Source organism: Nocardiopsis alborubida (genome assembly GCF_012396365.1).
Classification (GTDB): Bacteria; Actinomycetota; Actinomycetes; order Streptosporangiales; family Streptosporangiaceae; genus Nocardiopsis; species Nocardiopsis alborubida.
In genome coordinates this window covers 228,617-285,221 of record NZ_JAAXPG010000003.1, presented here as the reverse complement: position 1 = coordinate 285,221, position 56,605 = coordinate 228,617, and the positions used below count along the sequence as shown (strand labels likewise).

Genomic DNA, 56,605 nt, shown 5'->3' with positions numbered 1-56,605 from the left:
ATTCGAGCCGCTTCACCGCCGAGTAGAGGGTGGTCTGCTTGATGGCGTAGTCGCCGCCGCTGATCGCGGTGATGCGCTGTGCGAGTTTGTACGCGTAGGACGGGCCGTGGCGCAGCTGGGAGAGCACCATGAGGTCGACGTAGCCGCGGATGGCGTCGGCGCTGATCACGGGAGCGCTCCTGTTCGTCCTCGGCTCTTCGGCGCCTCGATCGTACTGTGCCTGGCGTAGTACGACAATGCTCTGGCGGAGGCGTTCCACTCCTTGCCCGAGGCCGAGGCGTTGGTTGCGAGCCTCGCGTGAACCCGGCGCGAGACACCGCGAGCCGACTCCCACACGCACCTCAGGGACATCCCGGAGAGTCCCCCCATATCGACGCCGACCCCTGGAAGCCATCGGCGCACCGCCCTAGGGTGCTGTCCATGTGGACAGTAAACAATCCAACTGGACAGCCTTCCTCGGTCGACGGCGGTCGGCTGTACTACCTCGACCACCTCAAACTCCTCCTCATCACCTTGGTCGTGCTCCTGCACGCGGCACAGCCCTACGGTCCCGCCGACTGGTGGTACTTCGAGAGCCAGGCCCAGATACCACTGCTCTCCGACGCCACACTCGTCGCCGGCACCTTCCTGATGAGCCTCTTCTTCCTGATCTCCGCCTACCTCGTCCCCGCGGCCTACGACCGCAAGGGCGCCAAGGCCTTCCTGGGCGACCGCTTCCGGCGGTTCCTTCCGCTGGTGCTCGTCGGATTCCTGGTGCTCGTCCCGGTCCTGATGTACGCCTACTACCTGAACTTTCGCCCCCACCCCGGCCTCGGCTTCGCCGCCTACTACGCCGACGTCTACATGGGCGGCGCCGAACAACCCCGAGGTTGGTCCGGCCCCAGCTGGCCGGACCGCCAGTTCGCCCACCTGTGGTTCATCCAGCACCTGCTGGTCTACGCCGTCCTGTACACCCTGTGGCGCGTTGTGGCGGCGCGGCTGCGCGGCCCGGCGGACTCCTCCCCCACGGACGCCGCCCGGGCTCCCTCGACCGCCGCGATCCTGCTCTTCACGGTCCTGGTGGCACTGGCGACCTTCGCACTGCGAATCTGGTATCCCGTGGACACCTGGGTCCCGCTCCTGGAGTTCATCCAGGCCGAGCCCGCCGACCTGGCCATGCAGTCCTCCTTCTTCGTGGCGGGCCTCCTCGCCTACCGGCAGGGCTGGTTCCGGGCTTTTCCAGCCCGCGCGGGATACGCCTGGCTCGCCTCAGGCGCAGTGCTCGCCGGAGCACACCTGGCTTTCGGCACCAGGCTGGGCGAGTGGTACGCCGGGGGCGGCTGGAACACCGGTTCCCTGCTGTGGTCGACCGTGGAGACGGTGATGTGCGTGTCCCTGTCCATCGGCCTGCTCGTGCTGTTCCGCCGCTGGACGGCCAGGCCGAGTCGGCTGCCGCTCGCCATGGCGGGCCTGGCGTTCACCGTCTACCTCCTCCACGTTCCGGTGGTCGTCGCACTGCAGTACACGGCGGGCGCCCTCACCGAGGACCCCTGGCAGGGTTTCGCCCTGTCCGCCGGTGCCGGTCTGGTGTTGAGTTTCGTGCTGGCCTGGTGTGTCAGCCGAACCCCCTACCTGCGCCGGGTGCTGTGAACACCGCCCCGCCGGTGGGACGGCTAGGCTGTGCGCCCATGACGCACAGTGCCGATCTCACCGGCCGGGCCCGCATCCGGATGTCCGCGCTGCGCCTGTTCTCCGAACAGGGCTTCTCCAGCACCTCGCTCCGCGCCATCGCGACCGACGCCGGGGTATCGCACGCCTTGGTCCGACACCACTTCGGCTCCAAGGAGAAACTGCGCGAGGCCGTGGACGAGGACGTCCTGGACGCCTTCGACGAGATCCTCTCCGACATCGGCGAACGGGAAGGCGGGCCGGAGAACCTCGCCGCGTTCAGCGAGGCCAGCGTCAAGCTGTTCGGAACGGACGCGGTCCGTCGGGAGTATCTCCGCCGCGCCCTGGCCGAGGGCAGCGACCTGAGCGCCCGCCTCTTCGCCCGCCTGCTGGAAGGGGTGCGGATACGGCTCTCGGCCATGGGTGGCACGGGCGGGCACTGGGCCCCCTACCAGGTGCTCTTCCTCATCCTGGGGCCCATGCTCCTGGAACCGGCGATGCGGCCGGGCCTGGACAGGCCCGTATTCGATCCCGCGGTGGTGGCCGAACGCAGCGCGGCCAACCAGCGGTTGCTCACCCGCGGAATGTTCCCCGAGGCCTGAGCGGGAGCCGCGGGAGGACAGGATCGGCGAGGCCGCCCAGCGGCCCGCCCGGGAGTCCACCCCTGGCACGGAGCACGAACCGCGCCCCGGGCCGGGACGGCCCGTGCTCGCCGCGGGGAGCCCCGCGGGCTCCCGGACCGCCCGCCCGGCCGACCCGCCGCCCTCGTGCGGGCCGCCCGCCCGCGTTCTCGTCCACCGCACGCGCCGGGCCGGGCACACCGACGGCTCGCGGGGCGGTTTACAAGCTCCTTCCGCATTCCTCGACACCCCTTGATCCCGACGATTCCAGCACAAGAATGCCGATATCAACAAACCCGCGACCCGACACAAAAAGCACCAAGGGCGAATGAATGCGGGCATTCTTTTCTTTACACTTCACCACCATCCCGCCATCCGCGCAGAATTCCATCAGATCGACTCGGGAATGGGTTTGCTTCTTCCTTCCACGGGAACCAGGAAAGAGGACGCCCACGCGGGCAATCACCAAAGGGCGCAACCGAAAAAACTTTCCAATATTTCGGGGGGATTCATGAAAAAGATTTTCCTAGCGTTTGGTCTGGCCGTTACGTTGGCGACGGCTCCGCTCGCCGCCGGGTCCGCCTCAGCCGACACGGCAGCGGCGGAACGGGCGGCCGTCGCCTCCGTCAGCCACGCCCCGGGCACTGAGCTGGCCACCGGCACCGAAACCGGTACCAACACCAACACCCATGAGGACAGCGGCGGGGGGAACGGGGGCCTCTGGGGTCTGCTCGGGCTGCTCGGTCTCCTGGGGCTGCTCGGCCTCCGCAAGGGGCGGCAGTCCTACGGCGGTTCGTCCACCAACCGCGGAACGCCGTAGTAACGACGGCTCGGCTGGTTGGCACGCACCGGGTTTGGTGGAGCCTTGTTCCAGGATTCTCGGGTCACGGTGCCCGGTTGTCCGTTCCCGGACTCCATGGGTGTCAGCCAGCCGGTCTCCCAGTACCGCAGTGCCGACCGCGAAAGGTCTGCGGGTACTCGGGGACCGCGCCCGCCCGCCCCGACCGGGACCGCCGCCGGCGTCGGTCCGATCGACCGCATCCGACGGCCGCAGATCCGGGTTCTGCCCAGTCGCCCGGCCCCGACCCCCGGTCCTCAAGGCCACGCGGGCGGCATCAGATCGCTCTCGCTGACGGTGTGCGTCAGCAGGGGGTAGACGAAGTCCGTCTCCTTGTTCTCACGGCTCCGCAGCTGGTAGAACTCGCGCCTCTGCTCGTCGTCGGCCGACGTGAGGCGCACGCCCTGCGGGAGGTATGCCTGTCCGCCGCGAAACCGGACAAAGGTCTTCGACGTTCGAAACGTCACGCCCAACCACTGGTTGTCCGCCCTCTGCGCGGGCGCGTCCAGCACGATCCTGTGCCTGATGCGCCGATTCGTTTCGACGGAGAACGCGACGACGCTGTTGTGGGCGAGGGGGACCTCGAAGCTCTCGGCACCGGTCTCCTTCGGTTCGAAGACCAGCTTCCTCGGCGGGCTCGCTTCGGGGTGCCGGTAGCAGGAGAAGACGGCGATGAAAGACTCGTCGGCCAGGTCGAGGGCCTGGTCGGAATGGCTGCCCATCTTCCTGTAGGCGTTCGTGTAGATCTCCATGAGGGCGTTGTTGAATCCGACAGGGATAGCCGCGCGTTCTTGGATCCGTTTCGCCAGCCGCTCGTGCACCGTTCGGAAATGCTGCGCGGGGTTGCCGTATCGGGTGGTGGTACGCACGAGAGGCACACCGTCCGTCTCGTCGGCCTTGGTCAGCACGGCGCCTCGCCGTCCCTTTCCAAGGTCCTCCAGAAGAGCCGACTCGGACAGCTCCGCGAAGAGGTTCTCCTCAGCCGGCAAAGCGCATGAAAGAATCTCATCCAAGATCCTGGATCCGGGGGGCAATGTAGTCTCCCGTGTTCATACTGAAAAGGAATTCGTCGCCGTAGTCGATGAAGGACGAGGTCCTGTTCTCCTCGGCGTACAGACTGCGCAGCTCCTCCATGCCCGCCGTCGTGGGCTTCCCCAGCCTCACCAGGCCTCCGGGTGCCTTGAGGAACGTGTCACCGCTCCTGTGAACGGCTTCGGCGCTCGAACAGCGCACCACGTATCCCAGACGGGTCGGGAGCAACGCGGCGTCCAACGTCGAGGGACGAATCTCGTGCGTGTACAGACGGTTGGTGGACAACGGCATGAAGAACACGGAGCCGGGATAGAGGGTCAGCCCGAACTGCGACGGGAGCGCGGCCCCGTCGCGTGCTTCGGTCGGCTCCTTGAGGCGGAAGCGCAGCTCGGTCAGCCCGCTGGTGCTCTTCACGCCGTAGTCGAAGGCGTCCTCGGCCATGGGCTGCAGCCTGCCGAGCCCGTCGTAGAAGGTACAGAAGGCCATGATGCCGTTGACCGGCATGTCCTTGGTCTTGTCGGCATGGGCCGAGATCCTGGCCTTGGACTGCTTGCGCTCGGCCGTGGCGAGGGTGTTGTGGTAGATCTGCGCGAGGACGTGGTTCAGCGGTGCATGGTCGCGGAAGACGGCGGCGGCCTCGCGGTTCAGGGTCTCGACGATGCGCGTGTCGGTCGGGCCAAAGCTCTCGGTCGGCCCCGAGAGGTTCGTGGAGCAACGGAGCAGGCGGAAATGCAGTTCGTCACCGTTTCGCGTGACGGGCGTCAGATAGATTCCGCTGCGATGGGCCTTTCCGGGCTTGGTGGACTCCGTCAGGGACTGGAACTCGTGCTCCGCACGGATCCGCCCGAAGTGGTCGGCGCCGGGGTCGAAGAACCGGCGGTAGTACACGCCGGCTCCGTGTACGCGGACGGGGACCCGGCCGAGGTCGACGGGGGTCCAAGGCCTGCCGACGTCCTCGCGGTAACCGCGTGACAGATCCCGGACGACGAACACCCGGTCCGCCTCACGCAGGTGATGGTCGCTGATCCCGGATACGTCGCCGCACAGGTAGACGGTCCTCCGCGAGAGGTCGGGCGAGCCGGACGCGAGTTCCTCCGGCGTGATCGTGGACCCGAAAAAGTCCCTGACCAGATCGTTGTCCCGCAGGCCCGCAGGCGCGACCAGGATGTTTCCCGTGTCCTCGATGCAGGCTTCTGCCGACTCTGCTGTGCACATCAAACGGTACCTGGAATTCACATATTCCTGTGTGTTACGCGCTACCACGAAAACGACGGCGGCCGCACTCTTTCCTCTGCGTTGTGAAGCACGAAAGGGAGAAGGCGAACCGGTGGAGCCCGATCCTCTCACGGGGGCTCGACGGAGGGCAACGGATCATGCTGCGGGGGCAGGGCGCGGAACCGCTCGACGAGGCCGTGCGGAGGGCCTGCGGCTGCTCTGAGGCCGAGCCGGGACGCCGGCATCGCCACGGCCCGCGTACCGGACGCGCGTCCCGCGACCGGGGACGGCTCGGCGTGCACCCGCCGCACGCCGTACACGCCGTCGGTCGCGGCGTGGATCCGGCGGACGGTCAGATACCGGCGCACCGGCCGCCGGCAGCCTCCCCGGTTTCCGGGTCGGGCACGGGGCGGCCCGGTCGCACTGCGCGTCGACGTACCTGGAAGTCCGGCAACGCCTCCCCGGCCCGGAGGAGGACCACGGGCTGCTCACCCGGCGAACACCCCTCCCGAAAGAGCGTCACCCACGGTCATCGGCCATCACGCAAAGGACGCGCACGGTGGTTGGAGGGTTCGGGACCGGGTAGTGGTGGCCCCATGCTGCTGATGAGGCCACCGGGTGTCTACCCAGCTCAGGAGGACACCTCCCTGCTACGTACCGTGCTGCGCCAGCGCGGCCGGGTCGCCGGGCGTTCCGTCCTCGACGTCGGTTCGGGCACCGGGGCGCTGGGCATCGAGGCCTTCCGCGCCGGCGCGGCCAGCCTCACCTCGATCGACCTGTCGCGCCGCTCGGTACTGGCGAGCTGGCTCAACAGCCGACTGCACGGGGTCCCGGCGACGGTCCGGCGCGGCGACCTGTTCGCTCCCGTGGCCCCGCACCGCTTCGACCTCGTCCTCGCCAACCCGCCCTACATGCCCGCTCCCGGTCGGCGGCTGCCCCGCCACCGGATGGCGAGGTGCTGGGACGCGGGGCCGGACGGGCGGATCCTGCTGGACCGCATCTGCGCGGGTGCGCCCTCGGTGCTCAGCGAGGACGGCGCGCTCCTGCTCGTGCAGTCCGAGCTCGCCGACGAGCAGGCCACGTTGAACCAGCTCAAGAAGGCCGGGCTGGTGCCCGAGGTCCTCGCGAGGGCCCGCGTCCCGTTCGGGCCGGTGCTGCGCGCGCGTGCCGCGGCGCTGCGCGCACGCGGGCTGCTCGGCCCCGACCAGATGGAGGAGGAGCTCGTGGTCATCGAGGCGTGCCATGGCTGAGGACCGCCGCCGGGTCGTCGTCACCGACGACGGCCCGATCCTCGTCTACGGCCCGATCGACGTGGAGACGCCCGACGGGACCCGCGTGCGCAGCGACCGTGCGGTCACCGCGCTGTGCGTGTGCGGCCGCAGCAGGCGCCGCCCGTTCTGCGACACCAGCCACCGTCGGCGCGTACGCGGTGACGAGGGGAAGGAGTACGGCCCATGACCATGACGACGCCGGAGGCGCCGACGCTGCCCGCCCCCCGCGGCCCGGTCTCCGAGGCGGTTCTGGACGCGCTGCGCGGGAACCGGACCGGGTTCCCCGCGGTGGACGGATCCCCGCCCTACGGAGAGGACCTCCAGCTCGCCCTCTACTGCTGCTACGAACTCCACTACCGCGGGTTCGGGGGAGTCGGCGCCGAGCGCGAGTGGGACCCGGCGCTGCTGACGGTCCGCGCCGAGCTGGAGAGGGCCTTCCTCGGCGCGCTCAGGGACGAGGTGGCCCCGGGCGCGGACGTCGGGAGCGAGATCGGCGCGCTCCTGGTCGAACACGTCGACGCGTTCGGCGCCTCCCACCACCTGCGCCGCCACGGGCAGCTGTGGCAGCTGCGCGAGTACGTCGCCCACCGCTCGCTCTACCACCTGAAGGAGGCCGACCCGCAGACCTTCGTCATCCCGCGCCTGCACGGCCCCGCCAAGGCCGCCCTCGTGACCGTGCAGCACGACGAGTACGGCGCGGGAGACCCCGAGCGGACGCACTCCACGCTCTTCGCCGACATGATGGCCGAGCTGGGCCTGTGCGCGGACTACGGCGCCTACCTCGACTCCGCCCCCGCCGAGATGCTGGCCGAGGTCAACTTCATGTCGCTGTGCGGTCTGCACCGCGGGTTGCGCGGAGCGCTGATCGGACAGTTCGCGACCGTCGAGCTCACCTCCTCCCCCGGCTCGGACCGGCTGGTCAAGGCCATGCGGAGGCTGGGCTGCGGTCCGGCCGCCATCCGGTTCTACGCCGAGCACGTCGAGGCCGACGCGGTGCACGAGCAGCTCCTGCGGCGCGAGGTGATCGCGCCGCTGCTGAACACCGAACCCGAGCTGGCCCCCGACATCGTGTTCGGCATCCGCGCCAGCACTCTCCTGGCCACCCGGCTGGAGGAGTACCTCCTGTGGCGGTGGGGCCGCGGCGAGTCGAGCCTGCGCGACGGGACGGACGTGAGGAGACCATGAGAACACCTGGACCAGCGGTGCGTGCCCGTGTCCTTCAGCTCCCCGACAGGGGCGACGCGGTGCCGGACGACACCGTCGTGCGCGACTGCCTCCGGCAGGCACCGCCCCGGCTGCCGCCCTGGCTCGGCTACGACGCGGTCGGCTCCGAGCTGTTCGAGCGGATCACCGAGCTGCCCACGTACTACCTGACCCGCGTGGAACGCGACCTGTTGGAGCGCCACTCCGCGGAGATAGCCGAACGGCTCGCCTGCGGGCGCGTCGCCGAGCTGGGCAGCGGAAGCGCGAAGAAGACACGGCTGCTGCTGGAGAGCTGTCTGCGCCTGCGCCAGACCGCCTACCTGCCGATCGACATCGACCGGAGCGTGCTGGATTCCAGCGGCGCCGCGTTGTGCGCGGAGCTGGACCGCCTGGAGGTCACGGGCCTGTGGGGACGCTACGAAGCCGGTCTGGACTGGCTGCGCACCCATCCCGGTGAGCCGCTCGCGATCGCCTTCCTCGGCAGCAGCTTCGGCAACGCCACCCGGGGGGAACGCGACGCGTTGCTGGGCGAGATCGCCCGCACCCTGCGCCCGGGCGAGGCCTTCCTGGTCTCCGCCGACCTGGACAAGGGCCGTGAGGCCCTGGAGACCTGCTACAACGATCCCCCCGGATACTCGGCCTTCGCCGACTTCCGGCTCAACTACCTCACCCGGTTGAACCACCGCTACGGCGCCGACTTCGTACTCGACGACTTCGTCCCGGAGGCGCGCTACGACGCGGACACCGCCACCGTGGAGGGACGTCTTCGCGCCAGGGCCGACCGGACCGTGCCCGTTCCGGGGCTGGGGCTCACCGTGCGCGTACCGCGCGGGGGGTTCCTCAACGTCGGCTACTCGGTGAAGTTCGGCTGCCGGGGGCTGGTCGACGAGGTGGGGGCGCACGGTTTCGGCCTGGGGGCCCGGTGGCTGGACCCCGATGCGCGGTACGGGCTCTTCCTCTTCCGCCGTGACGGGGGCTGAACGGCCGAGGCGAAGGGCCGCCACCCGTGCGGGTGGCGGCCCTCCTGTGGCTGGGGTGTGACTACCTCCGGCCGATGACCTCGAATTCGAGGACGTCGGTGAACTCGCGGCCGTAGGAGTCGGTCGCGGTCACCTCGGCGGTGTGCTCACCGGTGTGCAGGTTCCTGGGCAGGTCGAACCGCCACAGGTGCATCGACCGGACGGCGAGGCTGCCGCCGTGGACCAGCTGCTGCGAGACCGCGTACGGGTCGGAGTACTCGACGCCGACGTTGGCGGCCTCACCCTCCATCTGCTGGGTGCGCGTGGCCTCCCGGGCCGGTCCGCCGTCGATGCTGACCTCGACCGTCGAGCCGGTGGAGCCGAAGAAGAAGTTGGTCGTCAGCCAGCTGCCGTAGGCCAGGTCCGCGCGGTCGACCACCAGGGGCTCCTCCAGCTCGGGGGCCTCGCCGACGGGGTTGTCGTTCCACTCCTGGCGCGCCTCGAACCACTCGCGGTAGGTCGGGCTGTTGATGCCCAGCTGCGTCTGCACGTCGTCGGACTCGCCGGTGACGGTGTAGCGCTCCCGGAACTCGTTGCCCTGGATGTCCAGCGTCACCACGCCGGGACGCCCGCCGTCGCGGCCGATCGCGGTCGGGTAGCCCTCGTCGCCGATCGCGCCGGAGTACCAGTCACCCGAGATCGCGCCCGCGGTGATGTGCGGGAACGGCAGGCCCTGGACGCCGAAGAGGTCGCGCCAGCCCGCGGCGTCGTCGCCGGACTTGAGGTTCTCGATGCTGTGGCTGTGGCCGGCCACCGCCACGGCGTTGCGCCCCTCCAACAGCTCGTGCACCCGCTTGACCTGGTCGGTCTGGTGCACCGGGGAGCTCGCGTCGGCGTAGTTGAGCAGGCCGATGTGGCTGGCCACGACGACGAGCTTGTCGGGGTCGACGTTGGCCAGGTCGCGTTCGAGCCACGCGAGCTGGTCGTCGTCGAGGCGGCCGTTGTAGGACGGGTCGCCCTCCGGGTCGGCGCAGTGCGCCTCGATGCCCTCGGGGCTGTCGTCGGCCGCGACGCACGGGTACTCGACGGTGTTGAGCGCGATGATGTGCGTGTTGCCGACGTCGTAGGAGTAGTACTCCGGTGCCAGCTGCGCGCGGTAGGTGTCGAAGGAGTGCTCGGAGTTCGGGGCGTCGAAGTCCAGGTCGTGGTTGCCCGGCAGGAAGCGCGCCGGACCGTTGGTCTCGGCGACCAGGCCCTTGATGTCGGGATAGAGCGACAGGTCGTCGCCGACGACGTCACCGACGAACAGCGTGCCGCAGCCGGCGTAGTCGTGGCGCTCGGCCAGGTCCGCGATGGCGCCGGCGCGCGCGTACTCGACTTCCTGCCGGTCGTAGGTCTGGAGGTCCCCGGCCATGATGCAGCTCTGCGCGTCGGTGGCGGTCAGCTCGCTCTCGACGAGCGGGAAGTTGACCGCGGACGGCAGGGGGCCGGTCGGCTCGATGCCGCCGTAGCGCAGTTCCGGAGACCCCTCGGGCAGGTGGTTGTAGTGGAACTGCGGGATGTTGTGCTCGTCCATCGGCACCTGGTAGCCCGACGGCTGCGTGATGGACACCGTCATGTTGTCGAACGCGGGCAGTTCGTAACGGCCCTCGCCGTCGGTCAGCACCACGTCGCGGCCGTTGGTGACCATGACGCCGGGCAGGCCGGTCTCGTCGCCGCCGCTGACGCTGTCCCGGTTCGCGTCGACGAACACCTGGCCGGTCAGCACCGTGTCGTCGGCGGCGCCGGTCGGGGTGCGGACGACCTCGACCTCACCGCGGTAGGCGGTGTCGTCGAAGCTCTCCGACGGCTCCGCCGCGGCCGGGGCGGGCACCGCGGTCACGGAACCGGCGATGACGGCGGCCATCGAGACCGCCATCGCGGCACGAAAGTAACGGCGTGCCCGCAGAGCACTCGGCGTCTGCGCACGTCGTGGATGTGTCGTTGGCATGCAGTTGCCTCCGGTATGCGGGGGAGGGGGAGCAAAACCGGCCAGGGGGACCGGCGGGAAGCAACCTTTCTAGATATGGCTGAACAAAGGCCCAGTTGCCGACCAACAGCCAGCCACCGGACGGTGACCACTGACGCGACACACTGATTATTGGCGGCCAGTTCCATCCCCATGCGTTGCGAATGACCAGAGCCGTCCGGACGTTCTCTCCGGCCCGGTCCGGACTGACTCGGGTTCTGCTTTCTGGACGGTCACGGGGTTCATCCGCCCTCCCTGCGCACTTGTCGCAGAGAAAGCCCCGCGGCCGGGACCAGTACGTCGCTGACAAATGTCCGCGCACGTCAGCTAATGTCTACGCACGCCGGCCCGGGAAGCAAGGCGCAACTCCGCACACGCCGAAAAACCTTGTCGATGCGCCGTCGGGCAGTGCCCCGCGGCCGCCCCGGGCGCCGCACGCCCCCCGGTGACGAAACCGGCACCTTTCGGCGTACTCCCAGATTGAACGGCACGTATCCCGGTGTGGAGACCGCCCCGTCAACGCCTCCCCGCCCCCGCCCGCGGCCCTCCCGCGAACCCGCACCCCGCACCCCGCACCCCGCACCCCGCACCCCGCGACGACACCACGAGCGGTGCGACCCTCGCGCGCCGCGGCCCTTTCCTGTACCCTCATCGTGGTCGATTTTCGGATAAGCAGGAAGGTGCAGGCGAAGATCAAGGCACTGGCTCTCAGCACTCTGGCTTCGTCTTTCCGGGGCCATTACATCTGGCGGAGCCTGCCCACGAACTCGCGCTCCAACTCGGCCCCGCGACACTCCTCCAGTTCCTTCTCGCCATAGCCGCGGGCCTGTTCACCTGCAAAGTCGCCACGGGTATCGCTGATCTGCTCGTGAGAATCCTCAGACACAAGGCCGCACAACGGTGGCCCGGCCTGGTAACGGAAAAGCCCCGCCGCGGTTCGGCCGAAGCCGGGCGGCCCGCTCCGGGGCCGACGGACACCCGCAACGAGGTCCGCGGCGACGCACGGGGCATCGTCGTCCAGGCCGGGCACACGGTCCAGCTCCACATCCACCGCCCCGGATCCGCGGCCCCGCGGGGCCGCCCGGGGGAGACGGCCGCCGGGCCGTCGGAGAACGGCCACACCTGAGGGGTCCGCCGGACGCGGGAACCCGTGCCGGGATCGGGCCGCATCACCCCTCTTCACCCCATCTATACACATTGTGTATAGTCGCCGCCATGTCTATCGGCAACACGCTGCTCGGTCTGCTCGAATCGGGCCCCCGCCACGGATACGACCTCAAACGCCTCTTCGACGAACGGTTCGGGCACGACCGGCCGCTGCACTACGGGCAGGTCTACTCGACGATGTCGCGTCTGCTGAGGAACGGCCTGGTCGAGGTGGACGGGGTGGAGGCGGGCGGCGGCCCCGAACGCAAGCGCTACGCCATCACCGACGCCGGTGTCACCGACGTCGGCCGCTGGCTGGCCACACCGGAGAGGCCCGAGCCCTACCTCCAGAGCACCCTGTACGCCAAGGTCGTGCTGGCACTGCTGACCGGCCGTGACGCCGCCGGGCTGTTGGACGTCCAGCGGGGCGAGCACCTGCGCCTCATGCGTGAGCTCACCCGCCGCAAGACGGGCGGCGACCTGGCGGACCAGCTCGTCTGCGACCACGCCCTGTTCCACCTGGAGGCCGACATCCGGTGGCTGGAGCTGACCGCCAGCCGCCTCGACCGACTCGCCGGGGAGGTCGGCGCGTGAGCGGCACCACCGCGGCGGAGGGCACGGGCACCCTGCTCACCGCCACCAGGCTCCGCAAGTACTTCGGATCGACCGCCGCTCTGAACGGAGCGGACTTCAGCATCGACTCCGGCGAGGTCGTCGCCGTCATGGGCCCGTCCGGGTCCGGCAAGTCCACACTGCTGCACTGCCTGGCGGGCATCCTCGACCTCGACGGCGGCACCGTGCACTACGGCGGTCGCGAGCTGTCGGCCCTGCCCGACTCCGAGCGCAGCAGGCTCAGACGCAGCGACTTCGGCTTCGTCTTCCAGTTCGGCCAGCTCGTCCCCGAGCTGACCTGCGTGGAGAACGTCGCGCTGTCCCTGCGCCTGACCGGAGTCGCCCGCAGGAGGGCGGAGGCCTCCGCGGTGGAGTGGATGGCCCGCCTGGAGGTGGACGACATCCGCGACAAGCGCCCCGGCCAGGTGTCCGGCGGACAGAGGCAGCGGGTGGCCATCGCGCGGGCGCTGGTGGCGGGGCCGCGGCTGCTCTTCGCCGACGAGCCCACCGGCGCGCTGGACTCGCTCAACGGAGAGCGCGCCATGGAACTGCTCACGGGCGCGGCCCGCGACAGCGGGGCCGCGGTCGTCCTGGTCACCCACGACGTCCGGGTCGCGGCCTACTCCGACCGCGAGGTCGTCGTCCGCGACGGCCAGGCCCTCAGCGCCACCACCGGGATCACGGGGGCGACGTGATCGGCCGGTGGTACCGCGACCTGGCCATGGGCGCCAGGCTCACCCTGAACGGGGGGTGGGCGGGTTGGACGGGGACGCTGCTCACAGCGCTGGGCGTGGGCCTGGGGGTGATGGTGCTCCTGCTGGCCGCCGCGGCGCCCTCCGTGCGCGCGGCGGGCCAGGACCGGATGGACGCGCGGGCGCCGGTGCGCCTGGAGCAGGGTGCGCCGACCGGCGACGCCGCGGTCCTCGCGGCACCGGAGATCGTCGTGTACCGGGGCGACATGTTCGTGGGCATGCTGCTCGAAGCGCCCGGGGGAACGGGGACGGACGTGCGCCCCCCGGGGATCGACCGGCTGCCAGAGGCGGGCGAGCTCTACGTCTCCCCCGCCCTGCGCGACCTCCTGGACTCACCGGAGAACGCCCTGCTCGCCGAGCGGTTCGAGGGCGCCTCGGTCACCGGCCTGATCGGCTCCGAAGGACTGCGGGGGCCGCACGAGCCCTACTTCTACCTGGGTACGGACGCCCTCTCGCAGGATCCGGCACAGTACGCCGTCTCCGGCTTCGGCGCGGACCAGCGGGGCGACGGTATGGCCGCGATCCTCGTACTGCTCATCGTCGTCATCATCGTGGTGCTGCTGCTGCCGATCGCCGCGTTCATCCTCACCGCGATGCGCTTCGGGGCCGAGCGGCGCGACCAGCGTCTGGCCGCGTTGCGGCTGGTGGGCGCGGACAGGGCGATGACGCGCAGGATCGCCGCGGGCGAGTCCCTCGTCGGCGCGGTCCTGGGCCTGGTCCTGGGCACCGGGTTCTTCCTGGTGGCCCGGACGTTCGCCGACGACGTGCGGCTCCCGGGCTCGGGCGTGCTGCCCGCGGACCTCACACCGGTGCCGCTGATCGCCGCCCTCGTCGCGGTGCTCGTCCCGGTCAGCGCCGTCCTGGTCACGCTCCTGGCGCTGCGCAGGGTCGAGGTCAGTCCGCTGGGCGTCTTCCGGGAGGGCACCGACCGGGGACGGCGGCTGTGGTGGCGCGTGCTGGTCCTGGCCGCCGGCTGCGCCGTCCTGGCCGTGCTCGGGCGGGGAGGGGGCTCCGAGGGCACGGAGTGGGCCGTCGCCGTCGGCGTGTCGGTGGCCCTGACGGGGTTCACCCTGCTGCTGCCGTGGGTCGTCGAGGCCGTGGTGGGCCGGCTGCGCGGCGGTCCGCTGTCGTGGCAGATGGCCACGCGGCGCCTCCAGCTGAACAGCGGGATCGCGGCCCGCACCGTCAGCGGCGTCACCCTGGCCGTGGCCGGGGCGATCGCGCTCCAGATGCTGTTCTCCGCGGCCAACGCCCAGGTCCCCTCCGGCGGTGACCAGGAGCCGGGCCGGGTGGAAATGATCGCCTCGACCACGGTGGAGAGCCGCGCCGAGGGCGCGGAGTTCGCCCGCGGCGTCGACGGCGCCAGGGGTGTGGAGTCCTCCTCCCCGTTCCTCATGGCCCACCTTCCCCCGGCGGACGCCCCGCCCGGTGCCGACGACCCGTGGCGGACGGTGGTCGTCGCCGACTGCGCGACCCTGGGCGAACTGATCACGTTCTCCTCCTGCGCCGACGGTGACGCCTTCGCCGCGGGCGAGGAGGCCTCCGCCGTGCGGCCGGGGGACCGGCTGGACCTCAACAACGCCCCTCCGGGCGACTCCGCCGCCGATCCCCGCCCCTGGACGGTCCCGCCGGTGCGCGAGGCCCGGGCCGCGGACCCCCTGGTCGAGCAGGAGTACCAGGGGTTGTTCCTCACCCCGTCGACCCTTCCGGTCGAGGAGCTGGAGCACCTCCTGTCCACGGTGTTCATCACCCTCGACGGGAGCGACCCGGACGCCGTCGAGCACGTGCGCAACCACATCGGCGTCGACAGCCCCGGGACCGACCTGCGCGCCCTGCACGAGGAGAGCGGCGGCAGCGTGTTGACGTCCATCGGCGACGCGCTCCAGGCCGGTGCCGTCCTCACGATGCTGGTGATCGGGGCGAGCATGGTCATCTCCACGGTCGAGCAGCTGCGGGAGCGCAGGCGACAGCTCTCGGTGCTGATCGCCTTCGGGACCAGCCGCTCCACGCTCGCCGCCTCGGTGCTGTGGCAGACCGCGATCCCGGTGGTGCTCGGCCTGGCGATCGCCGTCGGAGGCGGGACCGGGCTCGGCCTCCTCCTGCTGCGGCTGGCCGACCTCCCGGTCGCCGACTGGCTGAGCTTCCTCCCCCTCGTGGGCGCCGGACTCGGCGTGATCGCGCTGGTGACGCTGGCGAGCCTGCCCTACCTGTGGCGCATGACGAGCCCTGAGGGTCTGCGCACCGAATGAGGCCGGGGCGCATGGTGGGGCCGTGGGCACCGGGTCCGCGGCCCCACCGTCCGTTCGTGGGGCGGCCTCACCAGAGGCGCGGCGGCCGCTCCACGCGCACGGATCGCGGTTACGGTCACGGGCCGCGGTCGCGTCGGGACTCCACGCCGGGAGGCCCACGGGGGCTTCGCCTCGGGGGACCACGGCGACCACGGAAAATCCAAGTCGTCCATATCGCCTTTGTCTGACATGCAAGCGGATGCGAGTTATATAACTCCCTGGGCGCGAATCCACGGAAAGCCCCACCGAACCCTTTCCACCCCGAGGCATGGGGAACCCAGACCTCCCGGAACCGAGTCCCGACGTTCCGGGCTTTCCCTCTGCGGAATTCGAACCGACCCGAACTCCGGACAGACAGGCGCACTCCACCTGCGAGAACACAGGAAATTCCCACACCAGTAGCGGGCTTTCCTTCGCCTTGTCCGTTTACTCCTTTCCCCTCCCCTCTTCGACCCTCACCAAAACGAACCAGATCACACCATTGCGTTGACAAAAACGCCGATGGCCGAAGATGATCACCCCACAGGGGACCGCAGCGGATCTCCGGCCGACCGGACAGGACTCCCGGAAGCGCCGCCCGTTTCCGACCGCGGTCCTTTTCGTGCCAACCGGGAATGGGGGATACGCCGTGGCGCACACCGGTGACGGTGCGGGCACCGACCGCGTGAGCGAGCCGTTGCTGCTCGCGGCCGGGGTGGCCGACCTGGCCTACAGCGGGATCGGCGCGGCCCTGCGGGGGGCGCGGTCGCTGCTGGGCCGGTCGGACCTGGCCGAACTGGCCCGGGACGGCCGACAGGAACTGAGGCAGCGCGGCGAGCTGGCGCTGCGACGGTACGCTCCGACGGCCGAGTCCCACATGGAACTGCTCGCCCGGCGAGCCGCCTCCGCGTCGTCCTCCCGCCCCTGCCAGAGCGATGGCTGAGGCCGGGGAGCAGGTCCTGCTCCGGGCCCGGGTGGACGCGGAGCTCCGGGAGTTCGCGCGCCGGGAGACGGACCGGCTCGTCGCCATCGACGCCGACCTGCTGCCGGTGGCCGAGCAGCTGGACGTGGCGGTGACCGGGGGCAAGCGCCTGCGCGCGTCGTTCTGCTACTGGGGGTGGCGCGCGGCCGGGCAGCCGGACAGCGACGCCCTGGTCAGGGCCGCCGCGGCGATGGAACTGGTGCACGCCGCGGCCGTCGTCCACGACGACCTCATCGACGAGAGCCCGATGCGGCACGGCGTGCCGAGCGCCCACGTCGCCCTGCGAGCGGCGTTCGCCGACAGGGCCAGGCCCCACACCGGGGGCCGCGCCCTGGCCCTGCTGACCGGGGACCTGCTCATGTCGTGGGCCGCGGAGCTGTTCCTGTGCTGCGGCCTGCCCTCGGCCTACCTGTCCCGCGCCCGTGAGCTGTGGCTGGTCATGGCCCGGGAACTGGTCGCCGGCGAGTGCCTGGAGGTCCTGCGCACCGGCTCCCCGCCCGACACGGGCCGCTCGCTCCAGGTGATCCGGTACAAGACGGCCAAGTACACGGTCGAGCACCCCCTGCGCATCGGCGGTGCGCTGGCCGGCGCCCCGGGCCCGACGATGGAGGCCTTCACCGCCTACGGGCTTCCCCTGGGCGAGGCCTTCCAGCTGCGGGACGACCTGCTGGGACTGTTCGGCGACCCGGAGCGCACGGGCAAGTCGAACCTGGACGACGTCCGGGGCAACCGGCCCACCGTCCTGCTCGCCGAGACCTGGTCGGCCGCCACCCCGGCCGAGCGCCGGGAGCTGCGCGGTCTGCTCGGCCGCCGCGGCCTGGACCGCGAGGGCCTGTCCAGGGTGCGGTCGATCATGCGGCGCACCGGGGCCCCCGAGCGGGTCGAGGAGATGATCGACCAGCGCGTCCAGGCCGCGACCTCCGCCCTCGCCGGCGCCGACCTGCCGGGCGAAGCCGCCGCCGCCCTGACGCAGATGGTGGCCTCGGCCGCGGCCCGCCGCTCCTGACCCCAGAAAGGGACCCATGTCCTACACACCGGAGTCCATGAACGCGCTGCGGCTCATGGGGGACGAACTCGCCGACGCGACGGTGGAGACGCTCTTCGAGCGCGGGGAGGTCGGCAAGTTCAACACCCTCATGCGCTACTTCTCCACCGCCGGGCAGGAGCTGCCCGACGGGTTGCCCGACGTCGCCCGCGAGTACCTGCACGCCACGGCCGCGCCGCCCTCCTGGGTCGACTGGGGCGAGATGGAGAGGGCCCGTCTGTTCTTCATCGACAACAACGTGCACATCTCCACCGCCCTGGCCTTCTCGGCGATGCCCGCCTGCTACGTCATCCCGCACGTGGCCAGGCTGCTCAGCGCCACCCACGCCCTGGAGTACCCCTCGCGGCGCATGGCCGAGACCGGGCAGTTCACCGTCTACCTGATGCAGCCCGACGCGTTCGAGGCGGGGAGCCGATTCGTCCCCGCCGCCCAGAAGGTGCGTCTGCTGCACGCCTCCATCCGCTACCACATGCGCCGTGAGAACCGCTGGGACATGGAGGCGCTCGGCACGCCGATCTGCCAGGAGGACATGATCGGCGGCCAGATGATCTTCTCCATCCAGGTCCTGGACGCCCTGCACCGGCTGGGCGTGCACATGTCGGTCGAGGGCGCGGAGTCCTACTACTACGCCTGGCGCATCGTCGGCGCCATGCTCGGGATCAGCACCGAACACGCGCCGCCCGACGTGGCCAGCGCCCGCGAGTTCTCCGACCTGTACATGACCCGGTACATGGGTCCCTCCGAGGAGGGTGCGCACCTGACCCGCCAGCTCATCGACCTCTACGAGGAGGTCGTGCCCGGAACCCTCCTGGACCCGGTGGTCGCCGCCCTCGTCCGCTACCTCATCGGCGACACCTGCGCCGACTGGCTCCAGGTTCCGCGCAGCGCCTGGGACACGGCCGTCAGGGCCTCCCCCGCCCTGCTCGGGATCCTCGAACGGGTCGAGGACGGCTCCCCGCTGGGCGCGTGGGCCCTGGACCGCCTCGGCCACGTCACCACCCACCTGGAGCTGAGCTCCCTCACCCGCGGCCGGGTCATGCAGTACGCCATTCCCGAACGGCTCAAGGACGAGTACGGCGTCCCCTCCCAGGCTTCCCGCGTCCGGCGCTGGACCCCGCCGCCCCCGGTGCCCGGGGCCTGAGCGCCGGGCGGTCGGCCCCGACCCCGGTGGGCCCCTCCTCCGACCGCCGCTGGGATGATCGCGGGGTCGGCCGCCGTGGTCGGCGCAGACGAGGGGAGCCCCTGCCGTGACCGGACGCCTCCTGCACGTGGGACCGGTGATCATCGACGTCGTGATGGCGGTCGACGCCCTTCCCCGGGCCGGTGAGGGAGTGTTCGCCTCCTCCGCCCGGACCGTGGCCGGAGGCGGTTTCAACGTCGTCGCCGCCGCGGCGCGCGCGGGCATGGAGGTGGTCTACGCGGGAGCGCACGGAACCGGGCCCCACGGGGACCTGGCCCGCGCGGCGCTGCACTCGGAGGGGGTGGCGGTGGCGCACGCCCCCTCCCCCGACGCGGACACCGGCTTCTGCGTGGCCCTGGTGGACGGCGACGCCGAACGCACCTTCGTCACCCGGCTGGGCGCCGAGATGGACCTGTCCCCGGACCAGCTGCGCACCCTGCGGCCCGGACCGGGGGACTTCGTCTACACCGTGGGGTACTCGCTGCTGCCCGGACCGCGCGCCGACGACCTGCTCGCCTGGATCGGTGACCTCCCCGAGGGGGTGCGCCTGGTCCTGGACCCGGCGCCGGTCGTGGGCGACCTCCCCCGGCCGACCCTGGAGCGGGCCCTGGCCCGCGTGGACCTGCTCAGCCTCAGCGCCGCCGAGGCCGCCACCGTGACCGGGCACGCCGTCCCCGAGGAGGCCGCCGCGCTCCTCCTGCCCCGGATCCGTCCCGGCGGCGTGGTGGTCGTGCGCGACTCCGCTCGGGGCTGCGTGGTGGCCGAGGCCGGGGACGGGGACGCGGCTCCCCGGCGGGTGCCCGGTTTCCCCGTGCGCGCCGTGGACACCAACGGAGCCGGTGACGCGCACGTGGGCGTGTTCACCGCCGCCGTGGCCGGCGGCCTGGACCCGCTGTCGGCCGCACGCCGGGCCAACGCGGCCGCCGCCCTGGCCGTCACCCGCCGGGGCCCGGCCACCTGTCCCACCGAGAAGGAGACGGACGCCTTCCTGGCGGAGGCCGGAGACGGCGAAAACCCCGACCGGAGCCGGTGAGCTGACCAGAAGTGCGACCGGTGCGAAGCATGGGGCTCTGACCTGCACTGATCTTGTACCCGTAGCCGATGTCGGCGCTCGGACCCCGCCACAGGTACAAGACCACCGCGGGGGGAGCGGGCGGTGCCGTACGCGCCTTCACCCGCCGGAGGCAACCATCGCACGCACCGGCCGGTTTCGGGACGCGCCCTGTCCCCCGCCTTGCCGCCGCGCGATCCGCGGGTGAACACCCGGCCGGTTTCCGGGGAGAGGGTGAAGTCCCCATGAACCGAAAATAAAGTTGCAGGAAAAACAGCGTCTGCAAGAAAAGTTGCTTGTATCGTGGGCGCCGTGAACCTCCAGGAACGTATGAGCGAGTACCGCGACCGGCTCACGAAGTCGGACCGGGTCCTCCTCGACGAGCTGCTCTCCAACCCCGCCGAGGCTCCCCTGTGGCGGGGCGGAGAGGTCGCCCAGCGCGCGGGGGTCCACCCGGCCGCGGCCACCCGGCTGGCGCAGCGGCTGGGCTACCAGGGCTACCTGGAGCTGCGCGAGGACCTGCGCGAGGCCCATGAGGCACGCCTCAACGGCGCGGGCGACCGGTTCCGGGCCGAACTCCGGGGCCGGGGGCGGGCGAGCGTCCTGGACACCCTTCTGGCCACCGAACTCGACTCCCTCGCCGCGGTCGGCAAACACGTGAGCCAGTCCCAGATCGACGAGGTGGCCGACCTCCTCGTCGGCGCGCGGGTGGTCTACCTCTTCGCGCGCGGCAACGCCGGGGTCCTGGCCGAACTCCTCGACAGCCGGCTGCGGCGGTTCGGGATGCGCCCGGTCAACCTCGTCGGCCCCGGCCGCGAGGTCGCCGAACGGGTTCTGGCGATGTCGGACTCCGACGTCGTCGTGTCGTTCGCGTTCCGCCGCGCTCCGCGCAACCTCACACAGCTGTACGCCCACGCCTCCGAGGTCGGAGCCCGTTCCGTGCTGGTCACGGACACCCTGCACACCCTCGACCCGGCTCCGACCACCGTGCTCTCGGCCCCGCGCGGACACCAGGAGGGCTTCTCCTCCCTGAGCGTCCCGATGATGATCGCGAACGCCATCGTGCTCACCGTCGCCCAGCGCCGCCCCGAGACCATCCTGCCCGCCCTCGACCGCCTGGACGACCTGCTCAACGCGTTCGACTGACGCCGGTCTCCCCATCCCCCGCGACGGCCGGACCACCCCGGCCCCGCTCCCGCCTGCGCGAAAACCGACGCAAAGGACCTGTCATGCGCACTTCGAGACTGCTCTTCGCCTCCGTCGCCCTCCCGCTCGCCGTCACGCTCGCCGCGTGCGGCGGCGGCGCCCCCGGGGCCGCCGACTCCGGCGGGCCCGCCCAGCCCCACGAACTCGACGACGCCACCCACGAGGAACTCGTCGAACTGGCCCGGGAGGAGGGGGAGGTCACCGTCTACTCCTTCACCTCGCGCATCGCCTCCGTCGAGGAGGCCTTCGAGGCGGAGTACCCGGGCATCGACCTCATCGGCCACGACATCGCCTCCTCCGAGCAGGTCACCCGCCTGCAGTCCGAGGCGCAGGCCGGAACGCCGTCGGCGGACGTCGCCTACATCTCCGACGCCCCGGTGGTCATCACCGAGCTCATCGCGGGCGGCATCCTCCAGAACCACGTGCCCCAGCGCGTCGCCGGGACCGTGCCCGAGGAGTACCAGCAGCCGCTGCTGGCCAACCGGCTGTCGACCAAGGTCCTCATGTACAACGAGGAGGCCCACCCCGACGGCAGCCCGATCGAGAACCTGTGGCAGCTGACCGAGGAGGAGTGGAGCGGCAGGGTCGTCATGGTCGACCCGAGCGTGCGCGGCGACTACCTCGACCTCGTGACGGAGATCGTCCGCCGCTCCGACGAGATGGCGCAGGCCCACCAGGAGCACTTCGGGTCCGAGGTCGAACTCGACGAGGGCGTGGAGAACGCCGGGCAGCAGTTCCTCAAGGACCTCTACGCCAACGGGCTGGTCCTGGTCGACGACACCGACAACGTCAACGCGGCCGTGGGCGCGACCGGGCAGGAGGACCCGCCGGTGGGCATCACCTCCTACTCCGACCGCAGGGACAACGAGGAGGAGGGCTGGGCGCTCCAGGCCTCCCTGGGGACCGCCCCGTCGCTGGGCATCACCTTCCCGGCCTACATCGGCATGGTGCAGGGCTCCGACAGCCCGGCCGCCGCACGCCTGGTCGCCGACTTCCTCATGGGCGACGACTCCGCGACCGGCGGTCCCGGCTACGAGCCCTTCTACGTCCCCGGCGACTACCCGGTCCGCACGGACATGGAGATGCCCGAGGGCGCCGCGCCCCTGGACGAACTGGGCGCCTGGGACATCGACCCCGAGGAGACCGCGCAGGTCCGCGACGACGTGGCCGACTTCCTGCTGACCCTGTGAGAACCCGCTCCCCCGGCTCCCCCGCCGGCGAAAGGACATCATGACGACGGCACCCGCCCCCCGCCGCACCGCGGTCGGCACCACGGTGGCCCGTGCGCGCACGGCACTGAGGCAGCCCGCCGTGGTGCTGGGAGCCGGCACCCTGCTCGTACTGTTCGTCCTCGTGGTGGCGCCGATCAGCGGGCTGGTCAGCACGACCCTCCAGAGCGGCAACCGCGAGGCGTGGGCGGACGTGTTCGCCAGCCCGATGTCGGAGAACCTCCTGTGGCGGCCGATGGGCAACTCGATCCTCATGGGGACCGCCACCGCCGTGTGCTCCACGGTGGTGGGCGGGTTCCTCGCCTGGGTGGTCGTGATGACCCGTATCCCGGGGCGCAAGACCCTCGGCCTGCTGGCGACGATCCCCTTCGCCCTGCCGAGCTTCGCCCTGGCGCTGGCGTGGGAGTCGGTCTTTCGCAACGACCTGATCGGCGGGTCCACCGGGATCCTGATGAACCTGGGCCTCGACGTCCCGGACTGGCTGGCCTGGGGGCCCGTGCCGATCGCCGCGACCCTGACGGCCCACTACTTCTCGCTGTCGTTCATGCTCGTCGCCGCGGCGCTGGCCAGCGTCAACGGCGACCTCATGGAGGCCGCCGAGATGACCGGGGCCTCCACGCTGCGGGTGGCCAGGGACATCGCGCTGCCGGTCGTGGCCCCGGCGATGGTCTCCGGCGCGCTGCTCGCCTTCGCCGAGGGGGTCTCCAACTTCGTCTCACCCGCCCTGCTCGGCCTGCCGGTGCGGTTCCACACGCTCTCCACCCGGTTGTACGGGGCGATCTCGACCGGTGACGTCGCACGCGGGTACGTGCTCTCGATCGTGCTCATCCTCGTCGCCGCGATGATCATGTACGCCTCGACGCGCATCACCGGGGGCAGGCGCAGCTTCGCGACGATCACCGGCAAGGGCGGCCGCCGCCGGGGCGTGGACCTCGGGCCCTGGGGATGGCCGGTGGCCGGACTCGCCTGGCTGCTGGTCACGTGCACCACGGTCGTGCCCGGCCTCGTGCTCGTCCTGAGCTCGCTGACCCTGCGCACGAACGACTTCTCCTCCGGGTTGACCCTGCACTACTGGATCGGCGGCTCCGACCCCGCGCTCGCCCAGGGGCAGCGGGGCGTCCTGAACAACCCGCAGATCCTGGAGGCCACCTGGAACACCGTCCTGCTCGGGGTGTGCGTGGCGGTCGGCGCCGGTGTGCTCGGGCTGCTCATCTCCTACGTCATCACCCGCTCCAACGGCCCGAGGTGGCTGGTGGGGACCATGAGCGTCACCTCGTTCGTGCCCTTCCTCATCCCCGGCATCGCGCTGGGCGCGGCCTTCATCGCGCAGTTCGGGGCGCCCATCGGCCCGCTCCCGAGCCTGTACGGGACGTTCGCGATCCTCGTGCTGGCCGGGATCGCGGCGACGATCCCGTTCTCCGTCCGGTCGGGCACCTCGGCCCTGAGCCAGGTGTCCAGGGACGTCGAGGAGTCCGCGGTGATGGCGGGGGCCGGGCTGCTGCGCAGGATCGGCGCGGTCATCGCACCGCTGACCGCCCGCGGCCTGTTCACCGGCGGGGTCCTGGTGTTCGTCCAGATGGTGCGCGACCTGTCCCTGGTCGTGCTGCTGGCGACCCCGGCGATGCCGGTCCTGGCCGTCCTCACCTACCAGTACTCCTCGGAGAACTTCACGCAGCTGGCCAACGCGGTCACCGTGGTCATCGCGGTGATCTCGGTCGCGGCGACCGTCGTCGCGCGGCGCTTCGAAGGCGCCGCCCAGCCCTGGAACTCGAACTCATGACCCCCGCGCCGCGCGCTCGCGCGGCCGAAAGGACCGACATGCCCTCCGGAGCCTCCTCGGCCTCCCTGACCATCACCGACCTGCGCAAGGACTTCGGCGACACCGCAGCCGTCGACGGCGTCTCGATCGAGGTTCCGGCGGGCTCCTTCCTCGTGCTGCTCGGTCCGTCCGGCTGCGGGAAGACGACGACCCTGCGGATGCTCGCCGGGCTGGAGAACCCCACCGGGGGCGAGATCCGGTTCGGCGACCGCGTCATCGCCCGCGGCGACGGGACCGAGATCGTGCCGCCCGCCGAACGCGAGGCCGGGCTGGTCTTCCAGTCCTACGCGCTGTGGCCGCACAAGACCGTGCGCCAGAACATCGCCTGGCCGCTGACCGTGGCCAGGTGGTCCAAGGCCGACCGGCTGGCCCGGAGCGAGCAGGTGCTGGCGATGCTGTCGATCGAGGACCTGGCCGACCGGTACCCGGGGGAGATCAGCGGCGGCCAGCAGCAGCGCGTGGCGATCGCCCGCATGATCGCCCCGCGGCCCAAGGTGCTGCTCTTCGACGAACCGCTGTCCAACCTCGACGCGAAACTGCGGGTGGACACCCGGGGTGAGCTGATGCGCGTGCACCGGTCGACCGGCGCCACGAGCGTCTACGTCACGCACGACCAGGTGGAGGCGATGACCATGGCCACGCACATCGCGCTCATGAAGGACGGCCGGGTCGAGCAGTTCGGCACGCCGCGGGAGCTGCTGGAGTCGCCGCGCACCGCGTTCGCCGCGACGTTCGTCGGGACTCCCCCGGCGAACATCGTCGAGTGCCGGGCGGGGGGCGGGCGGCTGTCGGCCTTCGGCGTGGACTGCGGCGCGGCTCCGGCACCGGTCGCGGACGGGGTCGTCAGGGCGATGTACCGGGCGGGTTCGCTCGGGATCGAGCGCGGGTCGTCCGCGCCCGGGTGCCTGGAGGCGACCTTCGCCGACCAGGTGCCGATGGCCGACAGGTGGGTCGTGGGCGTGGACCTCGCCGACGGCACGCGGGTGAACGTCTCCCGGGACACACCGGTCGACCTGCTGCCCGGCGACGCGGCCTGTCTGCGCCTGCCCGAGGCGCCGGACGCCTACTTCGACGCCGCGGGCGACCGCCTGGACACCGAGGCGGTCCGATGACGCGGCTGCTCCTGGTCCGCCACGGCGAGACCCCCTGGAACGGCGAGCGCCGGTTGCAGGGACAGCAGGACATCGGGCTGTCGGAGGCCGGGCGCCGCCAGGTCGCCGCGCTGGCGGAGACGGTCGGGTACCTGGACCCCGGCCACGTCGTCACCTCCGGCCTGCGCCGCACGCGGGAGACCGCCGAGATGCTCGGGGTCCGCCCGGACGAGCGCGACCCCCGGCTCAACGAGGCCTACCTGGCCGGGTGGGAGGGGAGGTACTCGGCGCAGATCAAGGAGGAGGACGGCGGTGTGTACGCCGCGTGGCGCGCGGGGCGGTTCCACCCGCCGGGCGCGGAGAGCTTCGGCGAACTCACCGACCGGGTGGTCGACGGGATCGGCGCCGCCGTCCGGCGGGCGCACGCCGGGGGCCACCGGACGGTCCTGGCCGTCACCCACGGAGGACCGGTGCGGGCCTTCCTCGCGGCCGTCGTCGGGCTCGACCCGGCGCGCACGGTGCCCAGCCATCCGGCCAGTCTGAGCATCGTCGACGTCGACCCCGGGGCCGCCTCCCTCACCGAACCGGGTGCGGCCAGGCTCCGGCTGTTCAACTACTCCCCGGCGATGTCGCCGCTGGACCCGCCCGACTGACGGGCTCCGCCGGGGCGGGGACGCCGCGCGAGCGTTCCCGCCCCGGCGGCGGATCGGTCCCGCGGGCCCGTGCGCGCTGCTGCGCGGGCCGGGGTCCGGTTCGGCTCCGGGCCGGAGACCGACCGGCCCCCACGCGCTGGTGCGGGCCGGAAGCGGGCCTCAGTCGTTCCCGGACTCCATGGCGGCGTGGTCGAGCAGGTCGTCGCTCTCGGAGGCCTGGCCCCGGGAGGCGATCGCCTCGGCGCCGCCTTCGGGCATCGCGCCGATCAGCCCGGTCGAGGCCGCCTGGGCGGCGCCGATCGACGTCGGGTGCGAGGTGCCGACCATGCCGACCCTGGAGTACTCCTCCAGCTTGGCGCGGGAGTCGGCGATGTCGAGGTTGCGCATGGTCAGCTGGCCGATGCGGTCGACCGGGCCGAACGCGGAGTCCTCGGTCCGCTCCATGGACAGCTTGTCCGGGTGGTAGCTGAACGCCGCCCCCGTGGTGTCCATGAGGGAGTAGTCCTCACCGCGCCGGAGCCGCAGGGTCACCTCGCCGGTGACCGCCGTGCCCACCCAGCGCTGGAGGGCCTCGCGCAGCATCAGCGCCTGGGGCTCCAGCCAGCGGCCCTCGTAGAGCAGCCTGCCGAGCCGTCGGCCGTCGTTGTGGTAGCTGGCGAGGGTGTCCTCGTTGTGGACCGCGTTGACCAGCCGCTCGTAGGCCGCGTGCAGCAGCGCCATGCCCGGGGCCTCGTAGATGCCGCGGCTCTTGGCCTCGATGACCCGGTTCTCGATCTGGTCCGACATGCCCAGGCCGTGTCGGCCGCCGATGGCGTTGACCTCGTTGACCAGGTCGACGGCGGTGGCGAACGTCTTGCCGTTGACGGTGACCGGGCGGCCCTGCTCGAAGCCGATCGTGACGTCCTCGGCGGTGATCTCGACCTCGGGGTCCCAGAACCGCACGCCCATGATGGGCTCGACGAGCTCGATGCCGGTGTCGAGGTGTTCGAGCGCCTTGGCCTCGTGCGTGGCGCCCCAGATGTTGGCGTCGGTGGAGTAGGCCTTCTCGGTGCTGTCCCGGTAGGGCAGGCCGTGGGCCAGCAGCCACTCCGACATCTCCTTGCGGCCGCCGAGCTCGTTGACGAAGTCGGCGTCCAGCCACGGCTTGTAGATCCGCAGGGAGGGGTTGGCGAGCAGGCCGTAGCGGTAGAACCGCTCGATGTCGTTGCCCTTGAAGGTGGACCCGTCGCCCCAGATCTGCACGCCGTCCTCAAGCATCGCGCGCACCAGCAGGGTGCCGGTGACGGCCCGCCCGAGGGGGGTGGTGTTGAAGTAGGTGCGGCCGCCGGAGCGGATGTGGAAGGCTCCGCAGGCCAGCGCCGCGAACCCCTCCTCCACCAGGGCCTCGCGGCAGTCGACCAGGCGGGCGCCCTCGGCGCCGTAGGCGGTGGCGCGGCCGGGGACCGAGGCGATGTCGGGTTCGTCGTACTGGCCGATGTCGGCGGTGTAGGCGTACGGGACGGCGCCCTTGTCGCGCATCCACGCGACCGCCACCGAGGTGTCGAGGCCACCGGAGAAGGCGATCCCGACGCGCTCGCCGACGGGGAGGGAAGTGAGTACCTTGGACATGGAAATAAGTATGCGCCCTTATGAATGAGCATGCAATCTGGGGGGCGGCATGTCGGTGTGGGATAGATCCCCGACCTGCCGCGCGGGGAGCCGGGGCCGGGGCGCGTGCGGCGTCCCCGGACCCCGGGAAAACCGCGTGCGCCCCGCGGGGGCCGCGGGTTAGCGTTCCGGGATGAGCGCACAGGAGAACCACTTCGCGGAGAGCGTCGCGGCGTCCTACGACGAGTCGTCGGCGGAGATGTTCGAGCCCGCCGTCCTGGATCCGGCGGTCGACGTACTGGAGGAGCTGGCCGGTGGGGGCCGGGCCCTGGAACTGGGGATCGGGACGGGACGCGTCGCGCTGCCGCTGGCACGCCGCGGGGTGCCCGTGCACGGCATCGACCTGTCCGAGGCGATGGTCGAACGGCTCCGGGCCAAACCCGGCGGCGACGCGGTCGGGGTGACGGTCGGCGACTTCGCCACGACCCGGGTGGAGGGGACGTTCTCCCTCGCCTACCTGGTCTTCAACACGATCATGAACCTGACCACGCAGGACGAGCAGGTGGCCTGCTTCCGCAACGTCGCCGACCACCTCGCGCCCGGGGGCCGCTTCGTCATCGAGGTCGGCGTCCCCGACCTGCGCAGGCTGCCGGAAGGCCAGGACGCCGTGCCGTTCCACGTGGGTTCGAACAGGCTGGGGTTCGACGTCTACGACGTCGCCACGCAGGCGATGAGCTCGCACCACGTCACGGTCGAGGACGGGCGCGGCACGTACCGGGCGGTCCCCTTCCGGTACGTGTGGCCCGCCGAACTCGACCTGATGGCCAGGCTCGCCGGGATGCGCCTGCGCGACCGGTGGGACGGGTGGACCCGGGAGCCGTTCACCAGCGCCAGCCGCCAGCACGTCTCGGTCTGGGAGAAGCCCGTCGACTGAGCCCGGGACACGGCCGGGTCTGCCCGGGCCCGTGCCCGGACACGGAAGCAGCGACGACGGCCGCGCGGGCGCACCGGTTCCCCGCTAGACGGCCCAGTCGCCGGTGCGGCAGGCCCCCTTGGCCACGACCGCGCGGAACAGCCCGACCTGCGCCAGCTCCAGCGCGTCCGCGTTGGGGTGCGGGTGGATCGTCAGCCGCTCGGCGGCGACCCGAAGGGTGGACATGGCGGTTCCTCCGTGTGGGGGGCGCGTTCGGACCGCGCCTCGGGGGCGGTCCACCATGTCCGAGCGCCCGCCGGGCCGACAACGGCTTCACGGAGGGACCGGGGCGCCCGGCGGCGGGCCGCGACGGGTTCGGTGCGACGTTAGAGTCGGGTGGACGAGAGGGGGTGCCGCGATGTCCGGCGCGCAGCACATGCAGATCGGCGAGGTCGCCGAACGGACCGGCCTGTCCCTGCGCACGATCCGCTACTACGGCGAGGTCGGCCTGGTCGAGCCCTCCGCGCGCTCCCGCGGCGGCTTCCGGCTCTACACCGAGACGGACGTGGACCGCCTGAACCTCATCAAGCGGATGAAGCCGCTGGAGTTCAGCCTGGAGGAGACCCGCGAACTACTGGAGGCCGTCGACCGTCTGGGCTCGGCCGAGACCGGCCCCGACGAGCGGCGGGTCCTGAGCGAGAGGCTCGACGCCTTCGAGGCGGCCATCGTCGCCCGCTGCCAGACCCTGCGCGATCAGCTGGCGATGGCCGAGGAGTTCGCCGGGCGGCTGCGCGAACAGCGCGCCCGCGACAACGCCACCGCCTGATGGGCTGACCGAAAACGCCGCTGGTGCGCCACGAGGGCCCTGGCCCGCGATGATCTTGTACTCATAGCGCGCCTCGACCGTCGGGACGCGCTATGGGTACAAGATCACGGCGGAGGAGAACGGGTTTCGGCCGCCCCTTGTGGTCACGGTGCGCCATCGCCGGGGAGCGCGTCCGCCGGATGGAGAACCCGCCCCCGCCTGGAGGAACACCCACACCCTTCCGTCGTGTGAGGGTTGTCTCAGCCACCGAGGGCGACTCAGACTCTAACGTAAGAGTAGAGTCTCTCCGGGTCGTCACCCGTGCACGAGCGGGGTGCCACCGCGCTCTCCTCCGGTCCTGCCCAGGGGCACGGCCCGCCCCAGGGGCACGGCCGGTCCCGCGGCGACGAAGCCGCCCCGGGGTGTCACGGACGTCGCCTCGGATCCCCGTGCACACGAGCGCACCCCCGCCCGGCGCGCGTCCGCGCCGGGCACGAACGCCTGACCCGAACACCGCGGTCCTCGTCGTGGGCTGCCCGAAACCCGATGGGTGCCATGAAACTGCCCGTGAAGACCCCCCGGTCCCTCAAGGCCCGGATCCCCGCCGCCGCGCAGCTGCGCGCCGACGTGCTGGCCGGGCTGGTCGTCGCCCTGGCCCTGATCCCCGAGGCCATCGCCTTCTCCCTCATCGCCGGGGTCGACCCCCGCGTGGGCCTGTACGCCTCCTTCGTGATGGCCGTGTCCATCTCCTTCCTGGGCGGACGGCCCGCGATGATCTCCGCCGCCACCGGCGCGATGGCCCTGGTCGCGGCGCCGCTGTCGATGGAGCACGGCGTCGACCACCTCATCGCCGCCACCATCCTGGCCGGGCTCATCCAGGTCGCCCTGGGACTGCTCGGGGTGGCCAGGCTGATGCGGTTCGTGCCGCCCAGCGTGATGACCGGGTTCATCAACGCCCTGGCCATCCTCATCTTCACGGCCCAGCTGCCCTACCTGGAGGGCGTGGGCGTACCGATCTACGTCATGGTGGCCGTGGGCCTGGTCATCGTCTTCGGCCTGCCCCGCCTGACCAAGGCGGTCCCCGCGCCGCTGGTGGCCATCGTCGTGCTCACCGTCGCCGCGCTGACCCTGGGCATCCCGGCGCAGACGGTCGGGGACATGGGCGAACTGCCCGGCACCCTGCCCGTGCCGCTGATCCCGGACGTGCCCTACACGCTGGACACGCTGGTCCTGATCGCCCCCTACTCGCTGACCCTGGCCCTGGTGGGGCTGATGGAGTCGCTGATGACCGCCAAGGTCGTCGACGACCAGACCGAGACCGCCTCGAACCACGGCCGCGAGGCCCGCGGCCAGGGGTTCGCCAACGTCCTGGTCGGGTTCTTCGGCGGCATGGCCGGGTGCGCGATGATCGGCCAGACCATGATCAACGTCAAGTCCGGGGCCCGCACCCGCGTCTCGACCTTCCTGGCGGGCACGTTCCTGATCATCCTGTGCGTGGCCCTGGGCGACCTGGTGGGCATGATCCCGGTCGCGGCGCTGGTCGCGGTGATGTTCTTCGTGGCGGTCGTGACCTTCGACTGGCACAGCGTCGCCCCGGCCACCCTGAGGCGGATGCCCTGGACCGAGACCCTGGTCATGGTCATCACCGTCGCCGTGGTCGTGGCCACCCACAACCTGGCCCTGGGCGTGATCGTCGGGGTCGTGGTGTCCATGGTGCTCTTCGCCCGCCGGGCGGCCATGCAGGCCGACGTCACCAGCGTGCTCGACCCCGAGGGCGGCACCCGTGTGTACTCGGTCAACGGAGAGGTGTTCTTCGCCTCCACCGGCGAGCTGGTCAACCGGTTCGACTACACGGAGGAGGGACTCAGGCGCGTGGTCATCGACATGTCCGACGCGCACGTGTGGGACTCCTCGGCCGTGGCCGCCCTGGACCAGGTCACGGAGCACTTCCGCAGGCACGGGGTGCGGGTGGAGATCACCGGCCTCAACGGGCCCAGCGCGCACCTGCACCGGGAGCTGTCCGGAACCCTCACCGGCGGGCACTGACCCGGGACGGCGGGCACTGACGAGGCGACGGGAGCGGCCCGCCGGAGTCCCGGCGGGCCGCTCCCGTGTTCCCCGGGCTGCCCCGGCCGCGTCGCGCTCAGGCGTCCTCGTCCACGTGGATCGCGCCGGTGGGGCACACCTGTCCCGCCTCGCGCACGGCCGGGTACAGGTTCTCCGGCGGCCGTTCGGTGAGCAGCTCGACGATGCCGTCCTCCTCCCGCTGGTCGAACACCTCCGGGGCGAGCAGTACGCACTGGCCCGCGCCGCAGCACCAGTCCTGGTCGACGGTCACCCTCATGGTCATTCCTCCTTCGTCGTCGCGGCGTGGTCGTGCCCGGCGGCCGGGGTGGCGGGGGCGAGCCAGATCCCCGTGAGGGCGTCGACCAGCCCGGTCGCCGTGTCCTCCCAGCTGCACCGGGGCGTCGCCGCCTCCTCGGCGAGCGCGCGCTCGCGCTCGGCGCACGTGTGCACGATCAGGTGGCGGGTCATGTCCTCGCGTTCGGCGCGCACCTGCGGCGGCAGGTCGGGCAGGCCGGCGCGCAGACCGGTGAGGATCCGCCTGAGCTGGGGCGCAATCAGCGTCTCCTCGGTCATGATCACGCGCAGGCCCGGGTCGGTCATGACCTGCGCGGAGAAGCGGGCGAACCAGCTCGGGACGCCCAGGTGCGCGAGGTGCCGGGTCACCGGCCGGACCAGGCAGGCGATCCGGTCCCGCACGCCCGGGGACTCCCCCGCCTCCTCGGCCATCCGCGACCACAGCAGTTCCATGGGCCCGGTGTGCGTGCGCACGATCGCGCGCACGAGGTCGGCCCTGGTGCCGAAGTGGTAGCCGACAGCCGTGTTGTTGCCCTGGCCCGCCGCCACGCTGATGCCCCGGTTGGACACCGCGAACAGGCCGTGTTCGGCGAACAGGCGCTCGGCGGTGGACAGGATCAGCTCCCGCGTGGCGCCGGCGCGTTCGGTCCGCGTCCGCGACACGGTCACCACCGGACCGGGACCTCGCTCAGTCCGCCCACGACCAGGCCGTCGAGTCGCCGCAGCTCCGCCGCGGGGACGGCCAGCTCCAGCGTGGGGAGCCTGCGCAGCAGCACGTCGAGCACGGCCTGGAGCTCGGTGCGGGCCAGCGCCTGCCCCAGGCACGAGTGCGCCCCCGCGCCGAAGCCCAGGTGCGGGTTGGGCACACGTCCCAGGTCCATCTCGTCCGCGTTCTCGAACGCGCTCTCGTCCCGGTTGGCGGCGCCCATGCTGCACATGACGGTGGTCCCGGCCGGGACGACGGAACCGCCGATCTCGGTCTCCTCGGTGATGTAGCGCGGCAGGCCGAGCCCGGAGTTGGCGTCGAAGCGCAGGGCCTCCTCCACCGCGGAGCGCACCAGCGTCCGGTCGTCCAGCAGCCTCTCCCAGCGGCTCCGGTCGTCCAGCAGCATCGCCACCATCTTGCCGATCATGTTGGCGGTGGTCTCGTGCCCGGCGACCAGCAGGCCCATGCTGGTGGCGACCAGCGCGGAGGTGGGCAGGTCGACCCCGGCCTCGGCGGTCTCGGTGATCAGGGAGCTGATCAGGTCCTCGCGCGGCTCCGCCCGCTTGGCCTCGACGTGGCCGCCCATGTACGCGAGGAACTCGGCCTGGGCCCGGTCCATCTCCTCCTGGGAGTAGCGGGTGAGGTTGAGCAGCGCGTCCGACCAGTGGGAGAAGCGGTCGCGGTCGGAGTCGGGCACGCCGAGCATGTCGCAGATGACCCACACCGGCAGGGGGAATCCCAGGTCCGCCCTGAGGTCCGCCGGGTGGCCGCGCTCCACCATGCCGTCGACGAGCCGGTCGGCCATGGCCTCGATCCCGGGCCGCAGCGCGTTCATGCGCTTGGCGGTGAACCACTTGCCGACCAGCCGCCGCCACTGCCGGTGCTCCTCCCCGCTGTCGGGGACCGCCGCCGCCAGGTCGCTGTTGAACACGCCGCCCGTCGCGCTGGCCGAGACCCGGGCCGCGTCCTCGGCGTCGAGCCGCCGGGTGAAGCGCGGGTCGGAGAGCACCCGCCTGACGTCCTCGTAGCGGGTGACCACCTCCGCCCGGTCGCCGCTGGGCAGCCGCACCCCGGCGACGGGGCACCGCCGCCTCAGCTCCGCCCACTCCGCGGGCGGCTCCAGCGCCTCCGGACCGGGGATCGGGTAGTCCATGAGCCGTTCGGTCTCGTCGGCACCCACAGCCGTCACTCCTCTGCGTCAGCGGTACGTACACGTACAGTGAACTTCCGCCACCGCGTTGAGTCAAGCGACTGACTTAAGAAATGGGGCGTACGCGTTCGCACGCCCGCCGCGCCCGCCGTCGCGGACCCGTGGCCGGGTCCGCGCGCGGGCGCCCCCTCAGACCGCCGACCAGCCGTTGTCCACCGGCAGGACCGCTCCGTTGATGCTGCTCGCCGCGTCGGAGGCCAGGAAGACGACGGCGGCGGCCAGCTCCTCGGCCCGGGCCACGCGGCCCATGTTGGACATGAAGGTACCGAGGGTGGTCGGGCCGTGGGGCGCGGACGCGACGTCGACGGTGATCGAGGTGGCGGTGCCGCCGGGGGCGACGGCGTTGACCCTGATCCCCTTGTCGCGGTACATGACCGCGGTGGACTTGACCAGGCCGACCACGCCGTGCTTGGAGGCGGTGTAGGCGGCCCCGGCGGCGCTGCCGCGCAGGGAGGCCTCCGAGGCGGTGAAGACGACCGATCCCCGGCCCTGCTCCGCCATGAGGGGCAGGACCGCGCGGGTGAGCAGGAAGGGCGCGGTGAGGTTCACCCGCAGGAGCCGCTCCCAGACCGCGTCGGTGACGTCGGCGGTGGCGGACATGTCGTCCATGATCCCGGCGTTGTTGACCAGGACGTCGACACCGCCGAGGCGTTCGACGGCCGTGGCGACGACCTCGTCCACGACCTCCTGGCGGCTGAGGTCGCCGACCACGGTCTCGGCGGTGCCCCCGGCCGCACGGATCTCCTCGGCAGCCTCCCGCGCGGTGTCGGCGTTGAGGTCGGCGACCAGGACCCTGGCGCCCTCCTCGGCGAAGCGCAGCGCGCTCGCGCGGCCGATGCCGGAGCCGCCTCCGGTGACGATGACGTTCTTGTCCTTCAGGCCCAGGCCGGTCATGGGAAGCCCTCTCGTTGCCGCTAGTGGCGGCCACGGCGGCCGCTGTTGTCACTGTAAGACTTTTTGTCACTCAAAGAAAAATATTGTTGTGCCTGGTCCGGGCGTTAGTAGAGTGGACCCGCCCAGGCGCCGCGGACACGGGAGGGGGAACGGTCGTGCCAGGAACACCGCCCTCGGAGACGACCCCCGCACCCTCGGGGCGGGGCCGCCCGCCCATGACCGAGCGGCGCAGGGAGATCGTCCGCACCGAGATCGCGCGCGCGGCCGTGCGGCTGTTCACCGAGAACGGGGTGTCGGGCACCACGGGCGACGACATCGCGCACGCGCTCGGCATCTCCACCAGGACGCTGTGGCGGTACTTCCCCAGCAAGGAGAGCTGCGTCCGGCCCCTGCTGACGACGGGCCTGGAGCACATGGCCGAACGCCTGCGCGCCTGCCCCCCGGACGTCCCCCTCCTGGATTACCTGGAGCGGGAGCGGTTCTTCGACGGCGAGCCGCAGGTCGTGGAGGGGCCCGTCGCCGACCTCATCCGGATGACCCGCGGCGAACCGGCGCTCATGGCGGTGTGGCTGGAGGTCCACCACGCGGCCGAGTCCGTCTTCGCCCGGATCATCGCCGACCGCACCGGGGAGCCCGCCGACAGCCTGGCCGTCCGCGTCCAGGCGGCCACCCTCAACTCGGCACTGCGCCTGGCCGCCGAGGAGCGGGCGCGCCTGGGCGGCGACGGGCAGGGCGCTTCGCCGGAGGGCGTGGGGCCGCTGCTGCGCACCGCGCTGACCACCGCGGCCCGCGGCCTGCCCGCCTTCGGGCACGACCACGGGGACGGCAGCGGGGACGCGTCCTCGGCCTGAGGCCGCCGCGGCCTCTCCCGGCGTGGTCGCCCCGCCGGGAGCTGACGCGGAGGGGCCCTCACACGGTGAAGTACAGGACCAGCGACCCCAGGGCCAGCGCCAGGTAGACGAGCGGATAGGCCAGTGCGTAGTTGCGCGCCCGCAGGTGCGTGGCCACCGCCCCCACGAAGAACAGCGTCAGCCCCAGCGCCGCCGCGGCCCCGATCACCGGGACGCCGAGCAGGCCGAGGAGCAGGCCCAGCGCGCCCGCGCCCTTGAGGAGGCCGAGGGCGGTCAGCCACGACTCGGGAACACCCACGGCGGCGGAGTTGGCCAGGACGAACCGCGCGCGCAGCAGGTCGGCGACGGCCATGCCGCCGTTGGCCAGGACGGCGAGCACGGTCACCAGGACGTAGACGGCGTTCATGCCACTGCTCCCTCTTCGGGTCGGGAATCGTAGGAGTCCTCTCCTCGACGGTTCGCGACCGGAAAAGGTGACGCGGAGCTTCCACGGGATCGCCGGGCACTCCCCGACCCGCGAACCGGCCCGTCCCGGTCGTTGCGCGCGGGGCCCTCCCGTGGACCTCCCTTGCCTTTATATATCGTTCACTGATATATATCAGACATGAAGATGAGAGAGCAGACCTACCTCGTGCTCCTGGCCCTCGCCGAGGAGCCGATGCACGGGTACGGGATCATCTCGGCCGTGCGCCGGCTCTCCGACGGCGACGTCTCGCTCGGCGCCGGAACCCTGTACGGCGCGCTGGACCGCCTGGCCGACGGCGGCCTGGTGGAGGTGTCCGGCGAGGAGGTCGTGCGGGGCCGCAACCGGCGCTACTACCGACTCACCGGCCAGGGGCACGCGGCCCTGGTCCGGGAGACCGAGCGCATGACCCGACTCGCCGACCTCGCCCAGCGGCTCCTGAACCCGGGGCCGAGCCCGCAGACAGGAGGAGCGTGATCCATGGACGCCTACGAGGAGCGGCTCCGGCGAGCGCTGCGCTGGTACCCCCGCCACTACCGCGAGCGGCACGGCGAGGAGATCGTGGCCACCGCGCTGGACCTCCAGCGCGCCGCCGGCGGCGACGCGGTGGACCGGGCCGAACTCCGGGGGCTGGTGGTCGCGGGTCTGCGCACCCGCCTGCGCGAGCGTCCGCCCCTGGGCGCCTGGGCGCGCTACCGCTTCCTGGGAACCCGGGTCCCCTACCGCCACCGCATGTGGGTGCGCGACGACGTCACCGGCAGGGGCTACGCCGTGCGGAGGGTCGGCTGGGGCCTGGCCGCCCTGCTGCTGCCCGTGGTCCTCCTGTCCCCCTTGGCCGTCCTGCTCCCCATGGCCGCGGGGGTGGACCCCTGGGGCACCGAGCACACGATGGGCCTCCTGCCCAAGGCCTGGGAGAACCTCGCCGGTCTGGGCCTGCTCTGGGCCGTGGTCTGGCTCAGCTCGCAGGGCTTCGGCCGACACGACCGCGCGAGGACGCTGCGCAGGCACGACTTCCATCCGGACGGCCGACCGGTGTCGTGGTGACTCCGGGCGGGGCGGGACGGGACTCCCGCCCCGCCCGGTCACGCCGCGGGCCCGCGCGGCGGGGCGCGCCTCCGTTCCGGAGACGCGCCTCGTTCCGGGCCTGCGGGCCAGCCTGAACGTGCGGATCCGCTCCGAACGTTCGGTCCGCCCGAGGCGCGTGCCCCATCCGGCCGGAAGTGTTGCCAGGGTGACGCATGGGCCCTTGACCTGCGGTGATCTTGTACTCATAGCGAGGCTCGATCGTCGACATCGGCTACAAGTACAAGACCACGGCGCGTGAGGCGGGCTGGTGGGCCTTTCCGGTCAGCGCGCTACTCCGGGTAGACGGCGTCGGGAACCTCCACCCGCGCCCAGTCGGTGTCCGCACCCAGGTGGAAGGACGTGTACGCGGGCTGGTTGTAGCCGGTCTGCTGCCGGGCCACGTCCACCCGGTACTGCGGGTCGTGCATGAGGGTGTGCAGCCGGTGTCCGGTCACCTCGGTGCTGGTGAGGATACGCAGCGCGCCGCTGTCCTCCGTGCGCAGGACCAGCTCCTCGCGCCAGTCGCCGAGCACGTCCGCGACCAGGGCGGGGTTGCCCTTCGTCCCGTTGTTGGTGAGCGTGCCCTCGGCGGTGAGCAGGGTTCCGCGCCGCCAGTCCTCGATCCTGGGGTCCTCGGTGCCATCGACGATCTGCGTGGTCATGTCGGCGGCCCAGCGGACGCTCATGTTCGTGCCCGGGGTCTGGTCGCCCAGGAACTCTCCGCCGGCGCTCCACAGGCCCGCCTCACCCCCGCCGCCGGGCGGCATCGAGGACCACACCTCCAGGCCGGGGACGTCCGGGTCGATGTCGCCGACCATGCCCCGACCGGTGTCGGTGCCCGTGTACCCGCCGAACAGCACCTCTCCGGTGGCGGCGTCGCGCATCGCGAACCCGTACGGCGCGCTCGCGCCGCCCTCGTGCACGGTCCAGACCTCCAGGCCCTCGCGCTCCGGGTCGAGGTCGCCCACGTGCATCGCGTCGCCGTGCCCGAGCTTGGTCGTCTCGCCCTCGATGGCGCTCCCGGGCGGGCCCTCGGCGTGCGAGGAGTACAGCAGCGACCCGTCGTCGTCCAGGGTCGCGGAGCCGTAGACGATCTCCTGGCGACCGTCGGCGTCCACGTCGGCCACGCCGAAGGAGTGGAAGCCCTGTCCCGCGAGCGTGCCCATCTCGGGGTCGGAGCCCTGACCGCCGTGCGGGGAGGCGTCGAACGGGTTGTCCATCGGCACGTGCCCGCTGTCCGCGACCCAGCGCGTGCTGATGTCCTCGCCGTCGAAGTCGTAGGCGGCCACGGCCGAGCGCGTGTAGTAGCCCCGGGCGAACACCGCCGACGGGCGGAAGCCGTCCAGGTAGGCCACCCCGGACAGCAGCCGGTCCACCCGGTTGCCCGGCTCGATGCGCGACATCGCGTAGTCGCCCCACAGGAGGCCGTCGTCGCCCCGGCCCGGCTCGTAGCGGACGGTGTCCAGCTCCGCGCCGGTCTCGCCGTCGAACACCGTCAGGTACTCGGGACCGTCCACCACGAAGCCCTCGAACTCGCGCAGCTCGTTGCGCGCGCTGCGCGAGGGCGCGTACTCGTCGAGGAAGAAGTCCGCGAGGGCCCCGGCGTTCTCTCGGCTGAGGGGGTAGTCGTACCGGGGCTCCTCGCCGAAGGCCTCCTCCAGGGTGGCGGGCCAGTTCCCGGCCACGACCTCGGGGTGCTCGTACCAGCCCAGGAACACCTCCACGACGTGCTCGCGGTAGTCCTCGGCGCTCATCCGGTAGTCGTCGCCGTGATCGACCCCGGCCTCGACGTCCTCCTCCGGCAGGGTGATGTAATCCCCGGAGGCCGCACCGTCCCCGTCGAAGGTCAGAGTCCGGGTGCCCGGGGCGGTCTTGAGCATGATCTCCGAGCGGCCGTCGCCGTCGAGGTCGTAGACGACGAACTGCGTGTAGTGCGCGCCCGACCGGATGTTGACGCCCAGGTCGACGCGGTGCAGCAGCTCGCCGTCCAGGGTGTAGGTGTCCACGTACGTCGGGCCGGTGTAGCCACGCTGGGAGACGTCCTTGGAGTTGGTGGGGTCCCACTTGACGACGAACTCGTACCGCCCGTCGCCGTCCACGTCGCCGACGCTGACGTCGTTGGCGGTGTAGCCGTACTCCTCGCCCGCCGGGGTGGTGCCGCCCTCGGGCTTCCGGAGCGGCAGGTCGTGGTGGCCCTCGGCCCACACGGCGGCCTCGCCCTCGGGGCCGACGCCGGGCCTTCCCCGGGGGACGGGGACGACCCGGTACTCGGAGTCGGCGCTCCCCTCCCCGTCCAGGAAGTTGGTGCTGTCGCGCACCATCCCGACGACCCGGCCGTCCCGGTACACCCGGAACTGCGGGCCCCGGAGCCCGGAGTCGGTGTGTCCGCCGACCTCGGAGGCCAGCAGGCGCCAGCTCAGGAAAACGCCTTCCGAGGTGTCGACCGCGACCAGGCCGCGATCCAGCCGTTCCAGCTGGATGCCGGAGTCTCCTCCGGGCTCGGCCAGCGCGGCGGAACTCGCGGCCATCACCAGGGCACATGCGCCCGCGATGAGCGGACTCGTTCTTCGGACGGAACGCGGGGGGATCCCCATGGGCACGCCTCCTTGTACAGCGGGGTGACCCACGTTACAAGGCAAGCGCTTTCCGACCAAGACCCCCACATGCCCGCTGCCGCGCCGGAACACACCACCTGCGCCAGGACACCCCGTCGCACACCGGCGACACGCCCTGGCAGCGCGCGAACGGGTACGGGCCCGGCCGGACCCGTGGGCCCGGCCGGGCGCTCCCTCCCGGCGTGGTCGAAGGTCCCCTACGGGACGAGGATCGCGCGGCCCCGGACACGCCCGGCGCCGAGGTCGTCCAGCGCGTCCTGGAAGCGGTCGAGCGGGTACTTGCTGGTGTGCAGCCGCACGTGCCCCCGCGCCGCCAGCACCATCAGCTCGCACAGGTCGTTGTAGGAGCCGACGAGGTTGCCGACGAAGTTGATCTCCGCCGAGATGACGTCGATCGTCGGCACGTCGATGTTCTCGCCGTACCCGACGACGTGGTAGTCCCCGGCCCGGCGCAGGAACCGCACACCGTCCGAGGTCGCCCCGCCCTCCCCCACGAAGTCGATGACCACCTCGGCGCCGTGGCCGCCGGTGAGCTCCAGGACCTGCTCGACCTGCGTGCCGTCCGCGACCACCCCGTGGTCTGCGCCGATCGAGGTGGCCAGGGCGACAGCGTCGGCGTTGCGGTCCACCGCGATGATCTCGGCCGCGGTGATCGCCTTGAGCACCTGGACGCCGATGTGCCCGAGGCCCCCGGCGCCGATCACCGCGCACCGGTCGCCGGGGCGCAGGCGGCGCGCGGCCTTGGCCGCGGCGTGGTAGGCGGTCAGCCCGGCGTCGGCGAGCGCGGCCACGTCGGAGGGTTCGAGGGAGTCGTCGATGCGCACCACACTGCGCGCGGAGGTCTTGAGGTACTCGGCGTAGCCCCCGGCCGTGTCGATGCCGGGGAAGAGGTTGTTCTCGCAGTGGACGTCGTCACCGGAGCGGCAGGCCCGGCACAGGCCGCAGGTGATCAGCGGGTGCACGATGACCTTGTCGCCCTCGGAGACGTTGGTGACGCCGCTGCCCACGGCGTGCACCCAGCCCGCGTTCTCGTGGCCGATCGTGTAGGGCAGGGTGACACCGGACTTCTGAGCCCACTGCCCCTCCAGGATGTGGATGTCGGTGCGGCACACTCCGGCGCCGCCGATCCTGACGACGACGTCGAAGGGACCGGTGACCTCCGGGGCGGGCACCTCCTCCATGCGCGGGTTCTGGCCGTAGCCGACGACCTGGACTGCCTTCATGACTGCCTCGCTTGGACGGTGAGCGGAAGTGTGTGGGCGGGCGGGGCCTGGTCGGCCTCCGACCCGGGGTAGCGGGTGCGCAGCAGCCCGCGGCAGAAGTGCGCGTTGCCCTCGATGGAGATCCGGGTGGAGCGGGCGAACCTCAGCCGCAGCGGAACCTCCTCACGGGGAAAGGGGTCGCCGTGGTCGTCCACGAGCACGCGCGCGGTCGGGTCGTCGTCCAGCCCGAGCGCCGCGCGTCGCCGCAGCAGCGCCCGCCCGGCCCGGTCGTCGGGCAGGTCGGCGAGGGTGAGGTCGTGCAGGTCCTCCTCGGCCAGGCCGGGGTCCGCGCGCAGCAGCAGGGTCAGGGCCCGCTCCATCGCGGCGGCGTGGGCCTTGCGTTGGAAGACCAGGCGCAGCTCCTCCAGGTCCTCCTGCGCCTCGTCCCCGAACGTGCCGCGGTAGCCCGCGTCCGCGGCCAGACCTCGATTGATCCTGTCCGAGTCGTGGTGGTCGTCGAGGAGGACCGCGACCTCCCGCACGCCGGGCAGGTCGGTGAGCACGTCCTTGGCGTCGGAGGCCATGAGGTAGGCGAAGTTGGGCGCGCAGAACGAGGTGGGCAGCCGCAGGTGGACGGTGAGCGCGCCGCCGTCGGCCCTGACCGAGCGGACGAAGCCCAGGTCGGTGACGGGCTCGTCCAGCTCGGGGTCGTACACCGCGTCCAGCGCCCGCAGCGCCGCCCGCTCCAGCTCCGCGTCATCCGGGGTCCTGTGTCCGGAGGCCTCGTGCCGCGGGGCCGGGCGCTCCAACCGGGTGTGTCCGGACGGGCGCATGTCAGACCACCGCCTCGGCGTTGGCCCCGGCGTCGGCGTCGGCCGCCAGGCCCAGCCCCTCGGGCACCTCGATGCCGTACATCGCGGCCGCGTTGAGCCCGAGGATCTTCTTCTTCTGGTCCACGGTGACCGGCGCGTACTCGGTCATGTCCTCGGGGATCTGGAAGTCCACGAACTTCTCCACCAGCCAGCGCGGGGTCCACAGGGCGTAGTCGCTGGAGAACTGGATGCGGTCCTCGTCCAGCCAGTACAGCAGCTCGCCGAGGATCTGCGCGAAGTAGCGCGGCCGCGTGTGGATGAAGGGGATCGCCACGGCCAGGCCCGCGTGCACGTTGGGCTCCTGGGTGGCGATCCAGCAGAAGTCCTCCAGGCGGGGCAGCCCGCAGTGCTCCACCACGAAGTTGAGGTCGGGGAAGTCGGTCGCCGCGTGGTCCACGTCGGCCACGTCGAAGGCGTCGCGGTCCAGCGGCCGGATCGTGGGCCCCTTGTGGACGTGGATGTTGCGGATGCCGAGCTCCTGGCAGGTCTCCAGGTAGCGGTAGGTCCACGGGTCGTCCAGCTTGTACCCGCGCGAGCCCTCCTTCCACTCGGCGGTGTAGAGCTTGACCCCCTGGAGTCCGAACCGCTCGGCGTCGCGGCGCAGCCACTCCAGCCCCTCCTCCTCGAAGCGGGGGTCCCAGCAGTGGTTGTAGGTGAGCTTGTCGGGGTGGGCCTGGGTGAGCGCGAAGGCCTCCTCGGCCTGCCCGAACCCGTTGCGGTAGAAGGCGCCGAGGTGGGCGGGCTGGAAGATGGCGTGGTCGACGTAGCCGTCGGTGAACAGGTCGCGCATCAGGCGCTCGCCGCCGTAGTAGAGGAAGTCCTCGTACGGCCACAGCTCCGACTCCGGGCCGAGGTTGCGGTGGTAGTCGTAGAAGCAGTCGATGAACTGCTTGCCGTGGATGTTGAGCTGGTTCTCGGGACGCGCGTCCCACAGGGCGACGTGCGCGTCCACGACGAAGTAGTCCTCGCCGTCCTTGCTGTACATGCTTCCTCCCACGAGGCCGGGTCGAGTCGGCCGTTTCGCTGGAAGACTAGGGAGACGTACGCAACTCTGGTGTGTGTCGCGTGTCTCAGTTTGAGACAGTCGCTCCGGGGCCTCCGGGACACGGACGAGTAACCTGGCCGTCACGCGGCCCGGGCGGGTGTACCGACCGTCCGCCCAGGTCGCGGCCGCAGAACCCCTGGAGGCCGACGTGCACGACCGGACGTGTTCACCGCCCAGACACGCACCCACCGACACCGCCGGACGGACACCGGCGAAAGCCCCCCGGCTGCGCGCCTCGTGGCGGCGCAGCGAGCACTACGGCGTCTCCGCCGAACGGGTGGAGCCCGCGTTCACCGGTTCCGTGGACACCGACTCGCTGCTCTACGAGTGCGGCAACGAGGTCCTGCGGGGCATTCAGCGCACCATCGCCAACGAGCCGGTGAGCCTGATGATCACCGACAGCGAGGGGCTGGTGCTGAGCAGGCTCGCCAACGACGCGGCGATCCTGCGCTCGCTGGACCGGGTCCACCTGGCGCCCGGGTTCTCCTACGCCGAACGCGACGCGGGCACCAACGGCCTCGGCCTGGCCCTGGCCGACCGCGCGCCGTCGCTGGTCAGGGCGGAGGAGCACTACTGCACGGGGCTGCGCGGGTACACCTGCGCCGCCGCTCCGGTCCTGGACCCGGCGGACGGCACGCTGGTCGGCAGCGTCAACCTGACCACCTGGTCGGAGTCCTCGTCGGCCCTGCTGCTGGCGCTGGCCCAGTCCGCCGCGCAGAGCACGTCCGCGCTCATGCTCGCCCGGGGCACGGGGCGCCGGGTCCAGCCCGCGCCCAGGGGCGCGGTGTTCCGCTTCCGCGCCGCCGGCGGCGGACAGGCCGACGCCTGCGCGTCGCGGCTCTGGCGCGGCGCCGTCACCGAGGCCCGCCAGGCGGTCGGCGGGAGGACCCTGGCGGTCGTGGGAGAGCCCGGTTCGGGCCGGACCTCCCTGGCCTCGCTCGCTCGGCGGCAGGTCAGCGCACGGGAGAGGGTGCTCAACGCCCGTCCGCCCGCCCCGGAGGACGTGGACTCCTGGCTCACGCTCTGGACCCCCGAGCTGGCCAAGGACGACACGTGCGTGATCGTGTCCGGGGTGGAGGAGCTTCCGGCATGGGGCGCGAGCGAGCTGGCCCGGCTGCTGGCCGGGGCGCGGCGCGCGGGCGGACGTCCGCAGCCCTTCGTGGTCACGGGGCGGAGCTTCGACGCGCTCCCGGAGTCCCTGCGGGAGCTGGTGGACACGGTGGTCGAGGCCCCGGCCCTGCGCCGCCGACCGGAGGACGTGCTGCCGCTCGCGCGGCACTTCGCGCAGGGGGCCCGGGGGCGGGCGATCGGCTTCACCCCGGCGGCCTCCCGCGCGCTCACCGACTACCACTGGCCGGGCAACGTCACCGAGCTGAAGCGGGCGGTGTGCGACGCGGCGCAGCGCGCGGACGTCATCGACGTGCACCACCTGCCCGCCGAAGTCTTCCGCAGCAACGGCGGGCGCCGCCTCAGCCGTATCCAGGCGATGGAGCGCGACGAGATCGTCCGCTGCCTGACGGCCCCGGGCGCGACCGTAGTCGGGGCCGCCGCCGAGCTGGGGATGGGACGGGCGACCGTCTACCGCAAGATGCGCCAGTACAACATCCGGATGCCCCACCAGCAGGAGTAGGCGCCGGGAGTAAGCGGGGCCCGGCCGGGGACGCTCCGGCGGGATCCACCGCTGAGTCACAGGCGGGCCGGGACCGCTGGCGGCGGTTCCGGCCCGAGGTGGGAGAGGCCGATCAGGCCGGTACGGGGGTGAGAGCCTCCACGGCCAGGGCAGGCGGCATGAACGGGGCGTTGTGCGGCCACAGGGCCAGGAGAAGGGCGTCAGCGTTCGCAGCTTCGAGGAGGCCGGTGGGGGTGACGGCCCAGAAGGACTGGGTGGCCTCGCCGTAGTAGACGATCAGGTGGCGGTGCCGGGCCTGGATCGCGGCGGCCTGGGCGTGTGCCGCGGAGAAACTGCGCCGGAGGCGTCCGTTGAGGGTGGTGGAGGGCGACGGGCGGGCGAACTCGGAGCGGTGGCCGCCCAGGCGGGGCAGGCGCTGGGCGCGGCGGACGCGGCACGAGGGGTGCTCGCAGACCGGGCAGGCCGGGCCGATGAGCGGGGTGCGGCGCGGGAGCAAAGGGATGGGCCGGGGCATCGGTCGAACGTCGTCCGAACGGCGGGGCGAGGGGATAGGGTGCTGCATCAGATCCTCTTTTCTTACCTATGTCTGGGTTGGTTGTTGGGGGTTCAGGGCCCGGGAGAAGCGCTGCAACGCTTTCCTGGGCCCGTCTCATGTCGGCGGCATGTCAGAGGTCGGTGTGGGTGTTCCAGCGGCTTCCGGTGAGGTCGTAGGCCAGTGAGAACCACACCGTGCGGTAGTGGGCGTTGCCGTTGTCGCCCCAGGCGGTGGCGAAGGCGTTGACCATGGCCAGGCCCCGACCCGATTCGGCGTCCAGGTTCAGGCCGTTCTTCTTGGGCTCCAGGTGGGAGTCCTCGTCGCGCAGGCCGCCCCGGTCGCGGCAGGCCAGGTGCAGGCCGGTCCGGTGGCGGTGGACCAGGAGGGTGTAGCTGCCCCCGGGCTGGCCGGAGAGGCTGTGGCGGATCGAATTGTTGGCCAACTCCGATCCCAGCAGCGTGAAGAGGTAGCGGTAGTCGGTGTCCTGGGAGGCGGCGCAGGTGTCCAGGAACGCGCGGACCAGCGGCATCACGGCCGGGGTTCCGGCGAAGTCGTAGCGGCGCATGCGGTAGTTGGGCCGCTCGGGCTGCCGGGTGAAGTAGTGGCGGTGGACCGGTCGGATGAAGCTGGCCAGCGGGACCGTGGCTTCTCCCAGCGCGGGCACGGGCATCGGGGCGTGGGCTTTCGCGGGCATGACGAGAACACTCCTTGGCGTGAGCAGGGGTTTCGTGGTGCCCGTTGGAGGAGTCTCACGGATGCCGTGATGCGCGGAACGGGCAGGGCGTAGCCTGACCGACGTGAACTCTGTGTGATCCATCAGTCACTAGCTACAGTCACATGATGCAGCTCGATAATCGAGCTGTCAACGATAATCGAAAACTCTTGGTCTAGAATCCTGACATGCACAGCCCGATCAGCCCCACGGTGCGCCGCCGACGACTGGCGCGCGAGCTTCGACGGCTACGTGAGTCACAGGGATTGAAGCTGTCTGTGGCCGCGAAGACAGCCGACGTCCCCCAGTCCACCCTCAGCAACATCGAAGGCGCGGACGCACGCCGCATCAAAGCGCGTGACATCGACGCACTCGCCGACCTGTACAAGGCTCCTGACGAGGTCCGCGCAGCCCTTCACGAGCTCGCGAGAGAATCCAAGGAGCAAGGCTGGTGGTCCAGCTACAAGGATGTCTTCGGCGGTAACGCCATACCGGACTTCGAGGCCGAAGCGTCCATGATCCGGACCTACCAGTGCCAGGTCGTTCCCGGCCTGCTGCAAACACCCAGGTACAGCGAGGCTGTCTTCCGAGGCGGGCGCGCCTACTCGGACGATGAGGTCCGGCGCAACGTTGACGCGCGGCTACAGCGCCAGCACGTCCTGGGGCGCTACCAGCCGCCACACTTTTGGGCCGTGATCGACGAAGCAGCCCTGCGAAGGCGGCTCGACGACCCACAGATCATGCGAGAGCAGCTACAGCACCTGCTGGACATGGCCACCAGGAAGAACGTGGACATCCAGGTGCTGCCCTTCGACGCGGGCATGCACGCTGGACTGTCCGGGTCCTTCGTCCTCCTGGACTTCCCCAACCCGGCCGATCCCTGTATCGCCTACACAGAGACCGCGACAGCGAGCCTCTTTGCCCAGGATTCCGATGACGTGCAGCGCTATGTCACGATCTTTTCGCATCTGAACTCAGCAGCGCTACAAGCTTCGCGCACGACCCACTTCGTCCAGCAGATCATGGAGCAGGAGCAACTGACATGACCAGCAGAACCGAGCTGCGGTTCTTCAAGTCCAGTTACAGCAGTGACAGGGTCGAATGTGTCGAGGTCGCGCACATCCCCACGGGCTTCCGGAAGAGCACCCACAGCGGCCGGGCCCAGAACTGCGTCGAGGTAGCCGACCTCCCCTGCGGCGCGGCCGTCCGCGACTCTAAGCACCCCGGCGCCGGGCACCTCCCCTTTCCCGCCGCCGAGTGGAGCGGCTTCCTGAGAACCGCCCTCTCGCACTGACCCCTGGAACCACCCACGCCCGGCCGCCTCCCCCGAGGACCACGGCCGGGCATCGTTGTTCCCAGGGAACAGGCATCCCGGCCGCCTCGCCCGTCTCCCGCCTCACCCCAGGGAGTTGAGGATGAACAGAAGCAGCGCGGTCAGCGCTACCGAGACCACCAGCGACATGACACAGCCCAGACGGTTGCTGAAGAAGACGAACACGGCACTCCCTCCACTCCACACGGCCCGAGGACCGAGCCCGGTTACGCGATCCCCTACTCGCTACCCCTACCCGTGACGGCCTCCCAGGACCGCGTATGCGAGGGGCGGCACCCCAGACAGCCGCTGAGGAAGCCTGCGGGCACCGCGCCGCCTCCGAAGACGGGCCGACAACCCCCGGCTCCCGCGACACATCGGTATCAACCTGACGTAGGAGTCTTGCATCTGCCCGACAAATCATGAAGGTTTTCTCCTAGGGCAGACCCGGACGCCGCGCGCGGTGCCCGCACCGGAGCGCATCCCTTCCGACTGCTCCCTGTCCGCACGACAGAAGCCGGAAGGAGCCCACGTTGGCGAAACCGCACCGGAACCGTCCCGCTCACCCGCCCGCCCGGGGGGCGGGTCGGGTCTCCCGAGCCGTAGCCCTGGCCGCAGCGCTCACCGCGTCGCTGCTCCACGCGCCGCACGCGGCGGCCGCTCCGGCCGTCCCGGCGACGAACACCTCCACCGAGCAGTGCGCGGTCGATCCGCAGGCGCCGCCCAAGCGGCAGATGCGCGCCGAGTGGATCTCCTCGGTGGTCAACATCGACTGGCCCAGCGAGCAGGGCCTCTCTCCCGAGCAGCAGAAGGCCGAGCTCACCGACCTGTACGACCGGGCGAAGGCCGACGGGCTCAACGCCGTGTTCGTGCAGATCCGGCCGACCGCCGACGCGTTCTGGCCCTCCCCGCACGAGCCCTGGTCTGAGTGGCTCACCGGCACGCAGGGCACCGACCCCGGCTACGACCCGCTGGCGTTCGCGGTCGAGGAGGCGCACGCCCGCAACCTGGAGTTCCACGGCTGGTTCAACCCCTACCGGGTGGCCATGCACGACGACCCCTCGCGCCTGGTGGCCGACCACCCGGCGCGGGTCAACCCGGACTGGGTGTTCGCCTACGGCGGCAAGCTCTACTACGACCCGGGCATCCCCGAGGTGCGCGCGTTCGTCGTCGAGGCGATGATGCACGCGGTCGAGAACTACGACCTGGACGGCGTCCACTTCGACGACTACTTCTACCCCTACCCGGTGGCGGGCGAGACGGTGCCCGACCAGGACACGTTCGCCGAGTACGGCGGCGGGTTCGGCGACATCGGGGACTGGCGGCGCGACAACGTCAACCGCATGGTCCAGGAGATGGACGAGGCGGTGCACGCCGCCAAGCCGCACGTGAAGTTCGGCATCAGCCCGTTCGGGATCTGGCGCAACGACACCAGCGACCCCAACGGTTCCGACACCGGCGGGTTCGAGTCCTACAGCCAGATCTACGCCGACAGCCGCAGGTGGGTGCGCGAGGGCTGGGTGGACTACATCAACCCGCAGGTCTACTGGGAGATCGGCCTGCCCGTGGCCGACTACGCGGTGCTCGTCCCCTGGTGGGAGCAGGTCACCGAGGGCACCGACGTACACCTCTACATCGGCCAGGCCGCCTACAAGGTCGGCAACGCGGGCGCCTGGTCCGACCCGGGCGAGCTCTCCCGGCACCTGGACCTGAACCGCGAGTACCCGGGCGTGGACGGGGACGTCTACTTCAGCGCGAACTCGCTGCGCACCAACGCCAGGGACGCCATGGACGTCGTGGTGGAGGAGCACTACTCCCACCCCGCCCTGATCCCGGTCAAGGAGGACCTGGGCGGGTCCGCGCCCGAGCAGCCCGTGGTCACCGCAGCCGCGCGGGCCGAAGGCGGCACCGAACTGACCATCCGCCCCGGTCGCGGCGGCAGGCCCGCCTACTACGCGGTCTACGCCCTGGACGGCGCACCCGGACGGCAGGAGGTCCCGTGCGCCGTGCAGGACCCGCGCGCCATGGTCGGCACGGTGCGCGCGGCCGGGGGCGGGGGCGAGACGGTCTTCACCGCGCCCGGCGGCGGTGATGTGACCTACTACGTGACCGCCCTGGACCGGCTGCACCACGAGAGCACGCCGAGCAACCCGCGGCACGTGCCCTGACGTCGGACGGAGCGAGCGGGGCCCGGCGCGTGCGCCGGGCCCCGCGGCCGTTCCCCCGTCCACGTCTGCGGCCGTCCCCCACCCGGGCGGCGGACGGCGCCCGGACCCGCGGCCGGGCCGTCCCGGTCCGCACCGTGGTCCGTCCGTGACACCGCGGCGACGGACCGGCGAAGAACTCGCCAACTCCCCCGCCCGAGCCTGGCCGGGGCGCGCGCCGCTGGGCCAGACTCTCCGGGACCACCCGCTCCCCCGTGAAGGAACGCAGAGGATGACCCTCCCTCCACGCTCCCCCCGACTCCTCTCCCCACTGCTCGCCCTCGCCGTCGGCGCCGCCCTGCTCTCCCCCGCCCCGGCGGCCTCGGCGGCGCCCGTCCCGGTCGAGGCGGCCCAGGCCGTGGCCTCGCCCGCCGATTACGTGGACCCCTTCATCGGCTCCACCAACGGCGGCAACACCTACCCCGGCGCGGTCCGGCCGTTCGGGATGATCTCCTGGAGCCCGACCACCACCCGCGGGGACCAGACCGACACCGGCGCGGCCAACGGCTACTCCTACGACGTCACGCGGGTGCGGGGCTTCGCCCTGACCCACGTCAACGGCGCCGGCTGCCACCCCGGGGCCGCCGGTGACGTGCCGATCATGCCGGTCACCGTGCCCGTGGACACCTCGCCCAGCGCCGACACCCGCGACGAGGTGTACGCGAGCGACTTCGACCACGCCGACGAGTCCGCCTCCCCCGGCCGCTACACGGTGACCCTGGACAACGGCGTGCGCACGGACCTGAGCGTCACCGACCGGGCCGGTGCCGGGGAGTTCGACTTCCCCGAGGGCGCCCCCGCCAGCCTGCTCTTCCGCACCTCCAACTCGCTCAACGGCAGCGAGGAGGCCGACGTCCGCATCGACGAGGAGGCCCGCACGGTGAGCGGTTCGGTGCTCACCGGCGCCTTCTGCGGACAGCGCGCCAACGGCGGCGAGAACAACCGCAACTCGTACTACCGGCTGCACTTCACCGCGCGCTTCGACACCCCCTTCAGCGGGGTGGGCACGTGGGAGGACGACGAGCTGAAGCCGGGGGCCACCACCGCCTCGGGCGGTGAGGGCTACGACCGCGACCAGCGGCGGGGCCGGGGCTCGGGCGGCTACGTCTCCTTCCCCGAGGGCTCCGACGTGGGCGTGCGCGTGGGCATCTCCTACGTCAGCGCGGAGAACGCCGAGGCCAACCTCGCCGCCGAGATCGCCCCCGGGCAGAGCGTGGACGCGGTGGCCGCGTCGGCGCGCGAGGCCTGGAACCGGCGCCTGCGCACGATCAGGGTCGGCGGCGGCACCGACGACCAGCGCACCGCCTTCTACACGGCGCTGTACCACTCCCTGCTCCAGCCCAACCTGGTGAGCGACGTGGACGGCCGCTACCCCGGCATGGACGGCGAGGCGCACCGCGTGGCGGACGGGCAGGGCGCGCAGTACACCAACTTCTCCGGCTGGGACCAGTACCGCGCGCAGGTCCAGCTGCTCGCGCTGCTGGAGCCCGGGGTGGCCGGGGACTTCGCGCAGTCCCTGCTCAACTTCTCCGAGCAGAACGGGGGCGTGTGGGACAGGTGGGTGCACATCAACGGGCCCACGCACGTGATGACCGGCGACCCCTCCGCCGCGACGCTGGCGACGTTCGCCGCGATGGGCGTGGACGGGTTCGACGCCGAGGCCGCCTACGAGTCCCTGCGGACCCAGGCCACCGAGCCGCACCCCGACGGGCTGTCCGACGCCGGGTGCCCCGGCCAGTGCGAGGGCCAGCGCCCGAACCTGGAGCGCTACCTCGAACTCCGCTACGCGCCGCAGGACGACTGCCACTGCTGGGGCGGGGCCGCGGAGACGCTGGAGGCCTCCGTGGCCGACAACGCGCTCGCCCAGTGGGCGGAGCGCCTGGGGCGTGAGGACGACGCCGCGGTGTTCGCCGAGCGCGGCGGGTACTGGCGCAACGTCTACAACCCCGGGGCCACGCCGGAGGCGGGCTACGCGCAGGCGCGTAACGCCGACGGGTCCTGGGTGACGCCCTTCGACCCCGGGCGCGACACCGGGTTCGCGCAGGGCACGAGCGCGACCTACACGTGGATGGTGCCGCACGACGTCGGCGGCCTGGCCGAGGCGATGGGCGGCCGGGAGACCGCGGCCGGGCGCCTGGACGGGTTCTTCCGCACCCCCGACGGCGCGTGGTCGGTGGGCGGCGGCGACCCGCTGCGCTACGACCCCACCAACGAGCCGGGCATCCACGCCCCGTGGATGTACAACGCGCTCGGTCAGCCCTGGAAGACCCAGGAGACGGTGCGCGAGATCGTGGACACCCAGTACGGGACGGGGCCGGGCGGCCTGCCCGGCAACGACGACCTGGGCACGATGTCGGCCTGGTACGTCTTCTCGGCCCTGGGGCTGTTCCCGCAGGCGCCGGGGCGCGGCGAGCTGCTGCTGTCGGCCCCGGTGTTCTCCTACGCCAGGATCGCGCCGGTCGGGCGCGAGCCGATCACCGTCGTCGCCCCGAACGCCGGGCCGGACGCGACCTACATCGGTTCGGTGCGCCTGGACGGGCGGGAGCACACGCGCTCCTGGCTGCCGGAGTCCTTCCTGAGCGAGGGCGGGCGCGTCACGCACGTGCTGGTCAGCGAGCCGAACACGGAGTGGGCGACCGCCGCGGAGGACCTGCCGGTCGACCGCTGAGGACGTGGGCGGGCGCCGCGCTCTCGGGTGCGGCGCCCGCCCGCGATCCGGCCTCTGGGTGGGTGCGGCGTCCGCCCACGACCGGGATTCCGGAACCCGCCCGTGACCGTCGCGGGGTCCGGCCGGCGCCGGGCCCCGCGGCCGCTCACCCGGCGGCGTGCAGCGGGCGGGCGCGCAGGGCCGCGACGGCCGGGACCAGGCTCGCGAGCAGCCCGATGCCCACGACGGCACCGGCCAGCGGCAGGTACTGGTCCAGGGGGACGGCGAGCACCACCGTCCCGCCGCCGACGAGGGCGTGGCCCGCGGCGGCCACCCCGGCCAGCGCCGTGGCGGTGCCCAGCACCACCCCCGCCAGCGACACCGCCAGGGCCTCCCCCGCGACCATGCCCGCGACCTGGGCCCGCGAGGCCCCCACCAGGCGCAGCAGGGCGAAGCTCCGCGCTCGGGCCGAGACGGAGACGACGAGGGCGTTGACCGCGCTCACCCCGGCGAAGCCCGCCACCAGGGCCATCATGAGATGGGTGATCCAGGCGTCCTCCTGGCCGATCCGGGCCTGGTCCGCGATGTGCTCGGCGCGGTCGGCGACCCGGAGTTCGGGCCCGGCGTCGATCGCCTCCTCCAGCCGGGAGGCCGTCCTCCCGGCGTCGGCCGAGGGGTCGAGCGCCACGTACAGGCCGTTGTGCAGGGTGTCGAGCATGCGGGGCGCGACGGCCTCCTCGGGCAGCAGGACGTCGGGGAAGTCGAGCCCCGCCCGGTACAGGACCGACACCCGGGCCGTGAACGCGGTGCCGTCGGGGCCGACCAGCTCCACGGTCTGTCCCGCGCGCCACCCCTGGCTCCGGGCGGTGTCGGCGCGCACGGCGACGCCGCCTGCGCCGAATTCCTCCCACGCGCCGTCCTCCACCGCCAGGTCGTGGACCCGCGGCACCGCCCCGGGTTCGACCAGGTGGGTGGACAGGTACGGCCCGCCCGCGGAGGTGACCGTCTGGCGGTAGCCCCCGGCGGCGGCGACCCCGGGCACGTCCTCGGCGGCCTCGGCCGCGGACGCGGGCAGACCCACGCCCAGGGACCCTGACACCACCAGGTCGGCGGCCAGGCGCTCGCCGTAGGCGCGCAGGCGGGCCTCGGTGGTGGTGGTCTCCTGGAAGAGCAGCAGGCAGGCGACCGCCGTCGTCACCAGCAGGGGCGTCATGACGCCCGCCACCCGGCGGACGTCGGCGCGCGCCTCCCGGTCGGCGACCAGGGAGGCGGCCCTCCTGCGGGTGACCGGGCGCAGCAGGAGCAGCACCGCGTGGACCAGCACCGGCGAGAGCAGGACCGCGGCGGCGACGAGGACCAGCGCGGCGGAGACGGCGGCGGTCACCGCCACCACGGTTCCGGCCAGGCCCCAGGCCGTCGCGAACAGGGCCGCCGCGCCGCACAGGGCCACGGCCCCGAGTACCAGGCGGGCACGGGAGAAGGGGGCGGGTTCGGCCTGCGCCGCGCGCATCGCCTCCACGGGCGCGATCCGACCCGCGGTGAGCGCGGGGTGCAAGGAGGCCGCCAGCGGCACGGCCAGGGCCAGCGCCACGCCCGCCGCGAGCGAGGGCCAGCCCAGGACCAGTGCGAACCCGTCCGGCAGCGTCCCCAGCTCCGTGAAGAGTCCGGTCAGGAACAGTGCCAGCGCCGAACCCACGACGCAGGAGAGCACGGCGGCCACGCACCCCAGGACCAGGGCCTCCCCGACGACGAGTCGGCGCACCAGCCCTGGCCGGGCCCCGGCCAGGCGCAGGAGGGCGAACTCCCGGGCGCGGTCGCGCACGGTCAGGGAGAGCAGGCCCGCGACCGTGACGGCGGCCACCGCCAGCGCCAGTGCGGCCATGGTGCCCAGGAACCGGCCCATGCCCGAAGCCAGGTCCCGGTTCTCCCCGTCCAGGGCCAGCGCCGTGGCGCGTTCGTCCCCGGTGAGCACCCGGACACCGGGCGCGGCCTCCTCGACCGCCCCGGCCAGCCGGTCGGGGTCGGTTCCCTCCCCTGGCCAGAGCGCGGCCATGACCGGGTCGCCGCCCCGCCGCGCGGCCTCGGCGGGTGGGAAGAACAGGGCCCGGTCCGGGGCGCCGCCGCGCTCGACGGTTCCGGTGACCAGAACCTCGGCGGTCCCGTCGGAGGTCAGGACCCGCGCGCGGTCGCCAGGGGTGAGCCCGGCGTCGGCGGCGGTGCGGGTGTCGATGACCACCTCGTTCCCGCTCTCGGGGGCCCGTCCGGTGGCGGGGGTGAGCCCCTCGGCCTCGGCGAGCGCCCAGGAGTGGCCGAAGGAGCGGTCGGAGTGGCCTCCGAGCGTGCGGTCGGCGGTGACCACGTAGGCGGAGAAGGGGGCCTCGACCGCCGTCCGGCGCACGCCGGGAAGGCGCTCCAGTTCCGCCACGGTCCGCGGATCCAGACGGGGCGGTTCCCCCAGCGGTGAGGCGGTGATCCCGGCCGCGGCCTCCTCGGGGACGGCCGTCACCACGACCGGTGCCCGCGACAGCGTCCAGGAGGTCCCGGCTCCCCCGGCGGCCACCCGCTCGGCCGAGTCCTGGAGGGCGAGGACGGCCGTGGCCAGCCCGGCGCCCAGGGCCACGGTCAGGACCGACAGGGCCAGCTGGCGCGCGCGGTCGGCGGCGCCGCGCAGAACCATCCGCATCACGCGGCACCGCCTTCCCCGTCGCCCGGGGCCGCCTCGTGGTGGTGCGGGTCCTCACCCTGGTCGCGCGGATACGGCGGCCGACCGGTCGGCGTCTCGGGTGGCATGGTGGGTGGCGCCGTGGGCGATGTCGCGGCCACCGCCCCGGGCAGCGCCGCGTGCGGGGCTGTGCGCGGCACGCCGGGCACCGCCTCGGGTGGCATAGTCGGCAGCACCGCGGATACCGCCGCGGGTGACATGGTCGGCAGCACCGCGGATACCGCCGCGGGTGACATGGTGGGCGCCGCCGCGAGTGCGCCTGTACACGGCCCCGCAGGTACCGCCGCGGGCAGAACCACGGCCACCGCCCCGGACGGCCCGTCGTGGTGCGTCGCGCGGTTCACCGCTCCTCCAGACGTCGGATCCAGGCCAGGACGGAGTCCGCGGTGGGGTCGGCCAGTTCCCCCTGGACGCGGCCGTCGCGCAGCATGAGCACGCGGTCGGCACGGGCCGCGGCGACCGGGTCGTGGGTGACCATGACGACGGTCTGCCCGTGGTCGGAGGCGGCCCGGCGCAGCGCCTCCAGGACACCGGCCCCGGAGCGGGAGTCGAGGTTGCCGGTGGGTTCGTCGGCCAGGAGCACGCTCGGCCGGTGCACCAGGGCGCGGGCGACGGCGACGCGCTGCTGCTGGCCCCCGGAGAGTTCGGAGGGCCGGTGGTCGAGGCGGTCGGCCAGGCCGAGCGAGGCCACGAGGTGGTCGTGCCACGCCTCGTCCCGGGGCAGGCCGGACAGGCGCTGGCCGATGGTGATGTTCTCCCCCGCGGTCAGCGACGGGAGGAGGTTGAAGGACTGGAAGACGAACCCGAACGCCCGTGCGCGCAGCCGGGTCAGGGCCGGTTCGGCGAGTCCGGTGATCGGCTGGCCCTCGACCGTCACCGCGCCCGCGTCGGGGCGTTCCAGCCCCGCCAGGCAGTGCAGGAGGGTGCTCTTGCCCGAACCGGAGGGGCCCATGACCGCCGTGAACCCTCCCCGGGGGAAGGCCGCGTCCACCCCGGCCAGCGCGTGGACGGGGACGCCTCCCCTCCTGTGGGTCCTGGTCAGCCCGGAGGCCCGCAGCGCGTGGGCTCCGGCCCGGTCCCGGACGTGCCCATCCATGGCGAACTCCGCTCGTCTCGTCGTGTGGAAGGGGCGTCGGCGCCCTGCCCGGCCCCCGCTCAAGAGCCAAACACGGGGGCCGGTCGGCGTCACTGGGCCTGGACGGAGGTCCGGTGGTGGGGACCGCCCCACCACCGGAGACCGGCCGGGGCACGGGGACGGGCCGCGCGGGCGGGCCTCCGTCGGCGGTGCGGACATGGGCCTCCCCGACGGGTTCGGCGGCGCCGGCGGGCGGGATCCGCGGGCGGGGCGCGCGGTCCCGCTCCCTCCCGACGACCGCTTCCCCTGGTCGCGGTGTCCGGACGTCCCTATGCTTTGCCGGGGCCGCCTGTCCCAGGGAGGCGGACGGAGACGAGGGGGGAGTCCGTGACGGACGGATACGACGTGCTGGTGGTGGGGGGCTCGGGCGTCGACACGATCGTCCGGGTGGACGAGCTGGCCCTGCCCGGCGGGGACTCGGTGTTCGTCCCGCCGGTGGTCGACTACGTGGGGCACACCGGCAACGGGGTGGCGCTGGGGTGCCACGCGCTGGGGCTGGCCACCAAGTTCATCGACTACCTGGGGGACGACGCCCAGGGCCGGATGGTGCTCGACTCCTACGCCGAGCGGGGACTGGACTTCAGCCACACCGTCTCACCGCACGGCACGCCCCGGGGCGTCAACCTCGTGGACCGGAGCGGGCGCCGCTTCTCCTTCTACGACGGGCGCCATCCGGGAGACCTGCGGCTGCCCCCGGAGTTCTACCTGCCCTTCGTACGACGGGCCCGGCACGCGCACCTGTCGATCATCGGCCACAACCGGGACATGTACGGGGACCTGGAGCGCCACGGCCTCACTACCTCCACGGACCTGCACGACTGGGATGGGACCGACCCCCACCACCTGCACTACGCGCTGCGCTCGGACGTGGTGTTCATGAGCGCGGCGAGGGTCCGCGACGGGGTCGGGGACGTGCTGCGCGACGTGGTCGGCCGGGGGCGGGCCCGGGTCGCCGTCGCCACCGACGGCGAACGGGGCTGCCACGTCCTGGAACGGGGCTGGGACGCGCCGCGCGGCTTTCCCGCGGTGCGGCCGAACCGGCCGGTGGTGGACAGCAACGGCGCGGGGGACGCGTTCGTGGCCGCCTTCCTGCACGCCTGGCTCGGCGGGGAACCCGTGGAGCGGTGCGTCCTGGCCGGTGCGGTGGCGGGGGCCTTCACCTGCGGCAGCGCGGGAACGCACACCGAACTGATCGACCTGCCCACGCTGCGCCGTCTGTCCGAGGACGCCGAGTACGAGCCCGCGTGAGGGGGCGGCCGGAAGTGGTGCCGGTGTAGCGCGTGGGACGGGCCC

General features: G+C 72.1%; 49 protein-coding genes and 1 pseudogene (1 of these 50 only partly in view). 31 read left to right on the top strand and 19 right to left on the bottom strand.

The window, feature by feature from the left end; genetic code table 11:
* Nucleotides 1-169: the start of a PadR family transcriptional regulator gene (locus HGB44_RS05015; RefSeq protein WP_061082828.1), read on the bottom strand. The gene continues 176 nt to the left of window position 1, outside the view; the window shows 169 of its 345 coding nt (coding positions 1-169); it begins with the start codon at nt 167-169; the stop codon falls past the left edge of the window.
* A 251-nt stretch (nt 170-420) separates the two neighbouring features.
* Here HGB44_RS05015 and HGB44_RS05010 point away from each other — a divergent pair, with 251 nt between their 5' ends.
* The 3 genes from HGB44_RS05010 to HGB44_RS05000 all read left to right on the top strand — a co-directional run bounded on the left by HGB44_RS05010 (nt 421) and on the right by HGB44_RS05000 (nt 3,087).
* Nucleotides 421-1,629 (top strand): acyltransferase family protein, encoded by a 1,209-nt coding sequence (locus HGB44_RS05010; RefSeq protein WP_082768572.1) that lies wholly within the window; start codon nt 421-423, stop codon nt 1,627-1,629.
* Nucleotides 1,630-1,667: 38 nt separating this feature from the next.
* Complete coding sequence (locus tag HGB44_RS32645) at nt 1,668-2,249, top strand: TetR/AcrR family transcriptional regulator (protein WP_061082826.1); 582 nt, start codon at nt 1,668-1,670, stop codon at nt 2,247-2,249.
* A gap of 346 nt (nt 2,250-2,595) precedes the next feature.
* Nucleotides 2,596-3,087, top strand: coding sequence for a WGxxGxxG family protein (locus HGB44_RS05000; RefSeq protein ID WP_168443945.1), 492 nt, complete (start codon nt 2,596-2,598; stop codon nt 3,085-3,087).
* A 275-nt stretch (nt 3,088-3,362) separates the two neighbouring features.
* Here the strand turns inward: HGB44_RS05000 and HGB44_RS04995 are convergent, their stop codons facing one another.
* Both HGB44_RS04995 and HGB44_RS04990 read right to left on the bottom strand, forming a co-directional pair.
* Nucleotides 3,363-4,118: an alpha-ketoglutarate-dependent dioxygenase AlkB gene (locus tag HGB44_RS04995; RefSeq protein ID WP_231972555.1), complete on the bottom strand. Its 756-nt coding sequence runs from the start codon at nt 4,116-4,118 to the stop codon at nt 3,363-3,365.
* Entirely contained in the window at nt 4,111-5,352 is a 1,242-nt protein-coding gene (locus tag HGB44_RS04990; protein WP_061082287.1) for a hypothetical protein, read from the bottom strand. Before HGB44_RS04990 ends, HGB44_RS04995 begins: the two co-directional genes overlap by 8 nt.
* A 605-nt stretch (nt 5,353-5,957) precedes the next feature.
* On the opposite strand from HGB44_RS04990, the gene HGB44_RS04985 reads away from it, so the two are divergent.
* Genes HGB44_RS04985 through HGB44_RS04970 form a run of 4 tightly spaced genes read left to right on the top strand, consistent with a single transcriptional unit; the run spans nt 5,958 to nt 8,806 of the window.
* Nucleotides 5,958-6,602 carry a HemK2/MTQ2 family protein methyltransferase gene (locus tag HGB44_RS04985; RefSeq protein ID WP_061082319.1) on the top strand — a complete coding sequence of 215 codons (645 nt, stop codon included), beginning with the start codon at nt 5,958-5,960 and terminating at the stop codon, nt 6,600-6,602.
* Nucleotides 6,595-6,810: a CDGSH iron-sulfur domain-containing protein gene (locus tag HGB44_RS04980; protein ID WP_061082289.1), complete on the top strand. Its 216-nt coding sequence runs from the start codon at nt 6,595-6,597 to the stop codon at nt 6,808-6,810. The genes HGB44_RS04985 and HGB44_RS04980 overlap by 8 nt, the downstream gene beginning before the upstream one ends.
* On the top strand, nt 6,807-7,808 hold the full coding sequence (locus HGB44_RS04975; protein WP_061082290.1) for an iron-containing redox enzyme family protein: 1,002 nt from the start codon (nt 6,807-6,809) through the stop codon (nt 7,806-7,808). Before HGB44_RS04980 ends, HGB44_RS04975 begins: the two co-directional genes overlap by 4 nt.
* Entirely contained in the window at nt 7,805-8,806 is a 1,002-nt protein-coding gene (locus tag HGB44_RS04970) for an L-histidine N(alpha)-methyltransferase (RefSeq protein WP_061082291.1), read from the top strand. Before HGB44_RS04975 ends, HGB44_RS04970 begins: the two co-directional genes overlap by 4 nt.
* Before the next feature lie 61 nt (nt 8,807-8,867).
* Here the strand turns inward: HGB44_RS04970 and HGB44_RS04965 are convergent, their stop codons facing one another.
* Entirely contained in the window at nt 8,868-10,691 is a 1,824-nt protein-coding gene (locus tag HGB44_RS04965; RefSeq protein WP_061082320.1) for a calcineurin-like phosphoesterase C-terminal domain-containing protein, read from the bottom strand.
* Between the two features lie 1,317 nt (nt 10,692-12,008).
* On the opposite strand from HGB44_RS04965, the gene HGB44_RS04960 reads away from it, so the two are divergent.
* From HGB44_RS04960 to HGB44_RS04905, 12 genes are all read left to right on the top strand, one after another.
* The gene (locus tag HGB44_RS04960; RefSeq protein WP_061082293.1) at nt 12,009-12,533 is read left to right on the top strand and encodes a PadR family transcriptional regulator; all 525 of its coding nucleotides are present in this window, start codon (nt 12,009-12,011) and stop codon (nt 12,531-12,533) included.
* Nucleotides 12,530-13,246, top strand: coding sequence for an ABC transporter ATP-binding protein (locus HGB44_RS04955; protein WP_061082294.1), 717 nt, complete (start codon nt 12,530-12,532; stop codon nt 13,244-13,246). Before HGB44_RS04960 ends, HGB44_RS04955 begins: the two co-directional genes overlap by 4 nt.
* The gene (locus HGB44_RS04950) at nt 13,243-15,552 is read left to right on the top strand and encodes an FtsX-like permease family protein (protein WP_061082295.1); all 2,310 of its coding nucleotides are present in this window, start codon (nt 13,243-13,245) and stop codon (nt 15,550-15,552) included. The genes HGB44_RS04955 and HGB44_RS04950 overlap by 4 nt, the downstream gene beginning before the upstream one ends.
* Nucleotides 15,553-16,219: 667 nt before the next feature.
* Nucleotides 16,220-16,513, top strand: a complete 294-nt coding sequence (locus HGB44_RS04945) for a hypothetical protein (protein ID WP_061082296.1) — start codon at nt 16,220-16,222, stop codon at nt 16,511-16,513.
* Nucleotides 16,506-17,558 (top strand): polyprenyl synthetase family protein, encoded by a 1,053-nt coding sequence (locus tag HGB44_RS04940; protein ID WP_061082297.1) that lies wholly within the window; start codon nt 16,506-16,508, stop codon nt 17,556-17,558. The genes HGB44_RS04945 and HGB44_RS04940 overlap by 8 nt, the downstream gene beginning before the upstream one ends.
* A gap of 16 nt (nt 17,559-17,574) precedes the next feature.
* Entirely contained in the window at nt 17,575-18,738 is a 1,164-nt protein-coding gene (locus HGB44_RS04935) for an oxygenase MpaB family protein (protein WP_061082298.1), read from the top strand.
* A 106-nt stretch (nt 18,739-18,844) separates the two neighbouring features.
* A complete protein-coding gene (locus HGB44_RS04930; RefSeq protein WP_061082299.1) occupies nt 18,845-19,810 on the top strand; it encodes a PfkB family carbohydrate kinase in 966 nt (321 codons plus the stop codon).
* 330 nt (nt 19,811-20,140) lie between these two features.
* Nucleotides 20,141-20,974 carry a MurR/RpiR family transcriptional regulator gene (locus tag HGB44_RS04925; RefSeq protein WP_231972556.1) on the top strand — a complete coding sequence of 278 codons (834 nt, stop codon included), beginning with the start codon at nt 20,141-20,143 and terminating at the stop codon, nt 20,972-20,974.
* A gap of 83 nt (nt 20,975-21,057) precedes the next feature.
* Nucleotides 21,058-22,224, top strand: a complete 1,167-nt coding sequence (locus tag HGB44_RS04920) for an ABC transporter substrate-binding protein (protein WP_061082301.1) — start codon at nt 21,058-21,060, stop codon at nt 22,222-22,224.
* A gap of 40 nt (nt 22,225-22,264) precedes the next feature.
* Nucleotides 22,265-24,043, top strand: a complete 1,779-nt coding sequence (locus tag HGB44_RS04915) for an ABC transporter permease (protein ID WP_061082302.1) — start codon at nt 22,265-22,267, stop codon at nt 24,041-24,043.
* Nucleotides 24,044-24,081: 38 nt separating this feature from the next.
* A complete protein-coding gene (locus tag HGB44_RS04910) occupies nt 24,082-25,194 on the top strand; it encodes an ABC transporter ATP-binding protein (RefSeq protein WP_061082303.1) in 1,113 nt (370 codons plus the stop codon).
* The gene (locus HGB44_RS04905) at nt 25,191-25,826 is read left to right on the top strand and encodes a histidine phosphatase family protein (protein ID WP_061082304.1); all 636 of its coding nucleotides are present in this window, start codon (nt 25,191-25,193) and stop codon (nt 25,824-25,826) included. Before HGB44_RS04910 ends, HGB44_RS04905 begins: the two co-directional genes overlap by 4 nt.
* 159 nt (nt 25,827-25,985) lie before the next feature.
* On the opposite strand, the gene argG is transcribed toward HGB44_RS04905, so the two are convergent.
* Nucleotides 25,986-27,434: an argininosuccinate synthase gene (gene argG / locus HGB44_RS04900; protein WP_061082305.1), complete on the bottom strand. Its 1,449-nt coding sequence runs from the start codon at nt 27,432-27,434 to the stop codon at nt 25,986-25,988.
* Nucleotides 27,435-27,606: 172 nt separating this feature from the next.
* Between argG and HGB44_RS04895 the strand changes: the two genes are divergently transcribed.
* The gene (locus HGB44_RS04895) at nt 27,607-28,347 is read left to right on the top strand and encodes a class I SAM-dependent DNA methyltransferase (protein WP_061082306.1); all 741 of its coding nucleotides are present in this window, start codon (nt 27,607-27,609) and stop codon (nt 28,345-28,347) included.
* An 87-nt stretch (nt 28,348-28,434) separates the two neighbouring features.
* Here HGB44_RS04895 and HGB44_RS04890 read toward each other — a convergent pair.
* Nucleotides 28,435-28,572 (bottom strand): annotated as a pseudogene (locus tag HGB44_RS04890) (RNA ligase (ATP)); the annotation flags it as partial.
* Nucleotides 28,573-28,744: 172 nt separating this feature from the next.
* Between HGB44_RS04890 and HGB44_RS04885 the strand changes: the two are divergent.
* Nucleotides 28,745-29,152: a MerR family transcriptional regulator gene (locus tag HGB44_RS04885; protein ID WP_061082307.1), complete on the top strand. Its 408-nt coding sequence runs from the start codon at nt 28,745-28,747 to the stop codon at nt 29,150-29,152.
* Between the two features lie 525 nt (nt 29,153-29,677).
* Nucleotides 29,678-31,177: a SulP family inorganic anion transporter gene (locus tag HGB44_RS04880; protein ID WP_061082308.1), complete on the top strand. Its 1,500-nt coding sequence runs from the start codon at nt 29,678-29,680 to the stop codon at nt 31,175-31,177.
* Between the two features lie 97 nt (nt 31,178-31,274).
* On the opposite strand, the gene HGB44_RS04875 is transcribed toward HGB44_RS04880, so the two are convergent.
* The 4 genes from HGB44_RS04875 to HGB44_RS04860 form a co-directional block, all read right to left on the bottom strand.
* A complete protein-coding gene (locus HGB44_RS04875) occupies nt 31,275-31,475 on the bottom strand; it encodes a ferredoxin (RefSeq protein ID WP_061082309.1) in 201 nt (66 codons plus the stop codon).
* A 2-nt stretch (nt 31,476-31,477) separates the two neighbouring features.
* On the bottom strand, nt 31,478-32,164 hold the full coding sequence (locus tag HGB44_RS04870) for a TetR/AcrR family transcriptional regulator (RefSeq protein WP_082768517.1): 687 nt from the start codon (nt 32,162-32,164) through the stop codon (nt 31,478-31,480).
* Nucleotides 32,158-33,378: a cytochrome P450 gene (locus tag HGB44_RS04865; RefSeq protein WP_082768518.1), complete on the bottom strand. Its 1,221-nt coding sequence runs from the start codon at nt 33,376-33,378 to the stop codon at nt 32,158-32,160. Before HGB44_RS04865 ends, HGB44_RS04870 begins: the two co-directional genes overlap by 7 nt.
* A 159-nt stretch (nt 33,379-33,537) precedes the next feature.
* Nucleotides 33,538-34,302, bottom strand: coding sequence for an SDR family NAD(P)-dependent oxidoreductase (locus tag HGB44_RS04860; RefSeq protein WP_061082310.1), 765 nt, complete (start codon nt 34,300-34,302; stop codon nt 33,538-33,540).
* Between the two features lie 215 nt (nt 34,303-34,517).
* Here HGB44_RS04860 and HGB44_RS04855 point away from each other — a divergent pair, with 215 nt between their 5' ends.
* Complete coding sequence (locus HGB44_RS04855; protein ID WP_061082311.1) at nt 34,518-35,153, top strand: TetR/AcrR family transcriptional regulator; 636 nt, start codon at nt 34,518-34,520, stop codon at nt 35,151-35,153.
* Nucleotides 35,154-35,211: 58 nt separating this feature from the next.
* On the opposite strand, the gene HGB44_RS04850 is transcribed toward HGB44_RS04855, so the two are convergent.
* Nucleotides 35,212-35,559, bottom strand: coding sequence for a DoxX family protein (locus HGB44_RS04850; protein WP_061082312.1), 348 nt, complete (start codon nt 35,557-35,559; stop codon nt 35,212-35,214).
* A 198-nt stretch (nt 35,560-35,757) separates the two neighbouring features.
* Here HGB44_RS04850 and HGB44_RS04845 point away from each other — a divergent pair, with 198 nt between their 5' ends.
* Both HGB44_RS04845 and HGB44_RS04840 read left to right on the top strand, forming a co-directional pair.
* Nucleotides 35,758-36,093, top strand: a complete 336-nt coding sequence (locus HGB44_RS04845; protein WP_061082313.1) for a PadR family transcriptional regulator — start codon at nt 35,758-35,760, stop codon at nt 36,091-36,093.
* 3 nt (nt 36,094-36,096) lie between these two features.
* A complete protein-coding gene (locus HGB44_RS04840) occupies nt 36,097-36,660 on the top strand; it encodes a hypothetical protein (protein WP_061082314.1) in 564 nt (187 codons plus the stop codon).
* A gap of 311 nt (nt 36,661-36,971) precedes the next feature.
* Here HGB44_RS04840 and HGB44_RS04835 read toward each other — a convergent pair whose 3' ends face one another.
* From HGB44_RS04835 to HGB44_RS04820, 4 genes are all read right to left on the bottom strand, one after another.
* Nucleotides 36,972-39,209, bottom strand: coding sequence for a rhamnogalacturonan lyase (locus HGB44_RS04835; RefSeq protein WP_210751154.1), 2,238 nt, complete (start codon nt 39,207-39,209; stop codon nt 36,972-36,974).
* A gap of 284 nt (nt 39,210-39,493) precedes the next feature.
* Nucleotides 39,494-40,519 carry an NAD(P)-dependent alcohol dehydrogenase gene (locus HGB44_RS04830; protein WP_061082316.1) on the bottom strand — a complete coding sequence of 342 codons (1,026 nt, stop codon included), beginning with the start codon at nt 40,517-40,519 and terminating at the stop codon, nt 39,494-39,496.
* Nucleotides 40,516-41,331 (bottom strand): iron-sulfur cluster assembly protein, encoded by an 816-nt coding sequence (locus HGB44_RS04825; protein WP_061082317.1) that lies wholly within the window; start codon nt 41,329-41,331, stop codon nt 40,516-40,518. The genes HGB44_RS04830 and HGB44_RS04825 overlap by 4 nt, the downstream gene beginning before the upstream one ends.
* A 1-nt stretch (nt 41,332) precedes the next feature.
* On the bottom strand, nt 41,333-42,355 hold the full coding sequence (locus tag HGB44_RS04820; RefSeq protein WP_061082318.1) for an amidohydrolase family protein: 1,023 nt from the start codon (nt 42,353-42,355) through the stop codon (nt 41,333-41,335).
* A 157-nt stretch (nt 42,356-42,512) separates the two neighbouring features.
* Between HGB44_RS04820 and HGB44_RS04815 the strand changes: the two genes are divergently transcribed.
* Complete coding sequence (locus HGB44_RS04815) at nt 42,513-44,045, top strand: helix-turn-helix domain-containing protein (protein ID WP_231972557.1); 1,533 nt, start codon at nt 42,513-42,515, stop codon at nt 44,043-44,045.
* Nucleotides 44,046-44,157: 112 nt separating this feature from the next.
* On the opposite strand, the gene HGB44_RS04810 is transcribed toward HGB44_RS04815, so the two are convergent.
* Nucleotides 44,158-44,607 carry a hypothetical protein gene (locus HGB44_RS04810; RefSeq protein ID WP_168443949.1) on the bottom strand — a complete coding sequence of 150 codons (450 nt, stop codon included), beginning with the start codon at nt 44,605-44,607 and terminating at the stop codon, nt 44,158-44,160.
* 103 nt (nt 44,608-44,710) lie between these two features.
* Nucleotides 44,711-45,274: an ATP-binding protein gene (locus HGB44_RS04805; RefSeq protein ID WP_061082093.1), complete on the bottom strand. Its 564-nt coding sequence runs from the start codon at nt 45,272-45,274 to the stop codon at nt 44,711-44,713.
* 206 nt (nt 45,275-45,480) lie between these two features.
* On the opposite strand from HGB44_RS04805, the gene HGB44_RS04800 reads away from it, so the two are divergent.
* The 4 genes from HGB44_RS04800 to HGB44_RS04785 all read left to right on the top strand — a co-directional run bounded on the left by HGB44_RS04800 (nt 45,481) and on the right by HGB44_RS04785 (nt 51,476).
* The gene (locus HGB44_RS04800) at nt 45,481-46,338 is read left to right on the top strand and encodes a helix-turn-helix domain-containing protein (protein ID WP_061082092.1); all 858 of its coding nucleotides are present in this window, start codon (nt 45,481-45,483) and stop codon (nt 46,336-46,338) included.
* Complete coding sequence (locus HGB44_RS04795) at nt 46,335-46,586, top strand: DUF397 domain-containing protein (protein WP_061082091.1); 252 nt, start codon at nt 46,335-46,337, stop codon at nt 46,584-46,586. The genes HGB44_RS04800 and HGB44_RS04795 overlap by 4 nt, the downstream gene beginning before the upstream one ends.
* Nucleotides 46,587-47,137: 551 nt before the next feature.
* Nucleotides 47,138-48,772, top strand: a complete 1,635-nt coding sequence (locus HGB44_RS04790) for a glycoside hydrolase family 10 protein (RefSeq protein WP_061082090.1) — start codon at nt 47,138-47,140, stop codon at nt 48,770-48,772.
* Between the two features lie 268 nt (nt 48,773-49,040).
* Nucleotides 49,041-51,476, top strand: coding sequence for a GH92 family glycosyl hydrolase (locus tag HGB44_RS04785; protein ID WP_061082089.1), 2,436 nt, complete (start codon nt 49,041-49,043; stop codon nt 51,474-51,476).
* Nucleotides 51,477-51,621: 145 nt separating this feature from the next.
* Here HGB44_RS04785 and HGB44_RS04780 read toward each other — a convergent pair whose 3' ends face one another.
* Complete coding sequence (locus tag HGB44_RS04780) at nt 51,622-54,138, bottom strand: ABC transporter permease (protein ID WP_210751197.1); 2,517 nt, start codon at nt 54,136-54,138, stop codon at nt 51,622-51,624.
* Between the two features lie 379 nt (nt 54,139-54,517).
* Complete coding sequence (locus tag HGB44_RS04775; protein ID WP_061082087.1) at nt 54,518-55,273, bottom strand: ABC transporter ATP-binding protein; 756 nt, start codon at nt 55,271-55,273, stop codon at nt 54,518-54,520.
* Between the two features lie 366 nt (nt 55,274-55,639).
* On the opposite strand from HGB44_RS04775, the gene HGB44_RS04770 reads away from it, so the two are divergent.
* Entirely contained in the window at nt 55,640-56,560 is a 921-nt protein-coding gene (locus HGB44_RS04770) for a carbohydrate kinase family protein (protein WP_061082086.1), read from the top strand.
* Nucleotides 56,561-56,605 lie beyond the last annotated feature (45 nt).

Bases quoted from the DNA above. Each gene is read 5' to 3' on its own strand.
- HGB44_RS04785 (WP_061082089.1), top strand. From the start codon at position 49,041: ATGACCCTCCCTCCACGCTCCCCCCGACTCCTCTCCCCACTGCTCGCC.
- HGB44_RS04800 (WP_061082092.1), top strand. From the start codon at position 45,481: ATGCACAGCCCGATCAGCCCCACGGTGCGCCGCCGACGACTGGCGCGC.
- HGB44_RS04895 (WP_061082306.1), top strand. From the start codon at position 27,607: ATGAGCGCACAGGAGAACCACTTCGCGGAGAGCGTCGCGGCGTCCTAC.
- HGB44_RS04780 (WP_210751197.1), bottom strand. From the start codon at position 54,138: ATGCGGATGGTTCTGCGCGGCGCCGCCGACCGCGCGCGCCAGCTGGCC.
- HGB44_RS04920 (WP_061082301.1), top strand. From the start codon at position 21,058: ATGCGCACTTCGAGACTGCTCTTCGCCTCCGTCGCCCTCCCGCTCGCC.
- HGB44_RS04980 (WP_061082289.1), top strand. From the start codon at position 6,595: ATGGCTGAGGACCGCCGCCGGGTCGTCGTCACCGACGACGGCCCGATC.
- HGB44_RS04845 (WP_061082313.1), top strand. From the start codon at position 35,758: ATGAAGATGAGAGAGCAGACCTACCTCGTGCTCCTGGCCCTCGCCGAG.
- HGB44_RS04910 (WP_061082303.1), top strand. From the start codon at position 24,082: ATGCCCTCCGGAGCCTCCTCGGCCTCCCTGACCATCACCGACCTGCGC.
- HGB44_RS05000 (WP_168443945.1), top strand. From the start codon at position 2,596: ATGAATGCGGGCATTCTTTTCTTTACACTTCACCACCATCCCGCCATC.
- HGB44_RS04990 (WP_061082287.1), bottom strand. From the start codon at position 5,352: ATGTGCACAGCAGAGTCGGCAGAAGCCTGCATCGAGGACACGGGAAAC.
- HGB44_RS04830 (WP_061082316.1), bottom strand. From the start codon at position 40,519: ATGAAGGCAGTCCAGGTCGTCGGCTACGGCCAGAACCCGCGCATGGAG.
- HGB44_RS04975 (WP_061082290.1), top strand. From the start codon at position 6,807: ATGACCATGACGACGCCGGAGGCGCCGACGCTGCCCGCCCCCCGCGGC.
- HGB44_RS04905 (WP_061082304.1), top strand. From the start codon at position 25,191: ATGACGCGGCTGCTCCTGGTCCGCCACGGCGAGACCCCCTGGAACGGC.
- HGB44_RS04825 (WP_061082317.1), bottom strand. From the start codon at position 41,331: ATGCGCCCGTCCGGACACACCCGGTTGGAGCGCCCGGCCCCGCGGCAC.
- HGB44_RS04915 (WP_061082302.1), top strand. From the start codon at position 22,265: ATGACGACGGCACCCGCCCCCCGCCGCACCGCGGTCGGCACCACGGTG.
- HGB44_RS04875 (WP_061082309.1), bottom strand. From the start codon at position 31,475: ATGAGGGTGACCGTCGACCAGGACTGGTGCTGCGGCGCGGGCCAGTGC.
- HGB44_RS05010 (WP_082768572.1), top strand. From the start codon at position 421: ATGTGGACAGTAAACAATCCAACTGGACAGCCTTCCTCGGTCGACGGC.
- HGB44_RS04960 (WP_061082293.1), top strand. From the start codon at position 12,009: ATGTCTATCGGCAACACGCTGCTCGGTCTGCTCGAATCGGGCCCCCGC.
- HGB44_RS04820 (WP_061082318.1), bottom strand. From the start codon at position 42,355: ATGTACAGCAAGGACGGCGAGGACTACTTCGTCGTGGACGCGCACGTC.
- HGB44_RS04885 (WP_061082307.1), top strand. From the start codon at position 28,745: ATGTCCGGCGCGCAGCACATGCAGATCGGCGAGGTCGCCGAACGGACC.
- HGB44_RS04940 (WP_061082297.1), top strand. From the start codon at position 16,506: ATGGCTGAGGCCGGGGAGCAGGTCCTGCTCCGGGCCCGGGTGGACGCG.
- HGB44_RS04805 (WP_061082093.1), bottom strand. From the start codon at position 45,274: ATGCCCGCGAAAGCCCACGCCCCGATGCCCGTGCCCGCGCTGGGAGAA.
- HGB44_RS04775 (WP_061082087.1), bottom strand. From the start codon at position 55,273: ATGGATGGGCACGTCCGGGACCGGGCCGGAGCCCACGCGCTGCGGGCC.
- HGB44_RS04850 (WP_061082312.1), bottom strand. From the start codon at position 35,559: ATGAACGCCGTCTACGTCCTGGTGACCGTGCTCGCCGTCCTGGCCAAC.
- HGB44_RS04795 (WP_061082091.1), top strand. From the start codon at position 46,335: ATGACCAGCAGAACCGAGCTGCGGTTCTTCAAGTCCAGTTACAGCAGT.
- HGB44_RS04935 (WP_061082298.1), top strand. From the start codon at position 17,575: ATGTCCTACACACCGGAGTCCATGAACGCGCTGCGGCTCATGGGGGAC.
- HGB44_RS04880 (WP_061082308.1), top strand. From the start codon at position 29,678: ATGGGTGCCATGAAACTGCCCGTGAAGACCCCCCGGTCCCTCAAGGCC.
- HGB44_RS04860 (WP_061082310.1), bottom strand. From the start codon at position 34,302: ATGACCGGCCTGGGCCTGAAGGACAAGAACGTCATCGTCACCGGAGGC.
- argG (WP_061082305.1), bottom strand. From the start codon at position 27,434: ATGTCCAAGGTACTCACTTCCCTCCCCGTCGGCGAGCGCGTCGGGATC.
- HGB44_RS04840 (WP_061082314.1), top strand. From the start codon at position 36,097: ATGGACGCCTACGAGGAGCGGCTCCGGCGAGCGCTGCGCTGGTACCCC.
- HGB44_RS04985 (WP_061082319.1), top strand. From the start codon at position 5,958: ATGAGGCCACCGGGTGTCTACCCAGCTCAGGAGGACACCTCCCTGCTA.
- HGB44_RS04965 (WP_061082320.1), bottom strand. From the start codon at position 10,691: ATGGCCGCCGTCATCGCCGGTTCCGTGACCGCGGTGCCCGCCCCGGCC.
- HGB44_RS32645 (WP_061082826.1), top strand. From the start codon at position 1,668: ATGACGCACAGTGCCGATCTCACCGGCCGGGCCCGCATCCGGATGTCC.
- HGB44_RS04835 (WP_210751154.1), bottom strand. From the start codon at position 39,209: ATGGCCGCGAGTTCCGCCGCGCTGGCCGAGCCCGGAGGAGACTCCGGC.
- HGB44_RS04855 (WP_061082311.1), top strand. From the start codon at position 34,518: ATGACCGAGCGGCGCAGGGAGATCGTCCGCACCGAGATCGCGCGCGCG.
- HGB44_RS04810 (WP_168443949.1), bottom strand. From the start codon at position 44,607: ATGCAGCACCCTATCCCCTCGCCCCGCCGTTCGGACGACGTTCGACCG.
- HGB44_RS04970 (WP_061082291.1), top strand. From the start codon at position 7,805: ATGAGAACACCTGGACCAGCGGTGCGTGCCCGTGTCCTTCAGCTCCCC.